Genomic DNA, 56317 nt, shown 5'->3' with positions numbered 1-56317 from the left:
CGGCAGTCGACTTCTTGCCGTCCAGCAGGATCTTGTTGACCAGCTGGGTCACCAGGGGCGAACCGTAGACCGGGTCGTTGATGAGGGGGCGCTTGGGCGCGGGTCCTTTACGTGGCATGACTTATCAGTTCCCCTTCTTGGCGCCGTAGCGGCTGCGAGCCTGCTTGCGGTCCTTGACACCCTGGGTGTCGAGCGAGCCGCGGATGATCTTGTAGCGCACACCCGGGAGGTCCTTCACACGACCGCCGCGGACGAGCACCATCGAGTGCTCCTGCAGGTTGTGGCCTTCGCCGGGGATGTAGGCGGTGACCTCGACCGAGCTGGTCAGACGCACACGAGCGACCTTGCGCAGCGCCGAGTTCGGCTTCTTGGGGGTGGTGGTGTAGACGCGGGTGCAGACGCCACGACGCTGCGGGCTTCCCTTGAGGGCCGCGGTCTTGGTCTTGGCAGCCTTGTCGTGACGGCCCTTGCGGACCAGCTGATTGATGGTTGGCACTAGGTGTTCGTTCCTCTTTGTCATCGGTTGTGGTTGGTGCTCCGGGCAAGCTCGAAAACTGGCTCGCAGACCTGTTTTCGCGGCTTCCACAACTCGCCCCACCAGCACGTGTGCGCTGGTCAGTACATTTTCGCTACCCCGAGGTCGGGCGTGTCATACACTCGACAGCGGATTCGCCTGTCAGTCCCTCTGCCGGCCTACCCGGATCACCGGGCGACTCGAGAGCCGTTGGGCAGGCATGCGGACTGGCCCAGCATGGGCCGGGCACCGACGATCCACTCTACCGATCGGGTTTACACAGGTCAAAAAACGGATCCTCCGCGCAACCAGCAGGTGAACGGGTCGTGCGCGATCGGCTCCGGCTGACGCTCGTACTCGGCGTACCTCTCCCACTTGTACACCGCGAAACCGCGGGCGTCGAGGGCTCCGGGGGCCGGCACTCGGCCGGGTCATGCAGGTCGCCCGGAACTCCTGAGCTGCTCGATCACCGCCACGGACCGGCTGTCGGGATCGCGCGGTCGGTGCGTCGGCGAGGACTGGCCACCGAACCACCGGTCGACGATGGTGGCCTGGCGTTCCACGTCACCCCGACGCAACGTCCGGTGAGTGTCACCGGCGTCGCGCAGGCCGTAGACGTCCTCACCGAGTTCGTACCGGGCCTGGTCGGCGAGCGCATCGGCGAGGAACTCCGCCGCCGACCGGGCGGTCGTGATCTGCCAGGCGTGCACCAGTTCGTGGATCAGCAGTTGCCCCGGCGCCCGATATGCCCCGGCCCCCTCACCGAGGACGGCGTCGAAGGCCGACCCGAGATTGCAGAGGATGCGTCCGTCGACCGCGGGCAGCGTGAACGCACGCCCACCGCGCCCGGCCAGGTCGGTGAGGACCACGGCGTGGAGCCAGGGCGCCGATCCGAACACCTCCTCGGCAATGCGGCGTTCGGCCTCGGTCAGGCCTCGGTAGCGGACGCGACGTCGCACGATGCGCGACGCCACCACGCCCGCACCCAGCGCGGCACCGATCCCCAGCGGACCGAACCACATCGTCACCGCCGACAGATGCACCGCGACGAGCACACCGGCGGTGGCCGCGGGAGTGTCGCCCAGCCGCCCGGCACCGCACCGTCGCGCGACGGGCAACATCGTGCCGAGCAGCCGTCCGTACGCCCGGGCGGCCGCGATGACCGGCCCCCGCAGGAGCGGAGCAGTCGCCGATCGGGTGCTCACTCCGGTGTCTGCGGCAGCTTCACCTTCGCCGCACCGGGTTTCGCCGGGTTCGACGGCGGCGGGACCACCGGTCCGATGTCTCCGTCGGGAGCGTCGTCGAGATCGACGACGACCGGCGCATGATCGCTGGGTTTGCTGCCCTTGCGCGCTTTGCGGTCGATCCAGGCAGCGACCACCCGCTCCGCTGCCGACGCACCGGCCAGGATCAGGTCGATCCGCATGCCCAGGTCCTTGTGGAACATGCCGGCGCGGTAGTCCCAGTAGCTGAAGACGCGGTCGTCGGGCCAGCGGTCGCGCACCACGTCGCGCAGGCCCATCGACGCGAAGGTCGCCAGCGCGGCCCGTTCCGCCGGGGTGACGTGCGTGTGTCCGACATACGCGTCGGGGTCGAACACATCGGTGTCGGCCGGCGCGATGTTCATGTCGCCGCACAGAAGCGTCGTGGCCGGGTCGTCGATCGCGCGGGCGAGCGCCGCCAGCCACTCGAGTTTGTAGCCGTAATGGTCCGAGTCCGGAGACCGCCCGTTGGGTACGTACAGCGAGTGGATACGGAGCCCCCCGCACACCGCCGACACCGCCCGCGCCTCCAGGGTCGACGGGTCGGGGTAGCCGGGCATGCCGTCGAATCCGATGCGGACGTCGTCGAGGCCGACCCGCGACAACAGCGCCACCCCGTTCCACTGCCCCTGCCCCGCGTGCGCGATCTCGTAACCCCGCTCGGCGAGGTCGGCGCCCAGCGACTCGTGGAAGGCGGCATCGGAGAGTTTGGTCTCCTGCAGACACACGACGTCGGGTCGGCGTTCGTCCAGCCACGGCAGCAGGCGCGGGATGCGCTGCTTCACCGAGTTCACATTCCAGGTCGCCACGCGCATGCGACCACGGTAGTACGACCGGATCGGGCACCGGGGAGCGCCGAGCGGCGACCCGACCTTCCCTTCGACGGTGATGTGTGTCACGTTGGTGACATCGACACACTGCACCGCACCTCCGACTCCACGCCCCGACGTGCCGTCATCGAACACTCGTGGCGTCGGTCGGCGCTGTCGGGGGTACGCCCCGGGGACCGGACGCCGACGCAGGTCGAGGACATCGCCGCCGCCGATCCGCTACTCGATGCCGCACGTCCGGTTCTCGACGATGCCGCCGCCCGCCTCGCCGACACCGACGTCTCGCTGCTTCTCGTCGACCACGAGTGCCGGATGGTGACACGGGTCGCGTTCGGCACGACGGTGGAGCGCAGGCTCGATGCGATCGGCGCGTCGCCGGGCGTGCCGTTCGGCGAGGACGTCGTCGGCACCACGGCCCTCGGCACCCCGGCGGAGACCCGGGGCGGGATCGTCGTCAACAGCTCTGAGCATTACCTCGAACAGTTCAAGTCGATCAGCTGCTTCGGACAGCCGATCATCCACCCGGCGACCCGCAGGCTGGCCGGCATCATCTGCATGTCCGAGATCGCCGATCGCATCAACCCGCTCGCGATCCCCGTCGTCAACGGCATCGTCACCGACATCGCCGACCGTCTGCTCGACCGTTCCCGCGCGCATCAGCGATGCGTCCTCGACGCATTCCAGCGCGCCGCCCCGCGCCGCGACCTGGCCGTCGCCGCCATCGGCGACGATCTCCAGCTCACGAATGCCCTTGCCGCCGAACTCCTCTCCCCCACCGACATCGGCGCCCTGCGGATCGTCGCGACCGATCCCGGGCTCCGCGCGACGGTGCTGCCGCTCACCCTGGTGTCGGGCGCCGAGGTGGAGATCGCGGTCGAACCCGTGCCGGGCGCCTGCGGCGCCGCCCTGTTCCGGTTCCGGCCGGTCAGCGATCCACCCACGACGCGGTCCGCGCCGCCGACGGCCCCGTCCCGCACCAGCGTCGCGATCACCGGGGAGCCGGGCACCGGACGCAGCACCCACGCGGCCGCGCTCGCCGCGGAGGCCGCCCCGTCGGCCGTGATCGTCGACGTGGCCGACGAGATCATCAGCGGACGCCGTCCGGACATCCCCGCGTATGTCGGCCGCGCCCGGTCGATGAATGCACCGCTGGTCATCGACGGTGTCGACCTGCTCGACGCCCAGTCGGTCGCGCTGCTCGGGCGCGTGGCGGTGTCGAGCTCACAGGAGTCACCGCTGATCGTCGTCGGCGGCCCTCGAGACCAGGCCGGCCCGGGAGTGGCCGCCCTCGTGGCGCGGTGTGCCACGAGGATCGATCTCGCCCCGCTGCGTCATCGGACCTCGGAGCTCGCCGCGATCGCGAGCAGCGCACTGACCGGCATCGATCCGGAGCTCTCGCTGTCCGGGCTGGCGACGGATGCGCTGCTGTGCGACGACTGGCCCGGCAACCTCACCGAACTCAACTCCGTGCTCCGGGAGGCGGCGGCGTCGTGCCGAGCTCGCGCCGCACGCGTCGTCGAGCCGTCCGACCTGCCACCCGCCTACCGGACGACCAGCCGGGCCGCGCACCTGTCCGGCCGGGAACAGGCCGAGCGCACGGCGATCGTCGAGGCGCTCGATCGGGCCAGGGGCAACAAGGTGCACGCGGCGAAGGATCTCGGCATCAGTCGGACGACGCTGTACTCGCGGATGCGCGCACTGGACATCTGAGCCGGCCGACTACTGCGGCACGGCACCGGGGGACACGGCACCGGGAGGCACGGCGCCGGGCGGCAGCGTGTCCCGCAGCGTCTGCCGAGCGAGCGCCGCGATGAGGTCGGTCCGGGTCACGATGCCGACCAGGGTCTGGCCCTCCAGTACCGGGACCGCGTCGCATCCGCTCTCCGCGAGCAGGGGCAGCAGGGCCCCGACCGGCGTTCCCGGGAAGGCGACGGCCGGTTCCGGCGACATCACATCCGCGGCGCGCAGCTCGACCCCGTCGGGACGCATCAGCCGGCGCACGAGATGGATCTGGAACACCACCCCGACGAACGTCCCCTCGCCCGAGATCACCGGCAGCGAGGTGAAGCCGTACTCGTCGAAGAGGGCCGCGACGTCCCGCAGCGAGGTCTCGGGGCCCACCGTCACCAGGTCTCGCGACATCACATCCGTCGCGGCGAGGGGACCCGCACGATGCCCGGCGGCCTGGAGCTCCGCAGCCCCGATGAGGCGTGCGAGGTCGGCGACACCGAGGTTGAGCGACTGCTCGTACCGATCGAGGATCCCGGTCAGTTCGTCTTCGTCGAGACCGAGTCGGGCGGCCGGTGGGGGCGCGGCGTCGAAGCGGCGATACGGATAACGCCGCCCGGTCAGCCGTGCGTACCCGGCGGCGAGGACGACCAGCAGGAGTGTGCCGGCAAGGACCGGCGCGAGGACGAAACGGAAGCCCAGCGACTGGATCGTCTCCGGACTGAGCGCAGCCGTCATCGCCACCGCACCGGCAGGCGGATGAACCGCATGACATCCGATCATCAGTGCCACGGACAGCCCCACCGCCAGCGCCACCCGGAGCGCCGGCAGCGGAACGACAAGTGTCGCAGCCACTCCCACCGCCGCCGACACCGTGTTGCCCACCACCGCGGGCCACGGCTGCGCCAGCGGACTGTTCGGTGCGGCGAAGACGAGCACTGCGGTCGCGCCGAACGGTGCGATCAGGAAGAGCCCGGTCCGCAGGTCCACCTCAGACGCGGCGAGCACCAGGCCGACGAGTCCGAGCGCGACCCCGGCGCCGGCCCCCGCCCGAAGCGCCTCACGGACCGAGAGACCCCCGGTCGCCGGACCGAGGCCACGCAGGGCTGCACCGACCCTGCCTGCTGGGCGCACGTTCACTCTGCTCCTCCGGAGGTCGCTGATTCGTCGGCGTCTCACGGTAGCGACGGCACCGATACCGGCCGCCGGGGCCCCTGTACAGCCCAGGTGTTCAGTTTCTGGACACGGCGGCACCTCGGAACGGTGAGAGAAATAAGTCAGGTCGCATATGACCCAGATCACTTCGACCAACTGCCGACTTCGTCCCGCTCAGGAGGCCTCATGACCGCCGTCGCACCCGACACCGCCCAGCACACCGCCCTGCACCCGCGTGTTCGCGACTTCATCTCCGCCGACCGCCCGATGCTGATCGGCGGTGACTGGGTGTCGTCGGCGTCGGGGCGCACCTTCGAGACCATCGATCCCGCCACGGCACGCCCGATCACCTCGGTCGCGCACGGCGACGCGGCCGACATCGACCGCGCGGTCCGCGCCGCGCGCCAGGCCTTCGACGACGGTCCCTGGACCCGGATGAAGCCCAATGAGCGCGAGCGCCTGCTCTGGCGGGTCGGCGACATCCTCACCGAACGCGCCGAGGAGTTCGGTCAGCTCGAGGCGCTCGACAACGGCAAGGCGGCCACCATCGCCGCGGCGGTCGACACCAGCTGGTCCGCCGACATCTTCCGCTACAACGCGGGCCTCGCCACCAAGATCACCGGGTCCACGGTCGACGTCTCGATGCCGTTCGTGCCCGGCGGCGAATTCCACGCGTACACCCTGCGCGAGCCGGTCGGCGTGTGCGGCCTGATCGTGCCGTGGAACTTCCCGCTGCTGATGGCCGCGTTCAAGCTGGCTCCCGCACTGGCGGCCGGCAACACCGTCATCCTCAAGCCGGCCGAGCAGACCCCGCTGACAGCCCTGCTCCTCGGCGAGGTGTTCCAAGAGGCCGGCTTCCCGCCGGGAGTGGTCAACATCGTCACCGGTTACGGCGAGGCCGGAGCCGCGCTCGCCGCGCACGACGACGTCGACAAGATCGCCTTCACCGGTTCGACCGAGGTCGGCAAGAAGATCGTCGATGCCGCCAAGGGCAACCTCAAGAAGGTGTCGCTGGAACTCGGCGGCAAGAGCCCCAACATCGTGTTCGCCGACGCGGACTTCGAGAAGGCGGTGGCCGGGTCGGTGGCCGCCTGGATGTTCAACCACGGCCAGTGCTGTGTCGCCGGGACACGACTGTTCGTCGAACGGCCCATCTTCGACGACTTCACCGCAGCCGTCGCCGAGGCCGCGTCCCAGGCCAAGATCGGCCCCGGCCTCGATCCGACGACCGAACTGGGTCCGCTGGTCAGCCAGGAACAGTTCGATCGCGTGTCGGGATATCTCTCGGCCGGCCTCGCCGACGGGGCACGAGCACTGACCGGTGGAAAGCGTTGGGGCGATGAGGGATTCTTCATCGAACCGACCGTCTTCGTCGACGTCGAGCCGAGCTTCTCGATCGTGCAGGAGGAGATCTTCGGTCCCGTCGTCGCCGCCATGCCCTTCGACGCGGACACCGGTGTCGCGGCCGCCGCCAACGACTCCATCTACGGTCTGGCAGCGGGCATCTGGACCACCGACCTGTCCAAGGCGCATCGGACCGCTCGGCAGATCAAGGCCGGCTCGGTGTGGGTGAACCAGTACAACGGCTTCGACACGGCCATGCCGTTCGGCGGCTACAAGCAGTCGGGCTGGGGACGCGAACTCGGCTCGTCGGCCATCGAGCTCTACACCCAGACCAAGGCCGTCAACATCTCGCTCTGACCCCCACGTCGCATTTCCACACTCCCGTAACACGTTAGGAGCACCACCCATGTCACTCACCACCAAGGCCGCCGTCCTCACCGGACCCGGAAAGCCGTTCGAGATCGTCGAACTCGACCTCGACGAGCCCCGCGAGGGCGAGGTGCTGATCAAGTACACCGCGGCCGGCCTGTGCCACTCCGATCTCCATCTCACCGACGGCGACCTCCCGCCCCGCTATCCCATCGTGGGCGGCCACGAGGGTTCGGGCATCATCGAGGCGGTCGGCCCCGGGGTCACCAAGGTCAAGCCGGGCGACCACGTGGTGTGCAGCTTCATCCCGAACTGCGGGACCTGCCGCTACTGCTCCACCGGCCGGCAGAACCTCTGCGACATGGGCGCCACCATCCTCGAGGGATCGATGCCCGACGGCACGTTCCGATTCCACGGCGGCGGTGACGATTTCGGTGCCATGTGCATGCTCGGCACCTTCGCCGAACGCGCGACGATCTCGCAGCACTCGGTCGTCAAGGTCGACGAGTGGTTGCCGCTCGACAAGGCGGTCCTCGTCGGTTGCGGCGTTCCGTCCGGCTGGGGCACGTCCGTGTACGCGGGCGGTGTACGCGCCGGTGACACGGTGGTCATCTACGGCATCGGCGGACTGGGCATCAACGCGGTCCAGGGTGCGGTCTCGGCGGGTGCCAAGTACGTCGTGGTCGTCGACCCCGTCGCGCTCAAGCGGGATACCGCGCTGAAATTCGGTGCGACACATGCCTTCGCCGACGCCGCCGAGGCCGCGGAGAAGGTCAACGAGCTGACCTGGGGACAGGGCGCCGACCAGGCCCTCATCCTTGTCGGCACGGTCGACGCCGAGGTGGTGGCGAATGCGACCGCCGTGGTCGGCAAGGGCGGCACCGTGGTGATCACCGGTCTCGCCGACCCGACGAAGCTGACCGTGCAGGTCTCCGGAACCGATCTGACCCTCAACCAGAAGACGATCAAGGGCAGTCTGTTCGGCTCGGCCAACCCGCAGTACGACATCGTCAAACTGTTGCGCCTGTACGACGCCGGGCAACTCAAGCTCGACGAACTGGTCACGCAGACCTACACCCTCGACCAGGTCAATGACGGATACCAGGATCTGCGCGACGGCAAGAACATCCGCGGGGTCATCATCCACGCGGAGTGAGACCCGGTCGGTTCGCCCGAGGTGCCGTCTCCCTCGGGCGAACCGGCCACCCACCTCGACCGGTGAAGGTCCGGTCGTCGCGGGACGGAAGTGCTTGAATCATCGATGTGACCGCAACCTGGTGGATACGCCTGCTCCGCATCGCCTTCGCCGCACTGGGCGTCAGCGCTCTGGTGTACCAGGCCGCCCTGCGCCACGGCGACGCCGGATTCACCCTCGCGAACTTCTTCAGCTATTTCACGGTGCTGAGCAACATCGTCGCCGCGCTCGTCCTGCTCGCCGGCGGTCTCTTCGCGCCCAGCACGCCGATGTGGGAGTGGCTTCGCGGGGCGGCCACCACCTGCATGGTGATCACCGGCATCGTCTACGCACTACTGCTGCAGGGAATCGACGTCGACGTCACCTACGCCTGGGTCAACGACGTACTCCATCGCGTCATCCCGCTCGTGATGCTGCTGGACTGGATCGTGGTACGCGCCCGCCGACTACCGGAGCGCGCGTGGCTGACCTGGCTCGCGATCCCGCTCGTGTACGGCGTCTACACACTGATCCGCGGCCCGATCGTGGACTGGTACCCCTACCCGTTCATCGACCCACGTGGACAGGGCTATCTGTCGATGACGATCTCGCTCGTCGTCGTGTTCGTCGGCATGGCGTTCATGTCGTTCGGTGTGTACTGGGCGGGCACCCGGGGTCGGCGACCCGACCGCGACGGGGCCGACGCGGGCTAGTCGCTCCCGAGCGCAGCGACGAGTTGCGCCGACCACGTGTCGACGACCAGTGCTCGCCGGGCCGAGTCGTCGGACAGCGTGTCCGCCAGGCCCAGTCCGCGCGCCATGTCGAGCGTCGCCTGCACGAGTCGAAAGCCGGTCTCGTCGTCCGGGGACACCCCCATCGCGGCCATCGTCCGCTGATGGGCCGCCCGGGCGAACTTCGCCTCCAGGGGCAGGATGAGCCGGCGCAGTGCGGGATCGGACGCGGCGGCGGCCCAGACCTGCAGGGCGGCTTTGAATTCGGTGCCGGTGTAGACGTCCACGGCCCGCTGGACGGCGCGGATGACCCGGCTCGGGGTCACCCCGTCCGCTCGCTCCGACGAGGTGTCGGGCGCCCCGCCGGTCGCACGGGTCATGTCCTCGAAGACCTGCTCGAGCGCGGCGGTGATGAGGGTCTCGCGTGTCGGGAAATGGTGTTGCGCAGCGCCGCGGGACACTCCGGCGCGTTCGGCGACCGCGGCCACGGTGGCGGCCGACCAACCGTCTGCGGCCAGCGCGTCGACCGTGGACCGCAGCAGGCGCTCGCGGGTCAGGCGCGAGCGTTCCTGCTGCGGCGAACGGGCATTCGCCGACGACGCGGTCATCAGACTCCGGACCTCAGTAGGACTTCGGCAGCCCGAGGCTGGTCTGCGCGACGAAGTTGAGGATCATCTCGCGGCTCACCGGCGCGATCCGGGCGATCCGGGCGAGACTCAGCATCGGGGCCAGTCCGTACTCGGTGGTCAGACCGTTGCCGCCCAGCGAGTGCACGGCCTGGTCGACGACCTTCACGCAGGCCTCCGCGGCTGCGTACTTCGCCATGTTGGCCGGTTCCGCGGCGCCCCAGTCGTCGCCGGCGTCGTACAGGGTCGCGGCCTTCTGCATCATCAGCTTGGCCATCTCGAGCTCGACCTTGCCCTGCGCGAGCGGATGCGCAATGGCCTGGTGCGCACCGATCGGCGTCTTCCACACCGTGCGTTCCTTCACGTACGACACCGCCTTGTCGAGCGCGAAGCGGCCCATCCCGACGGCCGAGGCCGCGGCCATGATCCGTTCCGGGTTGAGGCCTGCGAACAGCTGACTGAGGGCGGCGTCCTCGGAGCCGACGAGCGCATCGGCCGGCAGCCGTACGTCGTCGAGGAAGAGCTGGAACTGCTTCTCGGGATTCTGCAGTTCCATGTCGATCATGGTGTACGAGAAGTTCTCGGAATCAGTGGGCACGATGAACAGCGCGGGCTTGAGATTGCCGGTCTTGGCGTCTTCGGTGCGCGCGACGATCAGCACCGCCTGCGCCTGGTCGACCCCGGAGATGTAGACCTTCTGGCCGGTGAGCAGCCAATCCGAACCGTCCCGGCGCGCCGTCGTGGTGATCTGGTGAGAATTGGAGCCGGCGTCGGGTTCGGTGATGCCGAACGCCATCGTGATCGACCCGTCGGCGAGACCCGGCAGCCAGCGCTGTTTCTGCTCGTCGGTGCCGAAACGGGCGATGACGTTGCCGCAGATGGCCGGTGAGACGACGAGCATCAGCAGTCCGGTGCCCGACGCGGCGATCTCCTCCATCACGATCGCGAGTTCGTACATGCCGGCACCGCCACCGCCGTACTCCTCGGGGAGATTGACCCCGATGAAGCCGAGCTTGCCCGCCTCGGACCACAGTTCGTCGGTCTTGCGGCCGGTGCGCGCGCATTCGCGGAAGTACTCCTGTCCGTACTTCGCGGCCAGTCCGGCGACCGCCGCGCGCAACTCGGCGCGTTCGGTGGTCTCCACGAACGGGTTGGTGTCCACGGTCATCTCGATACTCCCTGTTCTAGGCTTCGATGTGCTTCGTACTGGCGGTTGTTCGCACGCTCAGGCCTGGTAGCCGAGCCGCTTGGCGGCCAGTCCGTTGAGGATTTCGGTGGTGCCGCCGCCGATCCCGATGATGCGCATGTCGCGGTACTGTCGCTCGACCTCGGTTCCGGTCATGTAACCGAGGCCGCCGTGCAGCTGAACGGCCTTGTTCGCCACCCATTCCCCGGCCTCGACCGCGGTGTTCTTGGCGAAGCACACCTCGGCGATGAGGTCGTCGGTGGAGGTGACCTTGCGTTCCACCAGGGCTCGCGTGTAGGTCCGCGCGATGTCGATGCGCCGGGCCATCTCGATCAGTGTGTCCTGCACCGATTGCCGGGCGATGATCGGTTTGCCGAAGGTCTCCCGATCACGCGCCCACTGCAGGGTGAGGTCGAGGCACCGTTGCGCGCTGGCGTAGGCCTGTACCGCCAGTCCGGACCGTTCGGTGACGAAAGCGGTGGCGATCTGCGCGAATCCGGAGTTCTCGGCTCCGACGAGGTTGGTGACCGGCACCCGGGCGTCGACGAAGGACAGTTCGGCGGTGTCGGAACTGCGCCAGCCCATCTTGTCCAGCTTGCGGGTGACCGAGAACCCGGGTGTGCCCTTTTCGACGACCAACAGCGAGACGCCGCCTGCTCCCGGGCCGCCGGTGCGGACTGCGACGACGACGAAATCTGCCCGGACCGCCGAGGTGATGTACGTCTTGGAGCCGTTGACGACGTAGTGGTCACCGTCGCGCTCGGCCTTGGTCGTCAGATGGCCGACGTCGCTGCCCCCGCCCGGTTCCGTGATCGCCAGGCTGCCGATCTTCTCGCCTGCCAGCGTGGGCCGTACCCAGCGATCGATCTGGTCTGGGTCGCCGGCTGCGATCAGGTGCGGGAGCGCGATGCCGTGGGTGAACAGCGACGCGAAGACGCCGCCGGCCGCACCGGCGTAATGCAGCTCCTCGCCGAGGATCGTGCTGTCGATCAGATCGCCACCCGAGCCGCCCACCTCTTCGGGGACCCCGAGCCCGAACAGGCCCAGTTTTGCTGCCTCGACGTGCAGTTCACGCGGGATCGCCCCGTCCCGCTCCCAGTCGTCCTGGAACGGGAGGATGTGCTTGTCGACGAATCGCCGCACGGTGGAACGTAGTTCGAGACGTTCCGGGGTTTCCCAGATCGGGTTGGCGATGGGCACGGGCATTCTCCAGTCGGTCGGGTCCGGGAGGTGGATGGGGTGGTTCGGTGCGGTATCAGGTCGATCGCGGTTCGCGTCCGCGGCCGGGCGGTCCCGCGAAACACTGTGCGATGCCGGACCATTCGGCCGCGTCGTCGCCGGTGAGTTCGAGGTCGAGGTCGGCGAGCGCGCGGCGCTGCGTCACGAGTTGACAGAAGTCGAGTGCGGGTCCGCGGACCGCATTCGGCGCGTCCGTCGGCCCCCAGGTCCACACTTCGCCCGACGGCGCGGTGAGCGCGTAGTGAAACGGTTCGGCCGGCGGGGTCCGACCGTTGACGAGGTAGGCGAAGTCGCGCGTGCGCACGCCGATGTGGGCGACGCCGCGAATCCGGTCGGTCGGCAACACGGTGACATCGAGCGCGTCGGCGATGTCCAGACCGTGCGCCCAGGTCTCCATGAGTCGTGCCGTGGCCATGGACGCCGCGGACATCGGCGGGCCGAACCATGGGACCTTCACGCCGGCCGGGACCTCACGCAGAGCATCGGCGAGACGCTCGCGCCCGGCTCGCCACCCCGCGAGGATCTCCCCGACCGGTGCGGCCGAACCGGCCTCGGCGGCGTCGTCGACGTAGGTCGCCACACTGCTCGCCGCCTCACCGAGCAGCTGGGCGAACCGATCGGGATCGGTCACCGCGATCGCGGCAACCTCATCGGTCCACGCCAGATGAGCGATCTGGTGGGCGACGGTCCATCCCGGCGCAGGTGTCGGGGTGGCCCAGCCCGCTTCGTCGAGACCCGCGACGAGTGCGTCGAGCTGCGCGGATTCGGCCTCGAGATCGGCGACGACGCCGAGCACGGCCGCTTGTCCATCAGACATGCGATCACCCTCACACAGGTCCCCAGAAGAATCAAGCACGCTTGATTGTTTTGCCGCCGGTCGACCCGGCGCGCCCCAACCCACGCCGACCCCCTGCTGGTTGAGCCGGCACCCTCCCCCGCTGGTTGAGCCGGCACCCTCCCCCGCTGGTTGAGCCGGCACCGAGCGAAGCGAGGCGCCGAGTCGAAACCACCTGGCGACCCGAGCACAAGAAAGTGACCTCGACGGACGCGGCGGCTCGCTTCGCTCGGTCGACGCTGTTCGGCCAGCAGATTAGCTCCCCACTGCCCGTCGATCGACGCCCCCACCGCTGGTTGAGCGCCCCACCGCCGGTTGAGCAGGCAGCCCCACTGCTCGTAGATCGACGGCCCAACCGCTGGTTGAGCCGGCACCGAGCGAAGCCGCCGGGCCGAGCAAGCGACGAAGGAGCGCGTCGAGGTCGAGGCGCCGAGTCGAAACCACGTGGCGACCCGAGCACCCGAAGGCGCCCCACCGCTGGTTGAGCCGGCACCGAGCGAAGCGAGGCGCCGAGTCGAAACCACCTGGCGACCCGAGCACAAGAAAGTGACCTCGACGGACGCGGCGGCCTCGCTACGCTCGGTCGACGCTGCTCGGCCAGGCCAGCGGGAGCCTCGCTACGCTCGGTCGACGCTGCTCGGTCGGCCCGGGACCCAGCTGCGATCAGCGGTAGTGGATGTCGACCGTTGCGCGGCTGAGCAGGACGTCGTCGTAAGAGGTCATCGTCGCCTCGAAGGACGAGATGCGCCGGCCGAGCTTGATCGGCGTCACCTCGACCACCACCTCACTGCCGTCGACAGCAGGTGAGCGGTAAAAGCCGATCGCCATGTCCCCGATCGAGTACTCCTGCCCGGCTCCCGCATGGAGATGCCCTGCGAACGATGCCGCCTGACCGGCGATGGTGGCGATGACGCCGCCGTGCATGGTCCCGAACATGTTGCCCATCCAGGGCTCGGTGGCACTGCGGAAGCGAATGCCGGACTCACGGCCGGCGGGACCGTCGATCACCTCGACGCGGCCGTTGAGCATGTCGGTGAGTGGGCCGGGTTCGCGCATCTTCGACGCAATCTCGTCGACCACGGCACGCCCGGACAACGCGGCCGGGATCGGCTCGGGCAGGGCGATGTCGTCGGCGTCGGCGCACTGCGGTGTCGGCAGGCCCAGCTCGGCAGCCGGCGTGGCACCGGTCGGCGCCCGACCGACGCGGACGTTTCGCGCGGTCCCGACACAGCAGAGATCCCCGGCACCGGTGCGGATCTCGACCGACGTCGAGCCCCACGCGTCGTCGTGCATGACCACTTCGGCGCGCGCCGCGAGCAGGTCCCCGATGCCCGCGCGCCCATGGGTCGACATGGACAGGCGCGCCTGGAGGGTCGCCGCGGCCGGGTCGTCGTGGACGCCATGAAACGGGATACCGCCACAGTGGTCGAACAGCACCGCGAGGGCCGGCAGCTCGATCAGTCCGCGATGATCGGCGAAACGCGGGCACAGCTGCTGCGAGGCGCGCACCCCGGACTCCGACACCGAGATGTCGCCGAGGTGAAATGCGGACAGTGGATCGTGCGGCTCGCTCATGAAATCCCTTGTATCAGCGATGTGCAGCCGATCTCACGTTGGAGAGTCGAATCTCACTCCCGTACCCTGGGTCCAGACGTGTCCAAAGTGACGGGAGAGACAGATGCGACGCAGGGCTGTGGCAACAATCGGGGCGATTGCGGCAGTGGGAGCGTTCGGCGCGGGAGCAGGAACCGCCTTCGCGGCACCCGCGGAACGACCCCTCAGCGTGGACCAGATCCCGAATGCCGGCGTCACCGTCGGCTCCAACGGTGTCACCGGCGGATTCGTGGCGAGCATCCTCGCCTCGGCCACCGAGCCGGGTGTCGCCCTGATCTCCCTCAACACGACTCCCACCGAGGCCTGCGCCACCAACCTCGAGGACGCACGCGTCGGGATCACGTGGAAGAACACCTCGACCGGTTCATCCGGGGATGAGGTCTTCGCCGCATGCACCGACGGCCGGCCCTCCGATGGCGTCGACGTCGTGACCGGAACGGGTTCCATCGAGTTCACGACGACGATCCTCGGCAAGGGCGATCAGACCTTCACGGTCGTCCCGGGCAGCGGCTCGTTCACTCGCTGATCAGCACGGCCGGGGACGCTCACCGTCCCCGGCCGACGCATCAGTAGACAATTCCGCAAATCTGTACACACGTCGGGTGAACACGTTCTAGATTTGCCGCATGGCCGAGACAGTCACCCAGCTCCTGCAGGCACGTGCCGACGACGACAACCTCGCGATCACCTACGAGGGTCGCCAGTGGACCTGGCGCGAATACATCCACGACGCCGGCCGGTATGCGTCGGCGATCCTCGGCGTCGCCGACCCGTCCCGACCGATGCATGTGGGGGTGCTCCTCGGTAACACCCCCGACATGCTGATCGCGCTGGCCGCGGGCGCACTCGGCGGTTACGTGACGGCCGGTATCAACAACACCCGCCGCGGCGACGGCCTCGCCGCCGACATCCTGCGTGCCGACTGTCAGATCCTCGTCACCGACGCCGACCACCGGCCCCTTCTCGACGGACTGGATCTGCCCGGCGTGACCGTGCTCGACACCTCCACCGCGCAGTGGTCGGACATGCTCTCCGGCGCAGGCGAATTGGTCCCGCATTCGGTGCCGGGTGCGATGGACACCTACATGCTGATCTTCACCTCCGGCACCAGCGGAAATCCCAAACCGGTGCAGTTCGCGCACATGATGATGCCCTTCGCGGGCCCGGTGCTCGCCGACAAGTACGACATCGGCCCGGGCGACGTCTGCTACCTGTCGATGCCGCTGTTCCACAGTGCCGCCCTCATGGGCGGGTACTGCGTCGCGCTCTGTGGCGGCGCCGCGATCGCGCCGGCCAAGTTCTCCGCATCGACCTTCCTCGACGACATCCGCCGGTACAACGCGACGTACATGAACTACGTCGGCAAACCGCTCGCCTACATTCTCGCGACCGAACCGAAGCCCGACGACGCCGACAACCCCCTGCGGGTGGCTTTCGGCAACGAGGCCACCGACCGCGACATCGACGATTTCTCCGAACGGTTCGGCTGTACGGTGTGGGACGGCTTCGGTTCCACCGAGCTGGCCATCATCATCACGCGCGAACCGGGCACCCCGCACGGATCGATCGGCAAGGGTTTTCCCAATGTGGCCGTGTACAACTCGGCGACGATGACCGAGTGTCCGCGAGCGGAATTCGACGCCAGCGGGGCGCTGTCCAACTCCGACGACGCCATCGGCGAACTCGTGAACATCGAGGGAGGCGGAATGTTCATGGGTTACTACAACGACTCCGAGGCGACCGACGAGCGACTCCGCAACGGGATGTACTGGTCTGGCGACCTCGCCTACAAGGATGCCGACGGTTGGATCTACCTGGCCGGACGAACCGGCGACTGGATGCGAGTCGACGGCGAGAACATCGCCGCGGGACCGATCGAGCGCATCCTGCTGCGCATCCCGGAGATCAACAGGGTTGCCGTGTATGCCGTTCCCGACGAGCACGTCGGCGACGCGGTGATGGCGGCTGTCGTGCTCCAGGACGATGCCGAACTCACCCCCGAATCCTTCGCCGAACAACTCGCCGCACAGGCGGACCTGTCGCCCAAGGCGTGGCCCTCGTTCGTACGCATCGCCGACGATCTGCCCTCGACCGCGACCAACAAGATCCTCAAGCGCGCACTCAAGGCAGAGGGGGCCACCGCGGGCGCGGGCACCCTGTGGGTCCGCGAGCCACGAACGCGCGTCTATCGAGAAGCCGTCGGCGCCAGCGCATGACGGACACCCAGATGTCCGAGCGCGATTCCCCGGCAGCCGAGGCGTCGTTGTTACCCGAGCTCGGCTACTACGCGCTCTCACGCCACCCGGTCGACCCGGCCGAGCTCGCGGAGGAGGCCCGGCTCGCCGATCGCGAGGGTTTCGGCGCCGCTTTCGTTTCCGAACGCTTCAACGTGAAGGACGCCGCCGTGCTGGCGGGCGGTCTCGCGGCAGCAACCCGTCGCATGGGCATCGCCACCGCCGCCACCAACCACAACACGCGGCATCCGATCATCACCGCGTCCATGGGCGCCACCCTCTCGACGATGACCGGCGGCAGGTTCGCCCTCGGTCTGGGGCGCGGGTTCGCCGCGCAGTGGCAGGTGCTCGGCGTGCCCGATGTGACCAGTGCCCAGCTCACCGACACGGTGGGTGTCCTACGGACGCTGTGGCGTGGGGAGATGATCCTCGGGCACGACGGCCCGCTCGGCAAGTACGATTACCTCAATCTGGGTGTCGCCGTGCCGCCGGTCCCCATCATGCTGGTGACCATGTCGCCCAACACCTTACGGCTGGCCGGCCGGATCTCCGACGGCGTGGTGCTCCACACCTTCTTCTCCGACGAGGCGACCAGCACCGCGGTTCGAACCGTCCGCGACGCCGCCGAACAGGCCGGGCGGGATCCGGCGGCGATACGGATCTGGTCCGTGCTGGCAACTGTCCCTGACCATTTCGACGACGCGGACCGCCTACGTCGGCTGTACGGCCGACTCGCAACCTATCTACAGGGCTATCCGGATGTGCTGATGAGGGCCAACGGGTGGGACGCCGACGACCTCGACCGTGTCCGTGGCAGTGCGGCTTTCGCCGGAGCGCGCGGGCCGATCGACGCCACCGCGACGGTCGAGGAACTGTCCGAGCTCGCCGGGGTCATCCCGGCGTCCTGGATCGCCGACAGCGCGGTCGGTGGCGCGAGGGACTGCGCTGCCGCGATCGCCCGGCAGTTCGAGCTCGGCGTCGACTCGGTCATCATGCACGGCGCGGCTCCGTCGGAACTGCTGCCGGTGGTCGACGCCTATCGGACGCTGCGACCCGACTTGCCTGCGCTGCCCGTGAATCCGGGTGCGATCCACGCCCCCTAGTTGCGCCGGCTCTCGTTCAGTCCGGAACGCCGGGCGGCACCGAGTTCAGGAGCGCACCGGCCTCCACCCGCATCTGTTGGCCCGTCACGAATCTGGCGGCGTCGGAGGCCAGATAGAGGACTGCTTCGGTGACGTCCTCCGGTGCGAGCAGATCGACCGGCATCGCGTGCAGCGCCGCGAACACGTCCTTGACGTCGTCATATGCCGGCTTGTCCAGGTCCGGTCGGAACAGGCGGTAGATCTCGTCGTGGTGGACCATCGCGGTGTCGACGTTTCCGGGATGAATCGCGTTGACGCGGATGCCCTTCGGCGCCAGATGACGCGCCAGGTCGTTGACGAGCCGAGCGACCGCGCGTTTGGAATGACCGTAACCACCTGCGCCCGGCCCCGCCTGCGCGGACTCGAACGACGGCATGAACGCGGCCATCGATCCGATGCAGATGATGGACGCCCCCGACTCGAGGTACGGCAACGACAACTCGAGCGTGTTGATGATGCCGCCGAGATTGACCGCGACGGTGTTCATCCACGTCACAGAGGGGCTCTGGGGCCCGAGCGGGCTGATCCCGGCGTTGGCGACGACGATGTCGAGTCGTCCGAACTCCGCCACCGCCTCGTCGATCGCGGCCTGCAGGGCGTCGCGGCTGCGCACGTCGGCGATCTTGGCGATGACCCGCCGGTCCGTGGCGTCGACCATCTTGGCGGTCTGCTGCAGATCGTCCGGCGTGCTCATCGCGTAGTTGACCGTGGTGATCTGGTCGCAGATGTCGACGGCGATGATGTCAGCACCCTGCTCGGCCATTCGCACGGCGTGGCTCCGCCCTTGACCTCGCGCCGCACCGGTGATCAGTGCCACCTTGCCGTCGAGTCTGGTGCTCACTCGGTTCTCCTCGATGTCGGGCCGTTCGCGGTCCGGGCGGCAGGCCCGGCGCGCCGTCCACGCATCCTAAACCGGAACCATCGTCCATGTGGCCGAATGGATTTCCGGGCCCGCACGCGGCCCCGTGGCTCGCCGGAGATCCGCACGACGCGGACCGGACGCATCCCTGGACACCAGTCCACCGACTGGGTAGTGTCGCACCAACGGTCGGACGTGAGCGCCATCACACTCGCTGCCATTTCCGCCGGCCGGTCGAAAGGATGCCCGCGTGCCCGAGATCGCCGAGATCCCCATCTGCGTCGAGGATCTGACTCCCACATGGTTGACGGAACTGCTGGCGAGCAACGGCCACCCGACGATCATCGAATCCATCACCGCAGAACCGGTGGGCACCGGACAGATGGCCGGCTCGTACCGGTTGACATTGAATCACGCTGGCGAGTCGGACATCCCGGAAACAATCGTCGCCAAGCTGGCAACCGGGGACGCCGCACAACGGGAGCTCGGCTCGGGTGTGTTCCGTAACGAGGTGCGCTTCTACCGGGATCTCGCTGCGGGTTTCACCGTGCCGACGCCCACCTGCTTCGCCACGACGATCTCCGACGCGGGAACCGAGTTCGTGCTGCTCCTCGAGGACATGGGCAGCGCCGTCCAGGGCGACCAGATCTCCGGATGTTCGGCCGCACAGGCCGAGTCGGTCGCCGTCGCGGCCGCGGGCCTGCATGCACCCCGATGGAACGACCCCACGCTCTTGGCGGAGATCCCGCTGCCCACCGCCTCCGATCGCGAGGTGATGGAGTCGATACTCGGCCCCATGGCCGAGCTGTATCGCGATCGGTTCGCGCCCGACGGTCTGTCGTCGTCGGCCATCGACTGGCTGGTCCGCGAGGCCGGCGACTGGCTCGTCGCACCATTGACGAACACCGCCCTCATCCACGGTGATCTGCGCGTCGACAACATTCTCTTCGGGCCGGTGGGCGAGGTCACGGTCATCGACTGGCAGACCATCACCACCGGCAACCCACTCCGGGACATCGCCTTCCTGCTGAGCACCAGCCTGACGACCGAGGACCGTCGCCGACACGAACGCGGCATCGTGGCGTCGTATCATCGCGCGCTGGTCACCGCGGGTGTCGAGAACTACACGCTCGACGAATGTTGGGACGACTATGTCGGCAACCTGATCCAGGCACCGCTCATCATCGTCTTCGGTTCCGCCGCTGCGCAACCCACCGAGCGTGGCACGGCGATGTTCGACGCCATGCTGTCCCGCAGCGCCGCCGCCATCGACGATCTCATCCCCGGCGGTCTCTGACCCGTGCCGTCACTCGTCATCGGCGGCAACGGATTCCTCGGCTCCCGCCTCGTGCGCCGACTGATCGACTCCGGCGACGACGTCCGCGTTCTGACCCGCTCGACGAGTGACCTCCGATCGCTCACCGGGCTCGACGTCGAGCACGTCACCGGCGATCTGTTCGACGATGCTTCCCTCGAGCGAGCCATGCGCGGTTGCGAGGTGGTGTTCCACTGCGCTGTCGACACCCGCGCATGGTTGCGCGATGCCACTCCGCTCTACCGCACGAACGTCGATGCGCTGCGGTCGGTGCTGGACGTCGCCGCCCGGCAGTCGTTGCGCAGGTTCGTGTTCACCAGCAGTATCGCCACCATCGGTCGGGTTCGGGGTCGCCCGGCGACCGAAGCCGATCGGTTCAACTGGTCGCGACAGGCACCCGATTACGTCAAGAGCCGCGTGGCGGCCGAGAACCTGGTGCTGCAGCGGGCCCGGGACGGCGCGGTGCCCGCGGTCGCCATGTGCGTGGCCAACACCTACGGCCCTGGCGACTGGCAGCCCACACCACACGGAGCATTCGTCGCCGGTGCGGCACTAGGCAAGCTGCCGTTCAGCATTCGCGGGTGCCGCGCCGAGTCCGTCGGCATCGACGACGCGGCGTCGGCGCTCCACCTCGCGGCCGATCATGGCGAGGTGGGCGAACGCTACATCGTCTCCGAGCGCTCGATCGACACCGGCGAGGTCGTGTCGATCGCGGCGGCAACGGCAGATCGCCCGCCCCCACGACTGGTGCTGAACAGGGCCGCGCTCTATGCCTGCGGCGCGGCGGGTTCCGCGCGGGCCGCCCTGACCGGACGTCCCGTACAGCTGACGATCCCGTCGGTTCGTCTGATGCACGTCATGTCCGAGATGGATCACGGCAAGGCCGAGCGTGACCTCGGTTGGCGCCCGCGCCCGGTGACTGAGGCCATCGCCGACGGTGCCCGCTTCTGGCTCGAGCGCCGCTCGGGGCGAAAGGGCAGTGCCTTCTGAACCGAAGGAAGCGTACCCCTCTCCTCCTATCCGAAAGAACCGCCCCCTCTGCTCCCTGAGGTGTGAGGAGCGATAGCCGCCGGGCCGAGCAAGCGACGAAGGAGCGCGTCGAGGTCGACGAGCCTCGAAGGGCCTGGTGACCCGGGTTGTTGAGCCCTTCGTGGCTCGCTTCGCTCGCACCTCAGGGAGCAGGGGATGGCTCGCTTCGCTCGCACCTCAGGGAGCAGGGGATGGCTCGCTTCGCTCGCACCTCAGGGAGCAGGGTGTGTGGTTCTATCGGCTTGGGGAGCAGTGTTCTGTATCCCTCGGATCACCGCTCAGCAGGCCCCGCCAGGATGCCGGCGAGTTCGTCCAGGCTGTAGGGCGAGGTGTCCTTGTGGTCGCGGTAGGCGACGAAGCCCGCCTGCTGCGACTCGAACCGGCCGATGAAACCTCCCGCAGCGCTGAAGATCTCACCGGTCACGTGCTCGGCCGCGTCGCTGGACAGGAACACGTACAGCGGTGCGACGTACTCGGGTGGGGCGGGATCGAGTGCCGCGTCACGCGTGAGATCGTCGAGTATCCCGCGCCGGTGGAGTCCTTCGATGTGGGCGACGTAGTCGTCACCCGAGGACAATCGCGACTTCGCGCCCGGCATCACCACATTGACGCGTACCCGGTGATCCCGGAGGTCGGCGGCTGCGGCGAGGGCGAGCGCGTTGACGCCACCCTTGGCGGCCGGATAACCACTGCCACCGAACATTCCGAGCGACGCGGCCGAACCCGTGAGCACGACCGACCCCGACCCCTGCTCGACGAACACCCTTCCCGCGGCCTGTAGGAGGTGGAAGGCGCTCATCAGATGCGCGTCGACCTGGGCGCGGAACTCCTCCGCGGAGATCGTCAGGACCGTCGACCCGGGTGGTTCGGCGATGCCGGCACAGTTGATGGCGATGTCGAGGGCGCCGAATTCCGTCAGTGCGGTCTCGACCATCGTCTGGGCCACCCCGTCATCGCCCGCGGAGCCGGGCACGCCCACGGCGTAGCCTCCGCCCCCGCGGATCTCGGCCACCGTGTCGGCGACGGCCTGCGAATCCCGGCCGTTGACGACGACCGAGACCCCCTGGCCCGACAGCGCGTACGAGACGGCGAGACCGATACCCCGGGTCGCCCCCGCGACCACGGCGACCCGACCCCCGAGTCCCGCACCACCGGGTGACCAGCCGTCGCCGGAGATCACGCCGAGCTGCCCACCGGCGTGATCGGGATCGACCGCCCGCGGTCGACGAATTCGAAACTCGCACCCCCGCTGAAGCGCGCGACGGCCACCTCGCCGTACTCCTTCTGCGGACTGTCCGCCTTGGTGATCCGGACGACGAGATCGCCGTCGGCTTCGATCGCATCCGCGACGACGAGGTACGGATCGACAGCGGTGGCGGCAGCCTGCAGTGGCTCGATGTGGTCGACATCGAGGATGGATGTCCAGCCGCCGTCGGTCATCGCCTCGGAATCCCGGGGGATGCGGACGACGACCGTGTCCTCGTCGGCCTCGGCGGTCAGCCCGGTGTACTGGGCCGGGCCGAAACACGGGTGCAGGGCGAGCACCTGCGCGAGACCGGCGGCGTCGGTGGACACGCCGAGCGCGACCCGAATCCGGTCGGCGGCGAGTCCGGCGATGCCGGTCAACTGCTTACGGAAGATCTCGATGGCCTGCGCGTCGCTCTCGGCGTACCGACGCACGCTGACCAGAAAGCCCAGCGACAGCAGCTGGTGTTGCAGCGCAACCTCTTCGGCGACCCGCACCAGAGCCGACGTCGACCACTCGGCGAACTGCAGGTCCTCGACGAGCGGACCGCGGTAGTCGACCCAGCCGTCGGACGCGGTGGTGTCGATGGCCGACAGGACGAGTTGCCCCGCCCGGGTCTCGAACATGTCCACCGAATCCGGTGGCAGCGGCAACTCGTCACGATCCGGTTCGATCGTGACCGTCCACTCGCAGTGCGGCGTGCGATCGACCGGACGTCGCGGCGGCCGGTGGACCGGACGGATCCGCGCGCGCCGATTGGTGGCGATGGCCGTCGCGTCGAAGGTGGGGTCCTCGATGTCGTGACACATGGTGGTCACGTAGTCGTCACCGAGCGGTTCGACGTCGAGCAGGGCGCCGCAGTGATCGAGCACGAAGGAACCGTGGTACTCGTCGTCGATCCGGTAGCGGAAGTCCATGAACTGCGGCGGCGCACCGATGTCGAGCTGCAGACACTTGAACATGTCCTCGACGCCGTCGCCGTCGATCCCCAGGGCGCTACGCATCCGGTGCGTGTAGACCGGGCTGGCCGCCATCCACTCCTCGATGGCGACCTTGCCCATCACGTCCCGGCCGAAAGCACTGATGAGGTGCGCCATCCCGCTGCGGTCGATCATCTGGCCCGACAACAACAGTTCCGGTACGAGCACGGCGAGCTGATCCTGACTCAGACCTTGATAGGTCGGGGCTGTGGAAGTCATGTCAGCTCACCAGAACGCGACGGGGGCCTTGCCGAAGTCGTACCACCCCGGCAGGTTTCCGGGCGCCGACTTCTCCACTCGCTTCAGCATCGGCTCGCTCATCGCGTTGTTCTTCATCATCTCGATGAACAGCGCGGAAACGTTCCCGTAGTCGAAGAAGTCACGCTGCCAGCGGAACTGGAAGTTGCCGCCGTACTTGAACCAGCTGCCCTGGATGCCCTCGAGCGCGTAATGGCTGCCGTCCTCGCGGGTACCCTCGTAGATCTGCTTCCACAGTCCGATCATGTCGCCGGTCCGGTCATCGATGACCCATGCCTGATAGGGATACTCCCACCCCTGCAGACCTTCCATCTCCTGGCCGAGGGCGAGCTCGCGGATCTCCTCGCGACCCACGGCCATGAAGTCCTTGTTGGGGCCGTAGTTCCACCCGTAGGTGGCGTCCTCGGTGTAGAAGTCGGCCAGGGGCTTCCAGTCCCCCGCCTTCTCGGCCTCGATGTTGGCGGCGAGCCACCGTTCTTTCATCTCGTCGAGTTCGGCACGGTCAAAAGACATGTGTTCCACCTTCATTCGGTCGTTCAGGTCGTGCGTGGGATGCGATCGGGAATTCAGCCCTCGATGATCCGCAGGGCTTGGGTCGGGCAGTAGTGCACGCCGGCCTCGACCTCGGCGCGCTGGGATTCGTCAGGGGTCGCGTCGAGGATCTCCACATGGTCGGTGTGCGCGGCGAAGACCTCGGGCGCCTCGAGCTCACACATCCCATGCCCCTGGCAGAGGTCCAGGTCCACCTCGACGCGCATCACGCGTCCTGACGCTTGCGATAGGCGACGCGACAGGGCTGCTGCAATTGGACGACCATCTTGGAATGGTCGTTGCGGTAGCTCTCCGGGGGCTGGAGCATCTCGAACTCGTAGTTCTGGAAGAGCACCGAGAAGATCGCCTTCAGCTGCATGATCGCGAATTGCGCACCGACGCAACGATGACGACCGGCGCCGAAGGGGATCCAGGTCCACCGATTGACCAGATCCTCTTGCCGCGGCTTGTCGTAACGGTCGGGGTCGAAGGCGTCCGCCTCGGGGAAGTCCTCGGGCAGCCGGTTGGAGATCGCCGGTGACACGGCGATCGACTGCCCGGCCTTCACCTCGAAGTCCTCGACGTGGAAGTCGTTCTGCACCACGCGCATGAGGATGATGAGCGGCGGGTGCAGCCGCAGCGCTTCTTTGAGCGCGTTCTCGAGCTGCGGCATCTGACGGGTGTGCGCGAAAGTGTATTCCGGGCGCTCACCGGCCGGGGTCTCGCCGTAGATCTCGTCGAGCTCCTCGTACACCCGTCGCATGTAGTCGGGATTGCGCAACAGTTCGATGAGGGTCCACGCGGCGGTGCCCGACGTCGTGTGGTGGCCCGCGAACATCATCGAGATGAACATGCCGGTGATGGTGTTGGCATCGAAGCCGACCTGGACGAGGACGTCCATCAGGTCCCGGTCTTCCTTGTTCTCGGTCGGGTTCGCGATCCGCTCGTCCATCACGCCCTGGATGAACTCGACCAGTTCGGCCCGGGCCTCGTCGCGCTTGCGGAAGCTCTCGATGTCGGCCTTGTAGTCCACATACGCGATCGGGTCGGTGCCCTTCTCGAGGTCGTGGAACAGGTGGGCGATGTGCCCGCTGAGCCGCTCCCGGAACTTCCGACCGATGAGGCACGACGACGAGGTGTACAGCGTCAGTTCGGAGAAGAAGTCGAGCAGGTCGATCTCCCCCTCGTCGCCCCACTCGGCGATGATCCGCTCGACCTCGTTGGGGATGGTCACCGCGTGCTGCTTCATGTGCGCGCCCTTGAGCGCCGAGTTGTGGATCGCCTTCGACCGCTCCTCGGGGCTCGTGTCGAACACGACGCCCTCACCGAACACCGGTGTCATGAACGGGTAGGCGGCCGCCTGGTCCAGATCCTCTTCGGGCGCGCGGAAGAACTCCTCACTCGCCGCCGATCCCGAGACCAGCACCACCTCGCGGTCGGCGAGCTGGAACATGCCGACGTCACCGCATTCCTCGCGGACGCGCCAGAACAGCGAGATCGGGTCGGTGGCGAGTTCGTCGAGATGTCCGTGTTCGCCCTCGCCACCCGAGACGCGATTCGGTTGTTTCAGGCCTGATTCGGTGATGGCGGTCATCCATCCGTCCCCTTCTCCTGTACTGCCTGTCGTTTCTTGTCGCTGACTGCGCCTTCGGCCTCCACCTCGACCGACCGCATGTGCGCCCCACGCGGCATGGTCACCATCGCCGCGACGGCCTGCGCGATGTGTTCGGGCGAGAGGAAATTGCCGTGGCGGGCCAGACCATGTGTGATCCAGTCGTTGAGCATGTTCTCGGTGGTCGTCGGATCCAGATTCATCCCCATGCCGGTGAGGGTCTGTCCGGGACGGACGACCCCGGCCCGCACACCGGTCCCCTCGAGTTCGAGCTGGATGGTCGCGACGAGTCCGTCGATGCCGGACTTCGCCGCGACGTAGGCCGACGACCACGGCCGGGGGTGGATGGCGACGTCGGACCCGATGAACACGAAATCGCCTCGCGCACGGTCGATCATGCCGCCGATCACCGCGCGGTAGATCCGGTAGGCGCCGGTGAGATGGATGTTGATCTGATCCGCGAAGTGGTCGGTGCCGGTCTCGTAGGAGAGACCGACCGCGAGGTCACCGGCGCCCGCGACCACGATCTCCAGCGGCCCCAGGGCGGCCTCGGCCTTCGCCACGCAGTCGAGCACCGACTGCTCGTCGGTGACGTCGAGCGGCACTGCCACGGCCTCACCTCCGGCGGCGGTGATCGTGTCGGCCAGTTCCTGCAACTTCGCCACCCGGCGGGCGGCGAGGGCGACGGGATGGCCGGCCGCGGAGAGGAATTCGGCGGTGGCTGCGCCGATGCCCGACGACGCGCCCGCGACCAGGACCGGTCGCCGCTCGGGATGGGGTCGAAAAGCCATCAGCGCACCGTCACCTTCACCGGGAGCTCGGCGAAGCCGCGCACGTTCACCGAGTGGACCCGCACCGCCTTGTCGGCATCGATGTCCACCGCCCGGATCGATTTCACGACCTCGGTCAGGCCGATGTTCGCCTCCAGTCGCGCGAGGTGCGCACCGAGGCAGAAGTGCGCGCCCAGACCGAAGCTCATCAGGGCCTGGCTGCAGTCGCGGCCGATCTCGTACCGGTCGGCGTCGGCGCCGAACACCTCGACGTCGCGGTTCGCCGAACCGACGAGCAGGAGCACGCGGTCGCCCGCCGGGATGACGAAGTCGCCGTAGGGGGCATCTTCGATCACCCGCCGCACGACGATCTGCGTCGAGTTGTCGTAGCGCAGCGTCTCCTCGGTCCAGTCCGGGACGACGACTTCCGGGTCGGCGAAGACCTTGGCGAGCTCGTCGGGATTGCGCCAGCCCCAATACAGGGCATTGGCAAGCAGTTTGGTGGTGGTCTCGTTGCCCGCCACCACCATCAGGACCATGAACCCGACGATCTCGTCCTCGGTGAGCTTCGTCTTCTCACCGGTCTCGTCGTCGTCGATCTCGGCCGCGATGAGGGCCGAGACCAGATCCTCGCCGGGGTTCTTGCGGCGGTCGGCGATGAGCTCCGAATAGTACTTGTGCAGTTCGATGTACGCGTACACCGCCGCCTCGGGGAGGTCGAGGTCGCCGTCCTCTCGATGCAGCAGTAGGTCGGACTGGTGGCGCAACCGGGTGCGATCGGCTTCGGGCACACCCAGCAGTTCGGACACGACGTCCATCGGGAGCAGGGCGGCGAAGTCGTGCACGAAGTCGAATTCGCCCTTGTCCAGGCACTTGCTCCAGTGCTGGTGCGTGAGAGCGGTGATCCGGCCGGTCAGTTCGTTGACGCGGCGGGGCGTGAAGCCCTTCGAGACCAGTTTGCGGATCCGCATGTGCTTCGGGTCGTCCATGGCGAGGAACGACATCGACTTGTGCGCGTCGGGACCGTACGCCGAGGGGTCCATCGACACGCCCCAGCTGTTCGAGAGTCGTTGGGTGTCACGAAATCCGGCCCGGACGTCGGCGTGTCCGGCGAGCGCCCAGAAGTTCATCCCGCCGTGGTAGTAGACCGGCGCCTCCGCGCGGAGACGGGAATAGGTCGGATAGGGGTCCTCGTGGAAACCATAGGCATACGGGTCGAAGGGGAGCTCGCGCTCCATCCCCGGCACCGTCGTCGTTTCGGTCATCACTTCTCCATCAGTAGATGTGCGGCTGCGACAAGACGTTCGGAGGTCTGCTCGTAGGTCATGTGCCCCATGCCGGCGTAGACCAGCCCGCCGGAGTAGATCATCTCCAGTGCGTCGAGCAGCGGGCCCGGGTTCTCGGGGTCCTCTTCGAGAGCGGCGGCGAGACGACGCCGGATGAATGCGCCGATCCGCACGCGCAGGTGTTCGACGTCAGGGTCGCTGCCCAGCAGGGCCACGGTCACCGCACCACCGAGCTGGCCCTCGCCGGCCACGACCAGCGCGACCTCGCGGAGCACCTGTGCGACCCGCTCGCTCCGCGGCGCACCGGGATCCGGTTCGAGCACCCCGGCTGAGAGACGACGCCAGAACACCTCGGCGACGAGGTGACTCTTCGACGAGAAGTACGTGTACGCGGTGGCCGGCGCGACCCCGGCGATCTTGGCCACCGACCGCACGGTGAGACCGTCGAAACCCTCGGCGTTCAGCACGTCGACCGCAGCATCGGTGAGGCGTGTGACCGTCTCCGCCTGCTGCTGGGTCAGCCGGCGACGAGTGGATTCCTGAGACACGGGGCTGGACATGTGAGCCACGCTACACTAGCTTTGAACGCGAGTCCAGACACCTGTCCAGATGGAGTTCCAGCTCATGCCTCTTCGCCCCGTATCCGCGTCGGATCTGTTGATCGACGGCAAGCTCACCCCCGGGAGCGGCGGCGTCTTCGACGTCGTCAATCCCGCGACCGAGGAGGTCATCGGGCAGGCGGCCGACGCCACCGCGGCCGACATGGATGCCGCCATCGCGGCCGCGCGTACCGCTTTCGACACCACCGACTGGTCGCGCGATCACGCCTTCCGCGCTCGCTGTCTGCGTCAGTTGCGCGACGCACTGCTCGCCCACGGCGACGAACTCCGCGACCTCACGATCGCCGAGGTGGGGTGCCCGTCGTTCCTCACCCACGGCCCGCAGTTCGAGGGACCGGTGACGGATCTCGGCTACTTCGCCGACCTCGCCGAGAGCTACGAGTGGACCAGCGACCTCGGCACCGCGAAGCCGATGGGGCTGAAAAACCACCGCGAACTGCGCTCGGAGGCCGTAGGGGTCGTCGGCGCGATCACGCCGTGGAACTTCCCGCACCAGATCAACTTCGCCAAGATCGGACCCGCGCTCGCCGCCGGGTGCACGGTGGTGCTCAAGCCCGCACCCGACACCCCGTGGTGCGCAGCGCTCGTCGGCAAGGTGGTCGCCGAAGAGACAGACTTCCCGCCGGGCGTCCTCAACATCGTCACCTCGACCGACCACCAGCTCGGCGCCCAGCTCAGCACCGACCCCCGCGTCGACCTGGTCTCGTTCACCGGCTCGACCGCCACGGGCAAGAAGGTGATGGCAGCCGCCGCCGAGTCACTGAAAAAGGTGTTTCTCGAGCTCGGCGGCAAGTCGGCCTTCATCGTCCTCGACGACACCGACATCGGATCCGCCTGCGCCATGGCCGCGTTCAACGTCGTCACCCATGCCGGCCAGGGGTGCGCGATCACGACGCGTCTCGTGGTGCCGCGCACCGCACTCGACGAGGCGATCACCGCGACCCGCGACGCGATGGCAGGGCTGCCCGCCGGGGACCCGACCGACGGCGGCACCATCTGCGGACCGGTCATCTCCGCCCGGCAGCGTCAGCGCATCGAGTCCTACATCGAACTCGCAACCAGCGAAGGGGGCACCATCGAGATCGGGGGTGGCCGCCCCGCCGACAAACCCGCCGGATTCTATGTCGAGCCGACCCTGATCTCGGGACTGGACAACTCGGCGCGCGTCGCGCAGGAGGAGATCTTCGGGCCGGTGCTGGTCATCATCCCCCACGACGGCGACGACGACGCCATCCGCATCGCCAACGACTCGCCGTACGGCCTGTCCGGCATGGTCTACGGGACCGATGAGGAGCGGGTCAACAAGGTGGTCAACGGAGTACGCACCGGGACGATGGGCGTCAACGGCGGCATCTGGTATTCCGCCGACGTCCCGTTCGGCGGTTTCAAACAGTCCGGAATCGGCCGCGAGATGGGCGTCGCCGGTTTCGCGGAGTACCTGGAGACCAAGGCCGTCGCCCGCCCCGCATGACCCATCGAGGCTCGTCGACCTCGACGCGCTCCTTCGTCGCTTGCTCGGCCCGGCGGCTATCGCTCCTCGCACCTCAGGGAGCACAGGACCCACAACCCCGCTCCTCGCACCTCAGGGAGCTAATTCTACCGCTCCCTGAGGTGCGAGCGCAGCGAGCCACGAAGGGCCAGCCATCAACCACACAGAAAGCAGGACAATGAGTTCCAAGCGTTTCGAGAACAAGACCATCATCGTCACCGGCGCGGCCGGCGGGATCGGTGAGGCGTATGCACGTGCGCTCGCCGCGGAAGGCGCGAACGTCGTGGTCGCCGACCTCGCCGACGAGAAGGGCAAGCAGGTCGCCGCCGACATCGGCGGGCTCTACGTCAGCACCGATGTCGCCGACGAAGATTCCGCGAAGGCACTCGCCGCCGCCACCGTCGACGCCTACGGTTCGATCGACGGATTGGTCAACAACGCCGCGATCTACGGCGGGATGAAGCTCGACTTTCTCATCACCGTGCCCTGGGACTACTACAAGAAGTTCATGAGCGTGAACCTCGACGGCGCGCTCAACGTGACCCGCGCGGTCTACCCGCACATGACCAACGGCGGCGGCGCCATCGTCAACCAGTCCTCGACCGCCGCATGGCTGTACAGCGGTTTCTACGGTCTGGCCAAGGTCGGGGTGAACGGTCTGACCCAGCAGCTCGCCACCGAGCTCGGCGGGCAGAACATCCGTGTCAACGCGATCGCCCCCGGCCCCATCGACACCGAGGCCACCCGGACCACGACGCCCAAGGAGATGGTCGCCGACATCGTGAACCGGCTGCCGCTGAAGCGTTTCGGCACCCCCGAGGATCTCGTCGGGATGTGCCTGTTCCTGCTGTCCGACGAGGCCGGGTGGATCACCGGCCAGATCTTCAACGTCGACGGCGGCCAGGTCATCCGCTCATGAGTGAGTCGTCCCCCATCCGTCTGGGGTATGTCGGACTCGGCAACATCGGTGGGCCGATGGCCGGGAGTCTGGCCGCCTGGGCCGGCGGGCTGACGGTGTTCGACCTGTCGTCCGAGGCCATCGCGAAGGTCGTCGAGAAGGGCGCCACCGCTGCGGAATCGCTCGCCGACCTCGCCTCGACGACCGACATCATCGGCATCTGCGTCCTCGACGACGCCCAGGTGCGTTCGGTGATCACCGGGCCGGACGGACTGCTGGCGGCAGCTCGCCCGGGCACCGTCATCACCGTCCACTCGACGATCGCGCCGGAAACCGCCGTCGAGCTCGCCGAACAGTGCGCGGCACGGGAGGTCACGCTCCTCGACGCCCCGATCTCCGGTGGCGCGATGGGCGCGGCGTCGGGCCGCCTCGCGATCATGGTCGGCGGTCCCCGCGCCGCCTACGAGAAGTTGAAGGAACCGTTCGCGCTCACCGCGGACATGCTCGTCCATGCGGGTCCCGAGGTCGGTGCGGGCACCCGGATGAAGCTGGCCCGCAACCTGCTTCACTTCATCTCGTTCACCGCGACCACCGAGGCCGCGCGCCTGGCCGAGGCCGCCGGCATCGACATCACCAAGCTCGGCAAGGTCGTCCGCCATTCCGACGCCGTGACCGGCGGAGCCGGGGCGATCATGTTGCGCGACACCACCGCTCCGGTGCCTGCCGACGATCCCTGGTACGGCATCCTCACCGGCGTCCGTACCCTGGGCGAGAAGGACCTGGCGCTCGCACTCGCGCTCGGCGACGAGCTCGGCGTCGATCTACCTCTCGGGCGGCTCGCGTTGCGGGATCTGGCCGCGGGGCTCGGTGTCCCCCACCTCGAAGGAGAACCAGCATGACCCGATCCAACGTCTCCGACGACGCACCCGACGAGGCGCGCAGGCGTGGCCTCGCCAAGATGTCCGAGGTGTACGGCTGGGAGGTGAGCGACGGTCCCGGCGACTACTTCGCGCACACCGCCGACCAGGTGTTCGGCAACGTGTGGGCCCGGGAGGGCCTGTCCAACCGTGACCGCCGGTTGCTCCTGCTCGGTGCGCTCGCCGCGAGCAACAACATCGACGTCGCCGAGATCCAGGCCGGTGCCGCCCTCGGCAACGGGGAGCTCACGCCCGAGCAGCTCGAGGAGATCAGTCTATTCCTCTGCTATTACGTCGGCTGGCCGCAGGGCACCAAGATGCACTTCATGTTCGGCGAGGTGATCAAGCAGCACCGGAAGAAGAAGTGAGCCGACTCATGCGTTTTCGTGTCCTGGGCGGCGGCAACGGATGCTCGTTGCTGAGCGCCTCACCCCTACCCGACCTCGTCGCCGCCGGATACACCGACACCGAGTACGCGGCGTCCGGGACCGCCGACTCGGTCGTCGGCGAGACCGGCGCGCCGGCCGCCGGGTTCACGACCCGGATCGTCGTCCGTCGACCCGCGGACGCCGCGGCGTTCAGCGGCTGTGTCGTCGTCGAGTGGCTGAACGTCAGCAGTGGTGCCGACGCCGCACCCGAATACTCCTATGTGGCGGCCGAACTCGTTCGCGCCGGGCACGCATGGGTGGGCGTGTCGGCGCAGTACGTCGGCGTCGAGGGCGGGGCGGGTTCGGTCGGTGTGGACACCGGTGCCCCGCAGAGCCTGGCCACGAGGGACCCGGAACGGTATGCGGGCCTACGGCACCCCGGTGATGCGTACTGCTACGACATCTTCAGTTCCGTCGGGCGGGCCGTTCGCGAGACCGCCGCCGGCGGCCACCCGCTCGAGGGTCTGCCGGTCTCCACCGTGCTCGCGGTCGGCGAGTCGCAATCGGCGATGGCTCTGACGACCTATGTCAACATCATCGGCCCGGATGCGGCGCCCTTCGACGGATACCTCATCCACAGCCGTGCGGCCGCCGGACTGCCCGCCGGCGCAGTCGGTTCGGGTATAGACGTGGCGACCGTCTTCGACTGCGAACCCACCACGATCCGCACCGACCTGGACGCACCGGTCTTCGTGGTGCAGACCGAAACCGACCTCCTGACCAACTTCCGCTATCACGCCGTGCGGCAACCGGACTCCGATCGGCTCCGCGTGTGGGAGATGGCGGGCACGGCCCACGCCGATCTCCACCAGGTCGGCGACTTCGAGGAATTCCTCGGCTGCCCCGACCCCGTCAACCGGGGCCAGCAGCGGTTCGTCCTGCGATCGGCGTTGCGACACCTTCGGTCCTGGGCCGAAGGGGGCGATCCGCCTCCGGTTGCCGAACCTCTGGCTCTCCGGGATGCCGGCGGCATCGACCCCGTCTTCGAGCTCGACGACATGGGCAATGTCCGGGGCGGGGTTCGCACACCATGTGTCGACGCGCCTACCCAGGTCCTCAGCGGGATCGTCGCCGACCCGGTCTCCCGGATCTGTCTGTTGTTCGGAACGACGTCACCGGTCCCCGCCGCCGATCTGGTGGCGCGGTATGGAACGCGCGATGAGTACGAGAAGCACTACCGGAATGCCGCCGACGCCGCGATTGCGGGCGGATTCGTGCTCACCGAGGACCGCGACGAGCTGCTCGCCGACGCCCATCCGGAACTGATCCCGGACTGAACCCGAACCGGCCGTCCGCCGATCACTCTCGGCGCGCGGTGGTTTGAAAATCACCATGACTCCAACGGTGCCGACGGGGTCGAGTTCTCAGTAGCGTCCCAGAAGTCCTGCCAGCCCCTCTCCCAGGCGGATTTCGATGACTCTAGAACTCACGACACCGGTCGGTGTCGCATCCGGCCCGTCCGCGGCCGGGCCCGTCGACGTGCCGTCCGACGGCCTGGCGGCACGGGCGCGTCGGCGACGGCTCACCCGTCACGCCGCGACTCGCACACTGCGCCAGTCCATCGGGCTGATCCTGGTGGTCGTCATCTGGCAGCTCGGTGCGCGCGGATGGCTCGGTACGACCACTCCCGCGCCCACCGAGGTGGTCGAGGCGGGGTGGGACCTGATCAGCACCGGTGAACTCTGGACCCACCTGGCCGCGTCGGGACGTCGCGTCGCGATCGGGCTGGCGATCGGAATCGCCATCGGCGCGGTACTGGGCGCGGCCGCCGGGCTTTTCAAGGTGGCCGAGGACCTGGTCAATGCACCGGTCCAGGTGCTGCGGATGATGCCCGCCGTCGCCCTCGTCCCGGTCTTCATCATCTGGTTCGGGATCGGCGACTCGTTCAAGATCGCCTTGATCATCGTCGCCCCGATCTTCCCCATCTATCTCAACTTTCTCGCCGGGATCCGGGGAGTGGATCAAAAGCTCGTCGAAGCCGCCGAATCGCTGGAACTGACGCGCTTCGAACTCGTTCGATATGTCGTCCTGCCGGGCGCACTGCCGCAGATCTTCGTCGGTCTGCGGCAGGCACTCGGCATCGGCTGGCTCGTCCTTGTCGTCGCCGAGATGCAGACCACTCCGGTCGGTTTGGGCTTCCTGATGAACGACGCCAAAGAGTACCTCCGGACCGATCAGATCTTCCTGGTCCTGGTCATCTATGCGGCACTCGGACTGCTCACCGACATCGCCGTGCGGCTACTCGAGCGCCGATTCCTGTCGTGGCGCAACGGATTCGAAGGAAGGTGAGGTGAGATGACGGAGAATCGCATCGACGGCGTCCGAGTCACCGGGGCCGCACGGGAATTCGACGGTCGGCGAGTGCTCGACCGTGTCGATCTGACCATCGAACGGGGCGAATTCGTCGCATTGCTCGGCGCGAGCGGTTCCGGGAAGAGCACGCTGCTCCGCGGTATCGGCGGTCTCGACCGCGGCTTCACCGGAACGATCGAGGCGCCATCGGCGAAGGCGATCGTCTTCCAAGAACATCGGCTCATGCCGTGGATGTCAGTGTGGCGCAACGTTGCCCTCGGGTTACGGGGCGGTGACACCGAGGCCCGCGCTCTGCGAGCACTCGACGAGGTGGGGCTCGCGGCCAAGTCCGACGCCTGGCCGTCCACCCTCTCGGGTGGCGAAGCCCAACGCACCGCGCTCGCACGGGCACTCGTCCGGGAGCCCGACCTGCTGCTGCTCGACGAACCCTTCGGCGCGCTCGACGCCCTCACCCGGATCAACGCCCAGCGTCTCGTGGCCCGCCTGTGGGAAGCACACCGTCCGGCAACGCTGCTCGTGACGCACGATGTCGAGGAGGCCCTACTCCTCGCGGATCGCGCGCTGATCCTGCGAGCCGGCCGGATCGCGCAGGACATCGTCGTCGATCTGCCACGGCCACGCCGGATCACCGACCCCGAGTTCGTAGCCCTCCGTTCGCAACTGCTCGCCGGACTGGGCGTCGGCGCAAGCAACGCCGAATCCACCGACCCCACACCGACACCCCGGGAGTTCACTCATGTCTGATGTTCTGACCCTGTCCACGGACGTGCTGGTGATCGGCGGCGGCCCCGCTGCCACCTGGGCCGCCATCCACGCCCGCGACGCCGGAGCCGAGGTGATCCTCGCGGACAAGGGCTACTGCGGCTCATCGGGGACGACGGCCCCGGCCGGGACCGGCGTCTGGTACGTCGCTCCCGACCCGGAGAAGCGCTCGGCGGCGAAGGCGAGTCGCGAAGCACTCGGCGGGTATCTCGCAGACCATTCCTGGATGGACCGCGTCCTCGACAAGACGTATGCGAACATGCACCGGCTGGGCACCGAGGGCCGGTACCCGTTCCCGGTCGACGAGCACACCGGGGAGCCCATCCGCACAGGGGTGCAGGGTCCGGAGTACATGCGTCGCATGCGCGCCTGGGTTCGACGCCGCGGCGTGCGGATCCTCGACCACTCCCCGGTCCTGGAACTCCTCACCGACAGCGAAGGGGCCGTTCGGGGCGCCGCCGGCCACCAGCGACAGACCGGCCGCGACTTCCGGGTCTCCGCCGGCGCGGTGGTCGTCGCGACCGGCGGATGCGCATTCCTGTCCAAGGCGCTGGGCAGCAACGTCGACACCGGCGACGGCGCCCTCATGGCGGCCGAGGTCGGTGCTTCGTTCTCGGGCATGGAATTCGCCAACGCCTACGCGATCGTCCCGAAGGGCTCCACGGTGACGAAGACCGCGTACTACGGCTACGCCACCTTCTTCCACGCCGATGGACGCATCGTCGAGGGCGCGGGGTCGACGAAAGGCCGTTCGGTGATCGCGCGAACTCTGTTGCAGGAGAGGGTTTACGCGCAACTGGATCGGGCGGACGAGCGGGTGGCGGCACAGATGCGTCTGGGCCAACCCAACTTCTTTCTCCAGTTCGACCGCCGTGGGATCAACCCGTTCACCGACCGGTTCGAGGTCGACCTGCTCGCCGAGGGCACCGTGCGCGGTACCGGTGGCATCGACATCGTCGACGACGAGTGCTGGACCGGGGTCCCGGGCCTGTATGCGGCCGGCGACGCCGCGACCCGGGAACGCATCTGTGGCGGTTTCACCGGCGGGGGCAGCCACAACTCCGCCTGGGCGATGTCGTCGGGCAGCTTCGCCGGTGCGGCCGCGGCACGCGCGGCCCGCGAGAACGGTGGGGCGATCCCGCTCGACCGGTTGACCGGTACCGGCACGGTCGGACTGGTCACCGCCGGACCGGGCGCCGCTCGGCGCGGGATCACGCCCGACGAGGTCGTGACCGCGGCACAGCGGGAGTTGATCCCCTTCGAGAAGAACTACCTGCGCCACGGGGACCGGATGACGCCCGCGCTCAGCGCACTGGACTCGCTGTGGGACGAGCTCTCCGGAGATGCCTACCGCGCCCGCACACCGGCAGGGCGCATACGTGCCCGGGAGGCCGCGGCGATCACCGCCGTCGGACGGTGGATCTACCGGTCCGCGCTCGCCCGCACCGAATCCCGCGGGATGAGCAAGCGCGCCGACCACCCCGACCTCGACCCGGCACTGGGCGATCACGTCCGCACCGGAGGACTCACCGATGTCTGGGTCGCGACACCCGGTTCGACCGCCCGCCGGCCCGGCCACCCCGCTCCGCGGCTCGCCGTCGGTGTTCCCGCATGATCGAGCTCGTCGTCGCATCGGCGTGTATCGCCTGCGACAAGTGTGTGAATGCCTGCCCCACCAACGTCTTCGACACCGGGCCCGACGGCGTGCCGACGATCGCCCGGCAATCGGACTGTCAGACATGCTTCATGTGTGAGGCGTACTGCCCCACCGATGCTCTCTACGTGAGTCCGGAGTCGTCCCCGCTCGGCGCCGGCGACACCGTGCCGCTCGAGCTGGTCGGCACCTATCGGGAACGTCTCGGCTGGGGCAAGGGACGCTCGCCCGGAAGCCTGACCGCGGTCGGACCGCCCATCCCGCACGGAGACCCGCCACCCCGGCTCGTCGAGCAGCACACCGACTGACCGGCTCACCTCGTTCCCCCGCTCCCAGCTTCACAGAACAGAGAAACCATGCCCACCAGAACATCTTTCGGACCACCGCTGCGTCGGATCAGACGCGCGATCGCACTGCTGTCGGCCGGCGTGGCGCTGACGGCAATTGCCGCCTGCGGATCCGAAGACTCGTCGTCGGCGCAGCGCGACGTCATCGACACGCTCCGGATCGGGGTGATCGGTTCGAGCAACGTCATCGCCGGACCGGTCGGCTTCGCCCACAGTCGCGGGGAACTGCTCGGGGCCTTCGCACCGCTGGGCGTCAACAAGGTCGAGGTCTTCAGTTTCCCGAACGGACCCGACCTCAACCAGGCGCTGATCGGCGGACGTCTCGACGTCGCGAGCTACGGCGACACCCCCGCGCTCGTCGCTCGCGGCTCGGGGCTGCAAACCCGCCTGTTGACGATCAACCAGCTCGACAACGATGCCGGTGTGGTGGCCAAAGACCCGTCGATCCGTTCGCTGGCCGATCTGGCCGGCAAGAACATCGGCGTGCCGAAGGGGTCCTACATCGACCGCTATCTACAGGGCGCATTGGCCGAGCGGGGCATCACCGCGAATCTGATCCACCTGTATCCGGCCGATCAGGAGGCTCCGCTGAACTCTGGTGAGATCGACGGCGCGGCGCTGCCCGGCGTCATCCCGTCCGTGGCGCTGCAGACCTTCGAGGGCAAGGGGTTCCACCTCGTGGACTCGGTCTACCGGGACCATCCCGATCTCGCCGGCACCAGCGTGACGGTGAGCAGCGAGCAGTTCCTGGAGAAGAACCCGGAATTCGCCGCGACGTGGCAGCAACTGCACGCGTCGTCGGTCCGCTTCGCGAAGGCGAACTGGGACGAGTACCTGCGATTCGAGCTGGGCAACTCCAAGGCACCCGAAGCCGCGGTCCGTGCCGCGGCCAACCCGGAGGGTTATTCCGAGGAGGCGTTCCCCGCGCGCGCCGTCGAATTGCTCACCGGCACCAAAGCCTTCCTGGTCCAACAGGGCAGCATCGATGACGACTTCGAACTCGACTCCTGGCTCCAGCGTCCCACCCCGGGACCGAACCCGTGACCGGGCCTCGATTCGGTGTGTGGGCCAATGTCTACGGCACGTGGGCCTCGGCACATCATCCCGCCGACCCGGTAGACGCGTCCTGGGAGCGCAACCTGGCACTGGTCCGCCGCGCGGAGGAACTCGGGTTTCACAGCACACTGATCGCCCAGCACGTGATCAACCCGTTCTCGCCGGAATGGGATCAGCTCGAGACATGGACATCGGCAGCCGCACTCGCCGCGTCGACGTCCACGATCGAATTGATCGCCGCCATCAAGCCGCTGCTGTTCCATCCGGTGGTGCTGGCCAAACAGGCCGCCAACATCGAGGAGATCTCCGGTGGTCGACTGTCCCTGAACGTCGTCAACGCATGGTTCCGCCCCGAGCTCGAGAAGGCCGGGATCGCGTTCCCCGAGCACGACGATCGCTACGGGTACGGCGCCGAATGGTTGACCATCGTCCGCAGGTTGCTCAGCGGGGAGAGGGTCTCGCACGAGGGACGGTATTTCAGCATCGACGACTATCAGATCAACCCCACCGGACGTTTCCGGTCACGTCCGGAGATCTACGTCGGCGGAGAATCCGATCCGGCCCGCGACCTGGTGGCGGCCCAGGGCGACGTGTGGTTCATCAATGGTCAACCGACTGAGCGGGTCCGAGAACTCATCGCCGACGTCGGCCGGCGCGAACGGACCGGCGCGCCTATCCGTTACGGACTGTCGGCCTTCGTGATCGCCCGTGACGATGCCGAATCCGCTCAGCGCGAGCTCGATCACCACTGGAAGCTGAACGAGCTCGATCAGCCCGTCCTGGCGAACATCGCCGGCGGTGCCGACGAGAAGGCGGTGATGTTCCAGACGTTCGCGCGCTACCCCGCGATCGGCACGAACGGCGGTACCGCAGCCGGGCTCGTCGGGTCCTACGACGAGGTGGCCGACCGGATCGCGGACTTCCATCGGGCCGGGATCGAGACGTTCATGCTGCAGTTCCAGCCCTTCGAGGCCGAGATGGAACGCTTTGCGGAGGAGGTGGTCCCGCGCGTGCACGAGCGCCTCGGAGCGGCTGTCGCGGCACCCTGAAGTGCGAGCGAAACGAGCCCACCCCGCCCCCTGAGGTGCGAGCGAAACGAGCCCACCCCGCCCCCTGAGGTGCGAGCGAAGCGAGCCCACCCCGCCCCCTGAGGTGCGAGCGAAGCGAGCCCACCCCGCCCCCTGAGGTGCGAGCGAAGCGAGCCCACCCCGCCCCCTGAGGTGCGAGCGAAGCGAGCCCACCCCGCCCCCTGAGGTGCGAGCGAAGCGAGCCTCGAAGGGCTCATCCCTCACCGGCCCCTTCGAGGCTCGTCGCTATCGCTCCTCGCACCTCAGGAAGCAACGGACGCCCGAGCCCATACGCGCAACACCTCAGGAAGCAACGGACGCCCGAGCCCATACGCGCAACACCTCAGGAAGCGACGGACGCCCGAGCCCATACGCGCAACAACTTCAGGCAGCGGAGGGCACCCGAGTGGCGCACTCACTCAACCTGATTCGTGACCCGGCGGGCCGATGGTCTTGTCTTCTTTCTGACGGGAACAGCGCTGCCCTCACATCAGCGAGCGCAGGCCGGGTTCGTTGTCGGACCGAGAGGCCGAGGGCGGGGAGGCGCGCAGGAACTCGTCGGTGGCCTGCCGGATACTGCCCGAGATGGCGTGTCCGACATGACTACCGGAGTACCAGTGCACCTGACCGCCCCAATGGCGGTGTAGCTGTTGGGCGGCGGACACCGAGGTGACGCGGTCGTTGAGCGCCGCGACGACCATTCGCCGCTCGGGCGTCGGAATCGGTTCCACCGACAGCGGATTGATCACCGACGACACCGCGCGGACCGGTTCGCTGCGCATCAGCGAGGCCAGATGACGGCCCTTGGATCCGCCGCGCTCCATGTGATGGGCGAGGGTGGCGTGCATCTCCAGCATCGGCACGACGGCGAGGACCGAACTGACGCGGGGATCCATCGAGGCGACCATGGCCGCGATCGGGCCGCCGAGCGAAGTCCCCGCGATCGCGATGTCGGCGGGCTCCTGACCCTCGATCCAGGTGATCAGCGAACGGATCTCGGCGATCGCCCGAATCGTGATGACGGTGTTGACCAGCGGATCGAAGCCCGGGTAGGCGACCTTCTCGACTCGGCGGGAGCCATGTGCCGGGAGGACGGGGAACACCACGTCGTAGCCCAGCTTGTTGTACAGGTTGGCCGCGCGGAACGCGTAGAGATCGTCGGCGCGCCCCTGCGCCGCCCCGTGGACCCAGATCAGCCAGCGACGACCGGCCCGGCGCCGCGAGAGCACACGCACCGAGGCGATCCCGTCGGCGTAGGGGTCGGCGGCGGCGATCGACTCCGGGAGGGGCACTGCCACCGAGTAGTCGATGTGATCGAACGAGGTGGTCCCGAAGGTCTTCCGGTCACGCGAGACGATGCCGGGCGGCCCGGGGTCGAGGTGGATTCCCGAGGGTCCCAACGCGGCCAACTCCTCTGCGACACCGGTGCATCGGTGTACGCACTGCTCCACGAACTCGATCGGCGGGATGTCCCGGATCACCGAGTTGATCGCGATGAACAGCTCGTCGACGGCGGTCTCCCCGACCATCCGCGGACCGCAGTCCGCCGCCGGAACGCCCGCCTCCGGGTCGCCGCGACCGGCCGCACGCGAACTGCCGATCGCACGCGGCACCACCTTCGCGAACAACCCCAACCGAGCTGCTCCGGACTCCCAGTCGATCAACTCGCCTCCTGCGCCATCGCGTCGTCGCTCTCGTTCTCGCCCACCGTCTGCCGTTCGAGCGCGTCAGCGGCTTCGACGGCCGCATCCGCCACCCGCCTCAGGAACCGGGCGGGGTCGGGCATCGACTCCGGCGTCGCGATGAGGCCCATGCTGAGCTTGCCGGCGTAGCTGTACGTGGTGAGGTTGACGTCGGCTGGAGCGATGGCCAGTGCGAACGAGATCCAGTCGACGACCTCGATGTCCCCGACCCACCGCGTGGTGCGCGGACCGGGCATGTTGGCGGTGGTGATGTTGTTCATCACCAGCGGTGCACGATTCGCGGCCAGACCGCGGAAGATCGGGCCGAGCCGTCCGGTGTAGGTGGCCAGTACGTCGGTGAGTTCGAATCCGACGGCGCGCCGGCAGTGCACGGTGGCGGCGCAGCTCGCCCCCGTGGCCGCGATCCGCTCGACCGGGTCGGCCAGATCCGACCGCAGATACGCCATGGCCGTGGCGATCTCGTTGCCCTGAACACGCGTCGAGGCCAGGTCCTTGCACACTCCGAAGATGGACACCGCGACTCCCGGTTCTTCGCCGCGAGCGATCAGTTCGGCCCGGATCGCCCCGGCGATGACCCCGTGCAGCGCACCGTTCACGGTCGTGCCGGTGGCGAGCGCGAGTCGCTGCACGGCGGCGAGCGGAATGTCCCCGGACGCACAGATCCGGTCGGCGCCGCTGCGCGCGTTGAAGCTCGTCCGACGGACCGTCAACGGTTTCGGGATGAGGTCGGCGTTGCCGGCCTTGCGTTTCGCCGAGAATGCGCGCACCAGGGCCGACGCCGCGGACGGCAGATCGCGGATCATGCGCCGGGACTCCGAGCGCGCTGCACGCGTGAGTTCGTCGTCGTCGTGATCGACCCGGGTGCGGTCGACCGGCGCCTGTCCGACGCGCTCGTCGGGCCCGGCGGTGGCGGCCATGAAGGTGTTCAGTGCGGCGAGTCCGTCCGCGACGGCGTGATGGACGCGCACCACGACCGCCTGCCGCCCGCCGGCGAGACCGTGAACGAGGGTCAGCCCCCACAGCGGTCGGCTGCGGTCGAGTTGCCGGACCGCGAGTTCGGACAGGATCTCGTCGAGCTCGGCACGTCCCCCCGGCGCGGCGACCCATCGCTCGTCCAGGTGCTGCCACACGTCGAAGTCGTTGTCGCGCACCCAGAACGGACGGGCGCCGTGTCCGCGCGCCCAGGCGAGCCGCTGGGTCGCGCGTGGAAACATCCCGAGGTGGTCGGGCAGGACGCCGGCGATCTCGGTCAGGCTGAGAGGACGGCCCCGCCGGGCGGTGTCGAGAACCGCGACCTTGAGCGTGTGCATCGGGTTCGACGCCGACTCCATGTTGAGCATAAGCGCGTCGGGACCGGACATCCGTTCGGCGTCCGGAGTTCTGCTGGATCGGTCGATCTGCCTGACAGAATGCATGATTCAGCTCACCTTCCGTTGATTCGACGGGCCGGCATCGAGTTCGCGCTTGAGGATCTTGCCGGTGGCGTTGCGCGGCAGTTCGTCGAGGAAGTACACGTCGCGCGGGACCTTGAACCCGGCCAGTTGGTCACGGACCTGCTGCTGGATGTCGTCGGCGCCGATCTGCGCTCGCGGGGCCCGCACCACGTGGGCGACGAGTCGCTGACCGAATCTGTCGTCGTCGACACCGGTCACCGCGACCTCGAGCACCTCGTCGAGGGCGCCGATGACCTGCTCGACCTCGAGCGGGTACACGTTCTCCCCGCCCGACACGATCATCTCGTCGTCGCGACCGACGACGAAGAGCAGGCCGTTCTCGTCGAAGCGGCCGACATCGCCCGAGACCATGTGCCCGTCGCTGAAAGCCTTGGAGTCCGAACTGGTGTAGCCGTCGAAGCCGGAGTTGTTCGCGACCACGATGCGGCCGACCTCGCCGACGGGGACCTCTCGGTCGTCGTCGCCGAGAATGCGGACACTGGTACCGATGAGCGGTCGACCGGCGGTGTCCGGCGCGACGCGAAGATCGGCGGGGGTGGCGGTGGTGATGAGCCCGGCCTCGGTGGCGTTGTAGCTGTTGTAGACCACGTCGCCGTACCGGTCGAGGAATGCGACGAGTGCGTCGGAGCGCATCCGCGACCCGCTCGCGGTGGCGAAGCGCAGAGTCGGCATCGGATGGTCGTCGAGGACCTCGTCGGGGAGATCGGTGATGCGCTCGAGCATCACCGGTACGACGGCGAGGCCGGTCGCCGCGTGGTCGCGGACCAGTTCGAGCGTCGCCACCGGATCGAAGCGGCGGCGCATGATCATCGTGCACGTCATCGTCGCCGCGATCGCCACCTGCCCGAACCCCCACGCATGGAAGATCGGCGCCGCGATGACAGTCGATTCGCCTGCGCGCCAAGGAATCCTGTCCAGCATCGCCGCCAGGGAGGCGACGTCGGTGCTCCCGCCGCGACGCGCTCCCTTCGGCGTTCCGGTGGTTCCCGAGGTCAGCAACACGATGCGGCCGGCGCGAGCGGGCCGTCCGGGACGGGTTCCGCTGTTCGCACCGATCAGGCCGTCGACGGTGGCGCCCCGGTCCGACTCGCCCTCCGTCCACGCGTGGATTCGCCTCATCTCCGGAAGTCGCTGCGCCGCAGGCTCGACGACGGCGTCGAACTCGTCGTCGGCGATGAGGACGTCGGCCTGCTCACGGGCGAGTACGTCGGCGAGCTGGGGTCCGGCGAAGCCGGTGTTGAGGAGCACGGCATCGGCACCGAGCCGCGACGTCGCGGCGAGCGCCTCGATGAGACCGCGATGGTTGCGGCACAGGATGGCGACGGTGGTTACGGACGCGCCGGGGAGGTCACGGAGTCCGACGGCGAGTGCGTCGCAGCGGGCGTCGAGTTCACGCCAGGTGAGCTGTCCCGCCTCGTCGATGAGCGCGATGCCATCTGGATCGCGCGCCGCGGCGAGGCCGATCCCGCTCACCGGGGACGCACCGCCGTGCCGACGGAGGTTGAGCCCCATACGGATATAGCGGTCGACTCTCGACGAGCCGAGGAAGCCGCTGCGGTTCAGGGTACGAACGAGCCACAACGCGGTGGTGACGCGCTCGCGGAGGTGCGAGATCATCGTCGTCTCCTCGTGGTCAGCCCAGAACCGGGAACCGGCGGGCGCGGGCGAGGTGGTCCAGTGCGTGCTGCATGCGTTTGCGGACCATCTGGTCCACCTCGTCGTATTCGGGGTTGTTGCCGAACTCGGCGGTGATGTCGATCGGGTCGAGAACCTCCGTCACCAGCTTCGACGGCAACGGGATGTTCGGCGGGAGGTGCGCGGTCAGACCGAACGGGAAACCGAAGGCAAACGGTGCCGTATCGGTACGGATCAGCTTGTCGAGTCGCAGGATTCGAGCGAGCGTGTCGCCACGATTGAGGAACAGCTGCGTCTCCTGCCCACCGATGGTGACGATGGGGACGATCGGCACGCCGGCCTCGAGAGCGGTGCGGATGTAGCCGGTACGACCGTGGAAGTCGATGGTCGCGCTCTGGCTGCTCGGGCGGAGAGCCTCCCATTCGCCGCCGGGGAACACGATCGTCGCAGCGCCCGCCCGCAGCGCGGCGACCGCGTTCTTCGGGTGAGCCGGGAGGAACCCGACCTTGCCGAAGATCTGTCTGCCCGCCCCGGTGAAGATGAGGTCGTGGGCGAGGGTGTACAGCGGCCGGTCCGCCCCGAATTCGTCGGCGAACGCCACGCTGATCACCGGGACGTCGAAGGCCATCAGTCCGCCGGAGTGGTTGGACACGAGCAGTGCACCGCCGTCGGGCACCTTGTCCATACCCCGCACCTCGGACCGGAAATAGGTTTTCGCCACGAGTTTCAGGACGGGCAGGACCCGCTTCACCCAGGTCTCGTCGCGTGCGGTGAGGTCGAAGGTCTCGGCGCTCATCGATCACATCTCCTGTGGGATTGCATCTGTGGTTCGCGCGGATCACCGCTTGATCAGCCGGGGCGAGCCCTCCGACCGGGGTCGATGTCCTCGGAACCGCAAAATGAGAACACGTTCTAGTGGTTGAATTAGAACACGTTCTACATAGCGTCGCCACACTTCGTTACCTATGCCACAACTGACTGATCGGTAGCCACATGGAGTTCATCCTGGAGGACATCTCCGAAGCCGAGGTCGCGCGTCGCCGCGCGGTCTACACCCCGCTCACCGACACCGTTCGCGATCTCGTCGACGCGGTGATCCGCACCGAGGTGGCCGAGGAGGACCTCGACGAGGCGCGCCGGCGGATCGCCGAGGTGGTGGCCGACCTGCGCAGTCGGCAGATGGACGGCGCCTTCGGGGTCCGACACACGCGCGAGAACACCGGCATGGCCTGGGGAAACGCGGTCATCGGCGTCCGCAACGCGCTGGCGCCGCCGCTCGACGTCGTGCACGTGGCCGACGGGGTCCGGAGCGAATTCACGCTGGGCGCGGCCTACGAGGGTCCACCCGGGCAGGTCCACGGCGGGGTGTGCGCGCTGGTCCTCGATCACGTCCTGGGCAACGCGGCGAGTGTGGAGGGCCCCTGCTACACCGGCACCCTCACCGTCCGGTACGGGCGGCCGACACCGCTGGGCGCGCTCGTCGCGCAGGCGTGGGTGACCGAGCAAAACGGACGCAAACGCATCGTCCGCGGCACGATCTCGGATGCCGACGGGGTGACCTGCGAGGCCGAGGGCGTGTTCATCGTGCCCCGGTCCACGGCCGACGTCCCGTCGGTGCGCTGGTCGGCGGGCTGATGCGCGCCGCGGTGACCGCCCCGGGAGAGTCCGGCGCGGGCGAGTTCATCTCGGGCGGATTCGTCGTCGACGACCGACCCGACCCCACCCCCGGTCCCGGCGAGCTGGTACTGCGCGTGGCCGCGAACGGCATCTGCGGTTCCGATCTGTCGACCGCGCCGCTGCTACCGAGCGGGACGATCATGGGTCACGAGTTCGCCGGCGAGGTCGTCGGTGTGGGACCCGAGGACCCGGACGTCCCCCACTCCTTTCGAGTCGGCGACCCCGTGGCCGCCATGCCGGTGATCGGGTGCCATCGGTGCCGCGCCTGCCTCATCGGTGACGTCGCCCGCTGCCCATCGGCACGAACCCTGGGACTCGGCATCCTGCCGGGCGGGCTCGCCGAGTTCGTCGCGGTCGGGGCGGCCGAGAGCGTGCTGCTCGACGGCATCGACCCGGTCGACGGCGCGCTCGTCGAACCGCTCGCAGTTGGATTGCACGCCGTCACCCGCGCGTCCGTCCGTCCCGGCGATCGGGTGCTGGTACTCGGCGCGGGACCAGTCGGTCTCGCTGCGCTGCACTGGCTGTCACGCGGAGTGGCCACCGAGCTGGTGTGCTCCGACCCGTCCCCGGGCAGGCGGGCGGCGGCACTCGATCTCGGCGCGTCCGCGGTGTGCACCCCCGACGAACTCCCCGCCCAGGTCGAATCGGGCTTCGACGTCGTCATCGAGTGCGTGGGCAAGCCGGGGATGATCGCCACTGCGCTGGACGCGGTCGCGACTCACGGCACCGTCGTCATCGCGGGCGTCTGCTTGAGCGACGACTCGTTCATGCCGGTCGCCGGGGTCGTGAAAGAGACCACGATGCACTTTGTCTCGTACTACACGGCGAGCGAGTTCCGCACCGCCGCAGCCGAGTTGAGCAAGGGTGTGATCGGGTCGTCGACGCTGGTCAGCGAGATCGTCGGGCTCGGCGAGGTGGACCGTGTGGTCCGGGAGCTCGCCGCGCCCAACGACCACCGGAAGGTGCTCATCGCGCCGGCGATGCCGGGCGTCCGCTGATCGGGACTCGCGGCCGGCGCCACACCCGGCGTACGGTCTCTGGGGTGAACAGTGCCGTTCCCGTGACCCCCGAGCCGTTCAGTACCGACGAGGCGCAGCGGGTGCGCGCGATCTGGTCAGACCTCGACCTGCCCGGCATCGTCGACGTGCACACCCACTTCATGCCGCGCCCGGTCATGGACAAGGTCTGGGCCTACTTCGACTCGGTCGGGCCACTGGTCGGACGCGAGTGGCCGATCACCTACCGCGCCGACGAGGACGTCCGGGTGTCCACGCTGCGGGACTTCGGGGTGCGGGCCTACTCGTCACTGGTGTACCCCCACAAACCGAACATGGCCGAGTGGCTGAACGGCTGGGCGCACGACTTCGCCGCGGGCCATGACGACTGCCTGCACACAGCGACGTTCTATCCGGAGGAGTCCGCCCACACCTATGTCTCCCGCGCCATCCAAGCGGGAACCCAGGTGTTCAAGTGCCACATCCAGGTCGGCGACTTCTCCCCCACCGATTCGCTTCTCGACGGCGTGTGGTCCCAGATCGCCGATTCGCAGGTCCCGGTCATCATCCACTGCGGGTCGGGGCCCGCGCCCGGCACCTTCACCGGACCCGAACCGATCCGCGAACTGCTGCACCGGTTTCCGTCGTTGCCGCTGATCGTCGCGCACATGGGGATGCCCGAGTACACCGCATTCCTCGACCTCGCGCTCGAGTACCCGAACGTGCACCTGGACACCACGATGGCGTTCACCGATTTCGCCGAGGAAGACGCCCCGTTCCCGGCGGACTACCTGCCGCGACTGGCCGACGCCGGCGAGAAGATCCTGTTCGGCAGCGACTTCCCGAACATCCCGTACGGCTACACCCACGCCCTCGAGGCGATCATCCGCCTCGACCTCGGGGCCGACTGGCTCCGAGACGTGTTCTACCGCAACGGCTCCAGGCTCTTCGGAATCGGCTGACCCAGGCGTCCGGCGAGCGCTTACAGGACCTGGGACAGGAAGGTCCGCAGGCGGTCGGACTTCGCGTCGTCGAAGACCTGTTCCGGCCGGCCGGTCTCGACGACGGCTCCGTGATCCATGAACAGCACGTTGTCGGAGACGTTGCGCGCGAAGCCCATCTCGTGGGTGACCACCACCATGGTCATCCCCTCGGTGGCCAGGTCGGCCATCAGTGCGAGCACACCTTTGACGAGCTCGGGATCGAGCGCGGACGTGGCCTCGTCGAAGAACATGACCTCCGGCGTCATGGCAAGTGCTCGTGCGATGGCGACGCGCTGCTGCTGGCCTCCCGAAAGGCGTGCCGGGCGCACGTCGGCCTTGTTCGTCAGCCCGACGATCTCGAGCTGCCGCAGGGCGACCTCACGGGCCTCGTCCTTGCTCAGGCCCTTCAGCTTCCGCGGTCCGAGTGCGACGTTGTCGACGACGCTCTTGTGGGGGAAGAGGTTGAAGTGCTGGAACACCATGCCGATCCGGCGTCGGAGCTCGTCCGGGTTGTCCTTGAGCACGGACCTACCGTCGAGCAGGATGTCCCCCTGATCGGGTTCGTGTAGCCGGTTCAGCACCCGCAGGAGGGTCGACTTGCCCGATCCCGACGGCCCGATGACGGTCGTGGTGGTGCCGGCATCGACCTGGATGCCGACGCCCCGAAGCACACGCTGCTTGCCGAACGACAGGTGCAGATCGGTCCCGGTCAGCGAGACGGCCTTCCGCGGGGTGGGCGCGGGCGAACCCGACGACGAGGCATTCGAGGCCTGGGAGTCGGACTTGTGGAGATCAGGCACGGGCCTATCCCTTCTCGACGACGGTCGGGGGCAGCGGGTCGTCCTGGACGTCGGCCGGTCGTCCGGTGCGCAGGCGCCGGTCGATGTAGTTGACCAGGTGCGTCAGCGGGATGGTCAGGATCAGGTACATGATGCCCGCGGCGACGAGCGGCGAGAGATTGCCTGTCTGCGCGTTCAGATCGCGGCCCACGGCGAACAGCTCGCGCTGACTCGCCAGCAACCCGAGGAAGTACACCAGCGAGCTGTCCTTGATCAGACTGATGAACTGGTTCATCAGTGCCGGGAGCACCCGTCGGACGCCCTGCGGCACGACGACGAGCCGCATCGACTCGCGATAACTGAAGCCGATGGCCCGTGAGGCCTCCAGCTGACCGTCGTCGACGCTCTGGATCCCGGACCGGAAGATCTCACCGATGTAGGCCGCGGCCAGCAGGGCCAGCGCGACGGCACCGAGCCAGTACGGGTTGTTGCCGGTGATGCCCTTGACGACCGGGCCCACGCCGAGACCGACGATCAGGATGACGACCACCGCGGGCAATCCGCGGAAGATGTCGGTGTAGACCCGCGCCGGCCAGCGCAGCCAGCGCGAGCGCGAGATGCCGCAGATCGCCAGGATCATGCCGAGGATGGTGCCGAGGACTCCCGATACCAGCGACAGGATCAGGGTGTTGACCAGACCGGTCTTGATCAGCTCGGGGAATGACTCCTTGTAGAGATCCCAGTTGAAGAACGTGTCGCCGAGCTGCTGGAGCGTGCTCTTGGGCGCGGTCTCCTCCGCGGGCCCGGCCTTCTCGGCGTTCTCGGCCGCGATCGCGGCGATGTCGGGGAGCTCGGGCGTGGGAGCGGCCTTGCTGCCGGGCTTCCAGCCCTCGGGCAGTTCGCGGGGCACCCAGTCGACGTAGAGCTTCGCGTACGTGCCGTCGGCGATGATGGCGTCGAGTCCGGAGTTGAGGGCCTCGGTGAGCCGCGGCTTGTTCTTTCCGACCGCCCAGGCGACGAAGTTGTTGACGCTGAACGTGTTCTCGACGATCGCGGTGCCATCGCCTTCACGAACCGCACCCTCGGCCTGCTGAGACGGCGCGACCCAGGCGTCGACCTGGCCGCTCCTGAGGTTCGCGTAGGCGGTGGCGTAGTCGGGGAACTTGACCGGGTCGAGTCCGAGCGTGTTGACGACGTAGTCGTCCTGCACGGTGCCCTGGACGACGGCGATACGTGTGGACGCCGACAGGTCACCGAAGCTCTTGATGGAACCACTGGTCGGCGCGACGAGGGAGAAGTAGCCGAAGTCGTAACCGTTGGTGAAGTCGACGGTCTTGCGACGGTCGTCGGTGGTGGTGATCGAGGACGATCCGACGTCGAAGCGGTTGTTGGCCACCTGCGACAGCAGCCCCGCGAACTCGGTGCCGTTGAACTCGATCTGCAGACCCAGCTTCGCGGCGACGGCCTTGAGGAGTTCGTTGTCGAAGCCGGTGAAGTTGCCCGCGCTGTTCACGCAGATGCTCGGGCCGGCGTCCGACAGGGTGCCGACGGAGATCTTGCCGGGCGACAGCAGCTCCAGTTGGCCGACGTCGATCTGGTCGAGCGGCGTGGTCGACGCCGTGGTGTAGCGGTCTTCCCCGCCCTGATCCGCGGCGGCGAGGTTGACCGGAGCCGCCGACGCCGACGCGAGGCCGGCCGGTGCGCAGCTGTCGGCCGGAGCGGCCTGCGCACGGGGTGCGGGTGCGCCGAGGATGGTCAGCAGTCCGACGATGGCGGCCGTGAGGGCCAGCGCGACGACGCGGACGGCGCGCGGCGCGTCCCGTCGGGCGCTACGGGATCTGTGGTTGGACACCGTGTCGACACTATCCGCACGCGCAAGAGGTGTCCCAAATTTTTGCCCGCCGGTGAGTTTAACCCGGTTGACCAGGGGGTCGTCGCCGTAGCGGCGCCTGCGAGGCGTGCGTCGAGCGCGACCGTCGGCCACGTCCGCCCGCGCCGATCGTCGAGGACGCCGTGCGGAGTGACCCCCGAGGATTCTCAATCCGGATGTACGAATTCCTTGTCGGAAAGCGGTGCTCGTGCTACCAATGATACAGGGATTCGGGATTTGTAACATCATTCTTCGCCGCGCCGGAAATCAACCCCCTCTTGAATCTCTGGCGCCCATCCCGCTATCCCACAGGCCGTCGACGTGCGGTTTTGTTGCGGCCTGCGTCCACTGTCGAATTCGAAGTGAAAGCGGGAAAAATCATGCTGTCTGCACTCTTCTACGCAATCGAGGCTTTCGACAACCTCTTGTGGGACATCGCCGAAACAATTGTCACCGGAAGCGACGAAGCCGCCGGCTCGTAGTCCCCCATCCAGTCAGGACGAGTTCAGCAGTGGGTCTCGCCGGGCGATACCCACTGCTGAACCTGTGTTCGGAGCCCCTACACGCCGGCGCCGGACCAACCAGGGTACGACGGCCAGGTGCCGTCAGGTCACCCATGTCGCCGCAGATACTGACGTCGGGCGAGGGCTCGCCAGGACGCCCACCTGCGTCAAGAGCAAGGACTCTCCAGTCACCAAACACGTTGAACCCCGGGAACAGGCTGTCGCCGGCCTCCGACCCGGGCGGCGCAGTCCCTCCGCTCTCGATGGTCAGCGACACCATGCCGACGCGCCCGAAGGCGCCTTGCGGCGGAAAATCCGCAGAAAAGTAGGGCGGGAAGGACGTCTCGCTGCTACTTGCTCGACCGAGATCGCAGACCTCAACCACCGTCTGATCGCCTGATAGCGGCCGCACACTCGCGATTCGGAGAATCTTGTCCGCGGTGTTGTAGGGATCGTTGCTCGGCGCTGGGTCGAGGATGTCGGGTATCGGCACTGCCTCGCGAACCCCCGGGAACTCACCCTCGACGTCCCAATCGAAAAGCACGAGTAGATGGGACTCAGTGACCGCACGGACAAACGTACCCAGCGACGAATCAAGATCGACAACGCTGTCGTCCCGCCACCTCATTCTCCACTGCAACCCCTGTTCCGCTCGAGCCACCGATGGAGGAATGGCGGGGTTCGCCACCGATGCTTTCGCGCGTTCGTCCGGCCCCTCGGATGATTCGTTCATGCTGCACCCGAGTAACAACGTGACGCACAGGGCGAGGATTGAAACTGCGCTAACGCGGCGCACTGTCTGAGACCTCAACTTCGTCTTTTGTTTCATCGATCGTCGGATCTTCAGCGGATTCATCGAAATGGTCGTTGTAGCGGTGCCGGATCGTTTCAGCACCAATGTCCCGCGAAAACTCTCGGAAGGCATCTCTGTTTTCTCGAACCATGTCCGTATCGATCGTTCCGTCCTCCAGCACGAAGGAGAACGTCGACCCGACTCGATTGGTCCACGGATTGCCCCAGAGATCGGGCCGGTCCTCGACGACACCAGAAGTCACTTGCACGACCCGGTCTGTGCCCGTAGTCATTTTGTCCAACCGCGTCTCCATGTCACGAATCTCGGTCCGCCAGGTGTTTTCGTCCTGCTGTGGGTCCGCAGTCGGGAGACTGATCTCCTCAGCTTTCACGAGTGGCACCGTGAGTCCAGCGACCTCGGATAGACCCGGAATCCACAGTCCGCCCGTACCGACCAGCGCACCCGCGGAGTCGATCAGGAACGTGTCCTCATTCCATTTGCGCAACCGTTCCCACTCGTCATTGTCCGCTAGCGTCTCCAAGGCGTTGCTCAACCCGCCGCTCATCGAGGAATGGATCTTGCCCGCGGCAGTGGCAAGTTCGGAGTTGTCCGGGTCGCTTCCGAACTCGTGCGCAAGGTAGTTCTCCCACTGGACGGCCGCGGTCAGGGCGATTCGGCCGGCTCCGGGATCGGTGGACAGGACTCCGATCAACTTGGAGAACTCAACTGTGTCTGCGAGCGGTCCGGCCGTGTGATTGGTCAGAACCTCGTTGGGCGCGTCTGCAAAGTTGCCGAAGTAGGGGGCGAGATTCGCAGCGAGCACCTGTGAGAGATGGGGATTTCGCTCGCCGAGAGTCTCGTATTCGGTATTTCCGCTGTGGTCCTTGTCGACGTAAAGGGCGTCAAGCGTCTTTTCGTTCTCGATGAGCACACGCGCAAGCGCATCCGCCGACTTACCTCCGAGCTCACCCTCGTAGCCAGGCGCCGCTGCCGCTTCGCCAATCCAGTCGAACAGGTCCGTCGGTCCGCGCTGATCATCGGGGCTACACAGCTTCGGATCGACTTCCGACCAGTTCTCGGTGAGGACGTTCAGCACGTGCGCGTCTGCGTCGTACCGATGCCCTTCAGCGACCGTTACACCCATCCGCTCACCCGTGAGGAAGTCTGTAACCGCCTGGTGGTCGTGACTCGCGGTGCTGAGCATCGAGCTCGCGACCTTGCGGACCTCGTCGAAAGACTGGTTCTCGTCGTAGAACCCGAACGGCGTGTCCTCGTCGTGCGGGAGCGCTCCGACGATTTCCGAAGCCTGTTTCAGCATTCCCCGATCGACATCAGTTCCCAGCTGCAGACTGCGGTCGGTGCGGTCACTGAGGATCGTATTGAGTGTCTTGAAATCGTCCAGGCGATTCACGCCTGTAAGCGAGTACAGCCGGCCACCGGACCCGACCATCTCATGCTTGATCTGGTTTTCCCGCAGCAATGAGACAACAGTGCCGGGAAGCTGGTCGAGCCCACCGGCGGACCCCGCCTTCGTCCGCACGTTCGGCGACGACATCACCCGTAGCGCGTTGCCGAGCGCACCCGGCGCTTGTTCGTGAACGCGCAGCAATTCGTTCATGTCGGCCGAGCCGACCTCGGTCATGAATGTTCGCAGGTAGTCGTACTGCCCTGCGGAATCTCGGTTGGCCGCCCTTGACGGAGGGATTCAAGTTGTTCGGGGGAGAAGTGCGTCGCATGGTTCAGTCGCGCGAGACCCGCAGGTGAAATAGTCCCTTCTCGTAAGGCTCTGACGTCGAGCTCAGCTTGGCGTGAACTCAAGCCCGCGGTGACCGGCGCCAGTGCGCGAATCAATTCCTCGGCTTGCGCGATTGCGCGTTTGGTGTCGACATCGGCGTCGTGCAGCTCACGAGCGAGTCGCTGGAGCCGCACAGTCTCGGTCTTCGACTCGTTTTCTCGCTCGGTGCGATCTCTCGCAATCTGAGCCAGCGCGGTCTCGTCGCCCTCATGGGCCCGAGCTTCCGCCTGATAGTCGCGGAGGTCTCGGACAGTCCAGTCGTCCTCCACCGAGAATCGATCACCCTCGAGATTGGTGGCCGTGGTATTCAAGGCTTCTACCATCGGCGTCATCCTGTTGGCACCCGATTTGAAGGCGTCAGCGAGTTGCTCGACACCGTCGGCGACGCGGGTCATCTGCGTCTTCTCCCACTCCGCTCGGGAGACGGCTCCGTCGTACGACCTGCCCTTCCAGTCGAGACCGGTCACCTTCGCGTACAAGTCCCCGGCTTTGCGCTCGATGGCAGTCCACACCGGCTTCAACGAGTCCGCGGCCTACTGGAGCACCTCGGGATGGGCGACTCGGACAATCCTGCGGGGTTTGTCGGTCATCACTCGGGTCGCTGGTTGAGGTTGCCCAGCGACTGCAGGAGCCGAGCCTCCACGTCGTCCACATTCACCAAAACAGACGCCGCCGAGTCGAGCGCATCACCGAACTGCTCATGTCGCCCGGCTATCGTCGTCAGTGCCTGCTTGACGGAGGCATCTACGCTGTCGACCACAGAAGCGACCTCGAAACCGGTCATCGACATCTTGACAGCGCCGAAGGTCGGGGACTCCATCGTCCGGAGAGACATTCCGTACGTCGCCAGGTGGCGAGACGCGTCCGTCAGACTGCTCGGAGTCACCTCAACAGGTTTTGGTGCCATCGAATCCCCCAACCACTCACCGCACCCCTCCCGCAGGGGCACAGGCAACCACGTCGAGTGATAGTAGCGGCACTCGTGCTTGCAGCCGCACGTCACTACACAGGAGGCGGCCGACCGGTCGACACGTTCGGCGGTAGGTATCCCCTGGCGATACCTACCGCTGAACCCGAATCGAGGCTCCTCAGCCTCGGGCGGCGATGCGTGCCTGGACTTCAGGACGCCGCAGCGGGGGCACGGTCTTCGGCGGTTGACGACGCTCCGGCAGGACGTCGAGGAGGGTCCGCGTCGCCGCGGTGACCGCGGTGACCGCCGCCTCGAACGCCTCGACGTTCGCCGCCGACGGATGGCGGACCCCACTCACCTTGCGCACGTACTGCCGAGCCGCGGCCTCGATCTCGTCCCCCGTCGCCGGCGGTTCCAGACCACGGAGTTCGGTGATGTTGCGGCACATGGCAGATCCCTTCGGTCGGATGCTGGTGCGGGTCGCCGCCGGGGCCGAACCGAGGTGGGGACCTCAGTCACCGATCTTGACGACCGCTTTGCCCAGGATCCGCCCTTCGGCCAGATCGGTCAACGCCTCGGGCAGCTGATCGAGCGTGTAGGTCACATTCACCTGCGGGGACATGCCGTCCGCGATCATCTGGGACAGCTCCTCGTGCAGGGTCGCGGGGAGGTTCAGCTCCGGGTGCGTGCGCACGTACTCGCCCCACGCGGCACCCACGACCGCGATGTTGCGGAACAGGACGCGGTTGAGCTTGACGGTCGGGATACCGCCCGCCGCGAAGCCGACCACCACGTACCGGCCGTCCGGCGCCACCTGGCGCAACGCCTCGTCGAACACCTCACCGCCGGACGGATCGATCATCACGTCGACACCCTTGGGGAAGATCTCCTTGAGCGCGGTCCCCCAGCCCTCTTCGAGCTGGACGATCTCGTCCGCCCCGGCACTGCGCAGCAGTTCTTCGGCACCCTTGCGGTGGACGATCGCGACGACCTTCGCGCCGAGCGCCTTGGCGACCATGATCGAGGCGGTGCCGACGCCACCGGCAGCACCGAGCACTCCCACGACCTCACCCTTCTGCAGGTGGGCGCGGGTCTTCAACGCGAACAGGGCCGTCTGGTAATTGATGCCCATTGCCGAGCCCTGCTCGAAGCTCAGCCCTTCCGGCAGCGGGAGCAGCTGTTCGGGTGCGGCCGCGACCTGCTCGGCGAAGCCCCCCACGATCGACGCGACGAGGACCTTGTCACCGACCTTCACCGTCGACCCCTCGGGCGCCGAGCGCACCACCCCGGCCACCTCGGTTCCGGGCGTGAACGGGGTGGGGACGCGGAGCTGATACTTGCCCTGGCTCATCAGGACATCGGGGAAACACACCCCGCATGACTTCACATCGACGAGGACCTGACCGTCGGCGGGTACAGGGTCCGGGACGTCTTTCAGTTCGAGTCCGGAGGGGCCTGTCTCTGCATTGAGTACCTGAGCTTTCATACGGCTCACCCTACGCGGCGGCGCTCACAGACCCGATAGGATCTGGTGCCATGTCACACCCCACGGCCCAGCTGCCGAGCGCACCGTCCCCCGAACGTCTCCGAGTCGCCGAGGAAGCCCCCGGGTTCATGCCGCTCGACGAGGCGCAGACACTGTTCGAGATCGCCGGAGAGTATCTGTCGCAACCGGATTCGACGAAGGTCGGCGTCGAGATCGGTACATACTGCGGCAAGTCGACGGTGTTCCTCGGTTCCGCGGGCGAGGCACACGGCGCCGTCATCGTGACCGTCGATCACCATCGCGGTTCCGAGGAG

At 67.7% G+C, this 56317-nt stretch carries 54 protein-coding genes (2 of these 54 running past the window's edge); 24 read left to right on the top strand and 30 right to left on the bottom strand.

Annotated features, from left to right (window positions below):
* The 4 genes from rpsG to AB4Z55_RS08290 all read right to left on the bottom strand — a co-directional run.
* A protein-coding gene (gene rpsG, locus AB4Z55_RS08305; RefSeq protein WP_004020595.1) for a 30S ribosomal protein S7 crosses the window boundary here: on the bottom strand, positions 1-118 show its 5' end (the start). The gene continues 353 nt to the left of window position 1, outside the view; the window shows 118 of its 471 coding nt (coding positions 1-118); its start codon is at positions 116-118; its stop codon lies off the left edge, out of view.
* Positions 119-124: 6 nt separating this feature from the next.
* Positions 125-496 (bottom strand): 30S ribosomal protein S12, encoded by a 372-nt coding sequence (gene rpsL, locus AB4Z55_RS08300; protein ID WP_004020596.1) that lies wholly within the window; start codon positions 494-496, stop codon positions 125-127.
* A gap of 449 nt (positions 497-945) precedes the next feature.
* Positions 946-1719: a hypothetical protein gene (locus AB4Z55_RS08295; RefSeq protein WP_369519526.1), complete on the bottom strand. Its 774-nt coding sequence runs from the start codon at positions 1717-1719 to the stop codon at positions 946-948.
* Positions 1716-2591 (bottom strand): exodeoxyribonuclease III, encoded by an 876-nt coding sequence (locus AB4Z55_RS08290; protein WP_369519525.1) that lies wholly within the window; start codon positions 2589-2591, stop codon positions 1716-1718. Before AB4Z55_RS08290 ends, AB4Z55_RS08295 begins: the two co-directional genes overlap by 4 nt.
* A gap of 75 nt (positions 2592-2666) precedes the next feature.
* Between AB4Z55_RS08290 and AB4Z55_RS08285 the strand changes: the two genes are divergently transcribed.
* Entirely contained in the window at positions 2667-4316 is a 1650-nt protein-coding gene (locus AB4Z55_RS08285; protein ID WP_248643409.1) for a sigma-54-dependent Fis family transcriptional regulator, read from the top strand.
* Between the two features lie 9 nt (positions 4317-4325).
* Here the strand turns inward: AB4Z55_RS08285 and AB4Z55_RS08280 are convergent, their stop codons facing one another.
* A complete protein-coding gene (locus AB4Z55_RS08280) occupies positions 4326-5474 on the bottom strand; it encodes an HPP family protein (protein ID WP_369519524.1) in 1149 nt (382 codons plus the stop codon).
* 201 nt (positions 5475-5675) lie between these two features.
* Here AB4Z55_RS08280 and AB4Z55_RS08275 point away from each other — a divergent pair, with 201 nt between their 5' ends.
* The 3 genes from AB4Z55_RS08275 to AB4Z55_RS08265 all read left to right on the top strand — a co-directional run bounded on the left by AB4Z55_RS08275 (position 5676) and on the right by AB4Z55_RS08265 (position 9089).
* On the top strand, positions 5676-7190 hold the full coding sequence (locus AB4Z55_RS08275) for an aldehyde dehydrogenase family protein (RefSeq protein ID WP_248643411.1): 1515 nt from the start codon (positions 5676-5678) through the stop codon (positions 7188-7190).
* Between the two features lie 49 nt (positions 7191-7239).
* Positions 7240-8358 (top strand): NDMA-dependent alcohol dehydrogenase, encoded by a 1119-nt coding sequence (locus AB4Z55_RS08270; protein WP_064571951.1) that lies wholly within the window; start codon positions 7240-7242, stop codon positions 8356-8358.
* A 107-nt stretch (positions 8359-8465) separates the two neighbouring features.
* On the top strand, positions 8466-9089 hold the full coding sequence (locus AB4Z55_RS08265; RefSeq protein WP_369519523.1) for a Pr6Pr family membrane protein: 624 nt from the start codon (positions 8466-8468) through the stop codon (positions 9087-9089).
* Here the strand turns inward: AB4Z55_RS08265 and AB4Z55_RS08260 are convergent.
* From AB4Z55_RS08260 to AB4Z55_RS08240, 5 genes are all read right to left on the bottom strand, one after another.
* Positions 9086-9715 carry a TetR/AcrR family transcriptional regulator gene (locus AB4Z55_RS08260; RefSeq protein ID WP_369519522.1) on the bottom strand — a complete coding sequence of 210 codons (630 nt, stop codon included), beginning with the start codon at positions 9713-9715 and terminating at the stop codon, positions 9086-9088. The genes AB4Z55_RS08265 and AB4Z55_RS08260 overlap by 4 nt on opposite strands.
* A 13-nt stretch (positions 9716-9728) precedes the next feature.
* Complete coding sequence (locus AB4Z55_RS08255) at positions 9729-10901, bottom strand: acyl-CoA dehydrogenase family protein (protein WP_004020605.1); 1173 nt, start codon at positions 10899-10901, stop codon at positions 9729-9731.
* Between the two features lie 57 nt (positions 10902-10958).
* Positions 10959-12119, bottom strand: a complete 1161-nt coding sequence (locus AB4Z55_RS08250) for an acyl-CoA dehydrogenase family protein (protein WP_239399784.1) — start codon at positions 12117-12119, stop codon at positions 10959-10961.
* 55 nt (positions 12120-12174) lie between these two features.
* On the bottom strand, positions 12175-12975 hold the full coding sequence (locus AB4Z55_RS08245; protein ID WP_354563379.1) for a TIGR03084 family metal-binding protein: 801 nt from the start codon (positions 12973-12975) through the stop codon (positions 12175-12177).
* Between the two features lie 681 nt (positions 12976-13656).
* The gene (locus tag AB4Z55_RS08240; protein ID WP_064571953.1) at positions 13657-14568 is read right to left on the bottom strand and encodes a PaaI family thioesterase; all 912 of its coding nucleotides are present in this window, start codon (positions 14566-14568) and stop codon (positions 13657-13659) included.
* A gap of 103 nt (positions 14569-14671) precedes the next feature.
* Here AB4Z55_RS08240 and AB4Z55_RS08235 point away from each other — a divergent pair, with 103 nt between their 5' ends.
* The 3 genes from AB4Z55_RS08235 to AB4Z55_RS08225 all read left to right on the top strand — a co-directional run bounded on the left by AB4Z55_RS08235 (position 14672) and on the right by AB4Z55_RS08225 (position 17944).
* Positions 14672-15133, top strand: a complete 462-nt coding sequence (locus AB4Z55_RS08235; protein ID WP_369519521.1) for a hypothetical protein — start codon at positions 14672-14674, stop codon at positions 15131-15133.
* Positions 15134-15233: 100 nt separating this feature from the next.
* Positions 15234-16823 (top strand): fatty-acid--CoA ligase FadD1, encoded by a 1590-nt coding sequence (fadD1, locus tag AB4Z55_RS08230; protein ID WP_239399693.1) that lies wholly within the window; start codon positions 15234-15236, stop codon positions 16821-16823.
* Positions 16820-17944 carry a TIGR03857 family LLM class F420-dependent oxidoreductase gene (locus AB4Z55_RS08225; protein WP_248643416.1) on the top strand — a complete coding sequence of 375 codons (1125 nt, stop codon included), beginning with the start codon at positions 16820-16822 and terminating at the stop codon, positions 17942-17944. Before fadD1 ends, AB4Z55_RS08225 begins: the two co-directional genes overlap by 4 nt.
* A gap of 16 nt (positions 17945-17960) precedes the next feature.
* Here the strand turns inward: AB4Z55_RS08225 and AB4Z55_RS08220 are convergent, their stop codons facing one another.
* Positions 17961-18824, bottom strand: coding sequence for a mycofactocin-coupled SDR family oxidoreductase (locus AB4Z55_RS08220; RefSeq protein WP_004020612.1), 864 nt, complete (start codon positions 18822-18824; stop codon positions 17961-17963).
* Positions 18825-19092: 268 nt separating this feature from the next.
* On the opposite strand from AB4Z55_RS08220, the gene AB4Z55_RS08215 reads away from it, so the two are divergent.
* Positions 19093-20139: a phosphotransferase family protein gene (locus AB4Z55_RS08215; RefSeq protein WP_248643417.1), complete on the top strand. Its 1047-nt coding sequence runs from the start codon at positions 19093-19095 to the stop codon at positions 20137-20139.
* Positions 20140-20142: 3 nt separating this feature from the next.
* A complete protein-coding gene (locus tag AB4Z55_RS08210) occupies positions 20143-21147 on the top strand; it encodes an NAD-dependent epimerase/dehydratase family protein (RefSeq protein WP_369519520.1) in 1005 nt (334 codons plus the stop codon).
* 310 nt (positions 21148-21457) lie between these two features.
* Here AB4Z55_RS08210 and AB4Z55_RS08205 read toward each other — a convergent pair whose 3' ends face one another.
* From AB4Z55_RS08205 to AB4Z55_RS08170, 8 genes are read right to left on the bottom strand one after another with little or no spacing between them, the layout of a single operon-like run.
* Positions 21458-22366 (bottom strand): SDR family NAD(P)-dependent oxidoreductase, encoded by a 909-nt coding sequence (locus AB4Z55_RS08205; protein WP_369519519.1) that lies wholly within the window; start codon positions 22364-22366, stop codon positions 21458-21460.
* Positions 22363-23631, bottom strand: coding sequence for a hypothetical protein (locus AB4Z55_RS08200; protein ID WP_354563388.1), 1269 nt, complete (start codon positions 23629-23631; stop codon positions 22363-22365). Before AB4Z55_RS08200 ends, AB4Z55_RS08205 begins: the two co-directional genes overlap by 4 nt.
* A 6-nt stretch (positions 23632-23637) precedes the next feature.
* Positions 23638-24183, bottom strand: a complete 546-nt coding sequence (locus AB4Z55_RS08195; RefSeq protein ID WP_033206330.1) for a hypothetical protein — start codon at positions 24181-24183, stop codon at positions 23638-23640.
* A gap of 53 nt (positions 24184-24236) precedes the next feature.
* Positions 24237-24428, bottom strand: coding sequence for a ferredoxin (locus AB4Z55_RS08190; RefSeq protein ID WP_004022803.1), 192 nt, complete (start codon positions 24426-24428; stop codon positions 24237-24239).
* Positions 24428-25795, bottom strand: coding sequence for a cytochrome P450 (locus tag AB4Z55_RS08185; RefSeq protein ID WP_248643420.1), 1368 nt, complete (start codon positions 25793-25795; stop codon positions 24428-24430). The genes AB4Z55_RS08190 and AB4Z55_RS08185 overlap by 1 nt, the downstream gene beginning before the upstream one ends.
* Positions 25792-26604 carry an SDR family oxidoreductase gene (locus AB4Z55_RS08180; protein ID WP_239399704.1) on the bottom strand — a complete coding sequence of 271 codons (813 nt, stop codon included), beginning with the start codon at positions 26602-26604 and terminating at the stop codon, positions 25792-25794. Before AB4Z55_RS08180 ends, AB4Z55_RS08185 begins: the two co-directional genes overlap by 4 nt.
* Positions 26604-27848, bottom strand: coding sequence for a cytochrome P450 (locus tag AB4Z55_RS08175; protein WP_248643422.1), 1245 nt, complete (start codon positions 27846-27848; stop codon positions 26604-26606). Before AB4Z55_RS08175 ends, AB4Z55_RS08180 begins: the two co-directional genes overlap by 1 nt.
* Positions 27848-28429: a TetR/AcrR family transcriptional regulator gene (locus AB4Z55_RS08170; RefSeq protein ID WP_033206302.1), complete on the bottom strand. Its 582-nt coding sequence runs from the start codon at positions 28427-28429 to the stop codon at positions 27848-27850. The genes AB4Z55_RS08175 and AB4Z55_RS08170 overlap by 1 nt, the downstream gene beginning before the upstream one ends.
* Before the next feature lie 64 nt (positions 28430-28493).
* On the opposite strand from AB4Z55_RS08170, the gene AB4Z55_RS08165 reads away from it, so the two are divergent.
* The 11 genes from AB4Z55_RS08165 to AB4Z55_RS08115 all read left to right on the top strand — a co-directional run bounded on the left by AB4Z55_RS08165 (position 28494) and on the right by AB4Z55_RS08115 (position 39402).
* Positions 28494-29960, top strand: a complete 1467-nt coding sequence (locus AB4Z55_RS08165) for an aldehyde dehydrogenase (RefSeq protein ID WP_354563391.1) — start codon at positions 28494-28496, stop codon at positions 29958-29960.
* A 196-nt stretch (positions 29961-30156) separates the two neighbouring features.
* On the top strand, positions 30157-30897 hold the full coding sequence (locus AB4Z55_RS08160) for an SDR family oxidoreductase (RefSeq protein ID WP_101822289.1): 741 nt from the start codon (positions 30157-30159) through the stop codon (positions 30895-30897).
* Entirely contained in the window at positions 30894-31775 is an 882-nt protein-coding gene (locus AB4Z55_RS08155; protein ID WP_239399710.1) for an NAD(P)-dependent oxidoreductase, read from the top strand. Before AB4Z55_RS08160 ends, AB4Z55_RS08155 begins: the two co-directional genes overlap by 4 nt.
* Positions 31772-32161, top strand: a complete 390-nt coding sequence (locus tag AB4Z55_RS08150; protein WP_101822293.1) for a carboxymuconolactone decarboxylase family protein — start codon at positions 31772-31774, stop codon at positions 32159-32161. Before AB4Z55_RS08155 ends, AB4Z55_RS08150 begins: the two co-directional genes overlap by 4 nt.
* Before the next feature lie 8 nt (positions 32162-32169).
* Entirely contained in the window at positions 32170-33498 is a 1329-nt protein-coding gene (locus AB4Z55_RS08145) for an alpha/beta hydrolase domain-containing protein (RefSeq protein WP_354563393.1), read from the top strand.
* 136 nt (positions 33499-33634) lie between these two features.
* A complete protein-coding gene (locus AB4Z55_RS08140; protein ID WP_248643426.1) occupies positions 33635-34510 on the top strand; it encodes an ABC transporter permease in 876 nt (291 codons plus the stop codon).
* Positions 34511-34516: 6 nt separating this feature from the next.
* A complete protein-coding gene (locus AB4Z55_RS08135) occupies positions 34517-35278 on the top strand; it encodes an ABC transporter ATP-binding protein (protein ID WP_101822298.1) in 762 nt (253 codons plus the stop codon).
* A complete protein-coding gene (locus AB4Z55_RS08130) occupies positions 35271-36911 on the top strand; it encodes an FAD-binding protein (RefSeq protein ID WP_354563394.1) in 1641 nt (546 codons plus the stop codon). The genes AB4Z55_RS08135 and AB4Z55_RS08130 overlap by 8 nt, the downstream gene beginning before the upstream one ends.
* Positions 36908-37258, top strand: coding sequence for a ferredoxin family protein (locus AB4Z55_RS08125; protein WP_004021158.1), 351 nt, complete (start codon positions 36908-36910; stop codon positions 37256-37258). The genes AB4Z55_RS08130 and AB4Z55_RS08125 overlap by 4 nt, the downstream gene beginning before the upstream one ends.
* Before the next feature lie 48 nt (positions 37259-37306).
* The gene (locus AB4Z55_RS08120) at positions 37307-38341 is read left to right on the top strand and encodes an ABC transporter substrate-binding protein (RefSeq protein ID WP_354563396.1); all 1035 of its coding nucleotides are present in this window, start codon (positions 37307-37309) and stop codon (positions 38339-38341) included.
* Entirely contained in the window at positions 38338-39402 is a 1065-nt protein-coding gene (locus AB4Z55_RS08115) for an LLM class flavin-dependent oxidoreductase (RefSeq protein ID WP_369519518.1), read from the top strand. The genes AB4Z55_RS08120 and AB4Z55_RS08115 overlap by 4 nt, the downstream gene beginning before the upstream one ends.
* A 503-nt stretch (positions 39403-39905) precedes the next feature.
* Here the strand turns inward: AB4Z55_RS08115 and AB4Z55_RS08110 are convergent.
* The 4 genes from AB4Z55_RS08110 to AB4Z55_RS08095 are packed head-to-tail and all read right to left on the bottom strand — an operon-like array spanning position 39906 to position 45008.
* Complete coding sequence (locus AB4Z55_RS08110) at positions 39906-41084, bottom strand: alpha/beta hydrolase family protein (RefSeq protein WP_354563398.1); 1179 nt, start codon at positions 41082-41084, stop codon at positions 39906-39908.
* Positions 41081-42538 carry a wax ester/triacylglycerol synthase domain-containing protein gene (locus AB4Z55_RS08105; RefSeq protein WP_004022622.1) on the bottom strand — a complete coding sequence of 486 codons (1458 nt, stop codon included), beginning with the start codon at positions 42536-42538 and terminating at the stop codon, positions 41081-41083. The genes AB4Z55_RS08110 and AB4Z55_RS08105 overlap by 4 nt, the downstream gene beginning before the upstream one ends.
* A 3-nt stretch (positions 42539-42541) precedes the next feature.
* Complete coding sequence (locus AB4Z55_RS08100; protein WP_354563400.1) at positions 42542-44194, bottom strand: AMP-binding protein; 1653 nt, start codon at positions 44192-44194, stop codon at positions 42542-42544.
* A 16-nt stretch (positions 44195-44210) separates the two neighbouring features.
* On the bottom strand, positions 44211-45008 hold the full coding sequence (locus AB4Z55_RS08095) for a 1-acyl-sn-glycerol-3-phosphate acyltransferase (RefSeq protein ID WP_239399726.1): 798 nt from the start codon (positions 45006-45008) through the stop codon (positions 44211-44213).
* 197 nt (positions 45009-45205) lie between these two features.
* On the opposite strand from AB4Z55_RS08095, the gene AB4Z55_RS08090 reads away from it, so the two are divergent.
* The 3 genes from AB4Z55_RS08090 to AB4Z55_RS08080 are packed head-to-tail and all read left to right on the top strand — an operon-like array spanning position 45206 to position 47846.
* Positions 45206-45847: a PaaI family thioesterase gene (locus AB4Z55_RS08090; RefSeq protein ID WP_354563401.1), complete on the top strand. Its 642-nt coding sequence runs from the start codon at positions 45206-45208 to the stop codon at positions 45845-45847.
* Positions 45847-46887 (top strand): alcohol dehydrogenase catalytic domain-containing protein, encoded by a 1041-nt coding sequence (locus AB4Z55_RS08085; RefSeq protein WP_354563402.1) that lies wholly within the window; start codon positions 45847-45849, stop codon positions 46885-46887. The genes AB4Z55_RS08090 and AB4Z55_RS08085 overlap by 1 nt, the downstream gene beginning before the upstream one ends.
* 44 nt (positions 46888-46931) lie before the next feature.
* Positions 46932-47846 (top strand): amidohydrolase family protein, encoded by a 915-nt coding sequence (locus AB4Z55_RS08080; RefSeq protein ID WP_354563404.1) that lies wholly within the window; start codon positions 46932-46934, stop codon positions 47844-47846.
* A gap of 20 nt (positions 47847-47866) precedes the next feature.
* On the opposite strand, the gene AB4Z55_RS08075 is transcribed toward AB4Z55_RS08080, so the two are convergent.
* From AB4Z55_RS08075 to AB4Z55_RS08045, 7 genes are all read right to left on the bottom strand, one after another.
* A complete protein-coding gene (locus AB4Z55_RS08075) occupies positions 47867-48580 on the bottom strand; it encodes an amino acid ABC transporter ATP-binding protein (protein WP_354563425.1) in 714 nt (237 codons plus the stop codon).
* A 91-nt stretch (positions 48581-48671) separates the two neighbouring features.
* Complete coding sequence (locus AB4Z55_RS08070; RefSeq protein ID WP_354563405.1) at positions 48672-50498, bottom strand: ABC transporter substrate-binding protein/permease; 1827 nt, start codon at positions 50496-50498, stop codon at positions 48672-48674.
* Between the two features lie 1303 nt (positions 50499-51801).
* The gene (locus AB4Z55_RS08065) at positions 51802-53454 is read right to left on the bottom strand and encodes a hypothetical protein (protein ID WP_369519517.1); all 1653 of its coding nucleotides are present in this window, start codon (positions 53452-53454) and stop codon (positions 51802-51804) included.
* Positions 53451-54002, bottom strand: a complete 552-nt coding sequence (locus AB4Z55_RS08060; protein WP_369519516.1) for a hypothetical protein — start codon at positions 54000-54002, stop codon at positions 53451-53453. Before AB4Z55_RS08060 ends, AB4Z55_RS08065 begins: the two co-directional genes overlap by 4 nt.
* A 194-nt stretch (positions 54003-54196) precedes the next feature.
* On the bottom strand, positions 54197-54391 hold the full coding sequence (locus AB4Z55_RS08055; protein ID WP_369519515.1) for a hypothetical protein: 195 nt from the start codon (positions 54389-54391) through the stop codon (positions 54197-54199).
* Between the two features lie 304 nt (positions 54392-54695).
* Positions 54696-54965: a DUF2277 domain-containing protein gene (locus tag AB4Z55_RS08050; RefSeq protein WP_064570998.1), complete on the bottom strand. Its 270-nt coding sequence runs from the start codon at positions 54963-54965 to the stop codon at positions 54696-54698.
* A gap of 63 nt (positions 54966-55028) precedes the next feature.
* Positions 55029-56003, bottom strand: a complete 975-nt coding sequence (locus tag AB4Z55_RS08045; RefSeq protein WP_004022610.1) for an NADPH:quinone oxidoreductase family protein — start codon at positions 56001-56003, stop codon at positions 55029-55031.
* A 50-nt stretch (positions 56004-56053) separates the two neighbouring features.
* On the opposite strand from AB4Z55_RS08045, the gene AB4Z55_RS08040 reads away from it, so the two are divergent.
* Positions 56054-56317, top strand: the beginning of a protein-coding gene (locus AB4Z55_RS08040) for a class I SAM-dependent methyltransferase (RefSeq protein ID WP_369519514.1). It continues 435 nt past the right edge of the window; the window shows 264 of its 699 coding nt (coding positions 1-264); its start codon is at positions 56054-56056; its stop codon lies off the right edge, out of view.

Source organism: Gordonia sp. ABKF26, from assembly GCF_041103195.1.
GTDB lineage: Bacteria > Actinomycetota > Actinomycetes > Mycobacteriales > Mycobacteriaceae > Gordonia > Gordonia terrae.
The sequence above is the reverse complement of the archived record's forward strand: the minus strand, read 5'-3'. Positions and strand labels throughout refer to the sequence as shown.

What these genes read in the sequence shown, in the direction of transcription:
- AB4Z55_RS08165 (WP_354563391.1), top strand. Translation starts at nt 28,494, where the DNA reads ATGCCTCTTCGCCCCGTATCCGCGTCGGATCTGTTGATCGACGGCAAG.
- AB4Z55_RS08185 (WP_248643420.1), bottom strand. Translation starts at nt 25,795, where the DNA reads ATGACCGCCATCACCGAATCAGGCCTGAAACAACCGAATCGCGTCTCG.
- AB4Z55_RS08175 (WP_248643422.1), bottom strand. Translation starts at nt 27,848, where the DNA reads ATGACCGAAACGACGACGGTGCCGGGGATGGAGCGCGAGCTCCCCTTC.
- AB4Z55_RS08145 (WP_354563393.1), top strand. Translation starts at nt 32,170, where the DNA reads ATGCGTTTTCGTGTCCTGGGCGGCGGCAACGGATGCTCGTTGCTGAGC.
- AB4Z55_RS08155 (WP_239399710.1), top strand. Translation starts at nt 30,894, where the DNA reads ATGAGTGAGTCGTCCCCCATCCGTCTGGGGTATGTCGGACTCGGCAAC.
- AB4Z55_RS08275 (WP_248643411.1), top strand. Translation starts at nt 5,676, where the DNA reads ATGACCGCCGTCGCACCCGACACCGCCCAGCACACCGCCCTGCACCCG.
- AB4Z55_RS08170 (WP_033206302.1), bottom strand. Translation starts at nt 28,429, where the DNA reads ATGTCCAGCCCCGTGTCTCAGGAATCCACTCGTCGCCGGCTGACCCAG.
- AB4Z55_RS08065 (WP_369519517.1), bottom strand. Translation starts at nt 53,454, where the DNA reads ATGACCGAGGTCGGCTCGGCCGACATGAACGAATTGCTGCGCGTTCAC.
- AB4Z55_RS08235 (WP_369519521.1), top strand. Translation starts at nt 14,672, where the DNA reads ATGCGACGCAGGGCTGTGGCAACAATCGGGGCGATTGCGGCAGTGGGA.
- AB4Z55_RS08245 (WP_354563379.1), bottom strand. Translation starts at nt 12,975, where the DNA reads ATGTCTGATGGACAAGCGGCCGTGCTCGGCGTCGTCGCCGATCTCGAG.
- AB4Z55_RS08105 (WP_004022622.1), bottom strand. Translation starts at nt 42,538, where the DNA reads ATGCATTCTGTCAGGCAGATCGACCGATCCAGCAGAACTCCGGACGCC.
- AB4Z55_RS08225 (WP_248643416.1), top strand. Translation starts at nt 16,820, where the DNA reads ATGACGGACACCCAGATGTCCGAGCGCGATTCCCCGGCAGCCGAGGCG.
- AB4Z55_RS08100 (WP_354563400.1), bottom strand. Translation starts at nt 44,194, where the DNA reads ATGATCTCGCACCTCCGCGAGCGCGTCACCACCGCGTTGTGGCTCGTT.
- AB4Z55_RS08270 (WP_064571951.1), top strand. Translation starts at nt 7,240, where the DNA reads ATGTCACTCACCACCAAGGCCGCCGTCCTCACCGGACCCGGAAAGCCG.
- AB4Z55_RS08050 (WP_064570998.1), bottom strand. Translation starts at nt 54,965, where the DNA reads ATGTGCCGCAACATCACCGAACTCCGTGGTCTGGAACCGCCGGCGACG.
- AB4Z55_RS08140 (WP_248643426.1), top strand. Translation starts at nt 33,635, where the DNA reads ATGACTCTAGAACTCACGACACCGGTCGGTGTCGCATCCGGCCCGTCC.
- AB4Z55_RS08135 (WP_101822298.1), top strand. Translation starts at nt 34,517, where the DNA reads ATGACGGAGAATCGCATCGACGGCGTCCGAGTCACCGGGGCCGCACGG.
- AB4Z55_RS08055 (WP_369519515.1), bottom strand. Translation starts at nt 54,391, where the DNA reads ATGACCGGTTTCGAGGTCGCTTCTGTGGTCGACAGCGTAGATGCCTCC.
- AB4Z55_RS08120 (WP_354563396.1), top strand. Translation starts at nt 37,307, where the DNA reads ATGCCCACCAGAACATCTTTCGGACCACCGCTGCGTCGGATCAGACGC.
- fadD1 (WP_239399693.1), top strand. Translation starts at nt 15,234, where the DNA reads ATGGCCGAGACAGTCACCCAGCTCCTGCAGGCACGTGCCGACGACGAC.
- AB4Z55_RS08190 (WP_004022803.1), bottom strand. Translation starts at nt 24,428, where the DNA reads ATGCGCGTCGAGGTGGACCTGGACCTCTGCCAGGGGCATGGGATGTGT.
- AB4Z55_RS08060 (WP_369519516.1), bottom strand. Translation starts at nt 54,002, where the DNA reads ATGACCCGCGTCGCCGACGGTGTCGAGCAACTCGCTGACGCCTTCAAA.
- AB4Z55_RS08180 (WP_239399704.1), bottom strand. Translation starts at nt 26,604, where the DNA reads ATGGCTTTTCGACCCCATCCCGAGCGGCGACCGGTCCTGGTCGCGGGC.
- AB4Z55_RS08195 (WP_033206330.1), bottom strand. Translation starts at nt 24,183, where the DNA reads ATGTCTTTTGACCGTGCCGAACTCGACGAGATGAAAGAACGGTGGCTC.
- AB4Z55_RS08290 (WP_369519525.1), bottom strand. Translation starts at nt 2,591, where the DNA reads ATGCGCGTGGCGACCTGGAATGTGAACTCGGTGAAGCAGCGCATCCCG.
- AB4Z55_RS08200 (WP_354563388.1), bottom strand. Translation starts at nt 23,631, where the DNA reads ATGACTTCCACAGCCCCGACCTATCAAGGTCTGAGTCAGGATCAGCTC.
- AB4Z55_RS08255 (WP_004020605.1), bottom strand. Translation starts at nt 10,901, where the DNA reads ATGACCGTGGACACCAACCCGTTCGTGGAGACCACCGAACGCGCCGAG.
- AB4Z55_RS08150 (WP_101822293.1), top strand. Translation starts at nt 31,772, where the DNA reads ATGACCCGATCCAACGTCTCCGACGACGCACCCGACGAGGCGCGCAGG.
- AB4Z55_RS08090 (WP_354563401.1), top strand. Translation starts at nt 45,206, where the DNA reads ATGGAGTTCATCCTGGAGGACATCTCCGAAGCCGAGGTCGCGCGTCGC.
- AB4Z55_RS08260 (WP_369519522.1), bottom strand. Translation starts at nt 9,715, where the DNA reads ATGACCGCGTCGTCGGCGAATGCCCGTTCGCCGCAGCAGGAACGCTCG.
- AB4Z55_RS08240 (WP_064571953.1), bottom strand. Translation starts at nt 14,568, where the DNA reads ATGAGCGAGCCGCACGATCCACTGTCCGCATTTCACCTCGGCGACATC.
- AB4Z55_RS08045 (WP_004022610.1), bottom strand. Translation starts at nt 56,003, where the DNA reads ATGAAAGCTCAGGTACTCAATGCAGAGACAGGCCCCTCCGGACTCGAA.
- AB4Z55_RS08125 (WP_004021158.1), top strand. Translation starts at nt 36,908, where the DNA reads ATGATCGAGCTCGTCGTCGCATCGGCGTGTATCGCCTGCGACAAGTGT.
- AB4Z55_RS08085 (WP_354563402.1), top strand. Translation starts at nt 45,847, where the DNA reads ATGCGCGCCGCGGTGACCGCCCCGGGAGAGTCCGGCGCGGGCGAGTTC.
- AB4Z55_RS08130 (WP_354563394.1), top strand. Translation starts at nt 35,271, where the DNA reads ATGTCTGATGTTCTGACCCTGTCCACGGACGTGCTGGTGATCGGCGGC.
- AB4Z55_RS08095 (WP_239399726.1), bottom strand. Translation starts at nt 45,008, where the DNA reads ATGAGCGCCGAGACCTTCGACCTCACCGCACGCGACGAGACCTGGGTG.
- AB4Z55_RS08160 (WP_101822289.1), top strand. Translation starts at nt 30,157, where the DNA reads ATGAGTTCCAAGCGTTTCGAGAACAAGACCATCATCGTCACCGGCGCG.